The following is a 48,178-nucleotide window of genomic DNA, read 5'->3' as shown; positions in this document are numbered from 1 at the left end:
CAATGTAATTCAGTATATTGCTCATGCTTCTGTGTAAAAATAACTCTTTAATCTTCTTTTATCACAGAATAATACTATTTTGGAGATGTCTAAAGTCAACAGCCTACTCAGACTCTCACATCATGGCGCATCACTAAAAAATCATACAATTTCTCAAATCAGATCGCAGTCTGCACCATCTAAACGATCGCGTGGTTTCCTACTACCTGTTTTTGCTATCTATCATTAATTAGCTTTAACATTCAGCGCGTATTCTTTAAACCTTTCCAAATCAGCTTGAATTGTCGATTCAACTATCCGCCCCAAAAACAAATTATCCATAATTTTGCCAAGAATGCCGGGAATAGCATAGGAAATAGTCATTTTCACAATGCTACTATTGTGGCGATCGTAAAAGCGAATCGCTCCCTGATTCGGCAAACCATCAACCGATTCCCATTGGATAATTTGATTAGGAATAACTTTGAGAATTCGGGATTGCCAATTAAATTCTAAACTGCCAGTTTTTAATTTCCAAAGAGATATATCTGGATTATCTGGCGGAATTTTCACCGAATCAATCCACTTCATCCACCGGGGCATTTGCTCTAAATCAGACCAGAGGCTCCATACTAAATCTATGGGAGCCTCTACTTCTACCTGCACAGTATGCTCTAACCAGTCTGGCATTTCTCTTTTTCCTTCTCTACGAGATGCTTTGCGATCGCGTTCTTTGCACTCTTTGGAGTAGCCTGCGGCAAGCCACTGCGTGTCTACGTTATTTCTTTAAACTCTCCAAAATCACTTTTGCCGCCCGCCGTCCAGAAATAGTAGCACCTTCCATGCTGTCGATGTAGTCTTGCTGAGTATAACTGCCTGCAAGGAAGAAATTATCTACTGGTGTTTTTTGGTTAGGACGGTACGCATCCATCCCTGGCGCTTCTCGGTAGAGAGACTGAGCAAGCTTTACAACACTGTACCAAGTCATATTTAGCTCCCGTGAAGAGGGAAACAGTTCATGGACTTGCTTAAGAACATGTTGTGCGATCGCTTCATTACTTTGGGCTATAAACGGATCTCCCGGTGTCAGCACTAGCTGTAACAAAGATCCCTGTCCTGGGCGATAATAATCAGCAGGGCTAGTCAACGCTAAATCGGCAAAACAAGAAAAGTCGGCATCGGCTGTATAAAGTAAATTATCGATTCCAGCCGCATGGTTTAGCTGTTTGCGTTCTTCTCCATCGTTCAGTTCTGTCACCCAACCATCAAAGCGTAACTGGACTGTAGCCACTGGCACTGCATCCAGTTTGTAAATATTGTCAAATTCTGACCACTTACGCCACTCCTGGGGTAGGATGCGTTGAATTCCTGGGACATCACAGGCAAAAACGTAAGCATCAGCAGCGATCGTTTCTACTGCATCACCTTGGGCAACTACTATACCAGTAACACGGGTTTGTTCACCTGACTCAGCAAACTGAATTTCCCGAACTTGTCGGCGCGTGTAAATTTTGGTGCCTCTAGCTTCCAGATATTCCAGAATCGGCTTGTGTAAATATTCAGATGGAGAACCTTCTAGCATTCGCAAAACTGAAGCTTCAGTTCTAACTGCAAATAACTGGAATATGGTTAACATACAACGGGCAGACATATTTTCGCAATCAATAAATCCCAATGCGTAGGCAATGGGGTTCCACATCCGCTTGATGCTGCCATTACTCCCACCATGACTGCGAAACCAATCGGCAAAGCTCACTTTATCTAAATTGCGGATAGTTTTCATCGCCCCATTAAAGTCTACCAATCCGCGAACTATCGGACTAGTACCCAAAGCGATCGCATTTTGCAATTTATCCTGCAATGATAGTTGGGAAGTAGTGAAAAATGCCTTTAACCCATTGAAAGGCGCACCTGTAATAAAACGAAAATCTAAAGCACCAGTGCGCCCCCCTTTATTGATAAAAGTGTGGGTATGTTCCTTGAGGCGTAAGTTTTCTAACACCCCCACTTTTTTCATTAAGTCAAATAGTTGGTAGTAGCACCCGAAAAATACATGCAACCCCATTTCTAGATGGTTGCCATCTCCATCAATCCAACTGCCAACTTTACCGCCGACAAACGGACGAGATTCAAAAATCTCTATTTCACAACCAGCATCAGCTAGATCCACTGCGGTTGCTAGCCCAGCCAGTCCCGCACCTACGATTGCAACACGCATTCCGTCGTTCCTTTTCAGTTTCTTTACAGATTGTAACTGGGTTGGTGTCGGAATTTGCTACTTAATATCAACTCTAGCAGCATATTAATGCTTGCCAATATCGATACTAAAAACTTTTTGATTACTTCTTTTAGTCCCAGTAAATGACCAGACGCGATAAAAACGCGTCTGTATCATCTAGACAAACTTTTGTCCATAACAGCGGACTCTCAAAGGTATCAGAGATATTTTTTTGGTGGCAAAGCAGTTTTCTGGATAAGTTATGAAAGTCACTTCTTAGTTGTTTGCATCTTTACTGTCGTCGGAGACAGGCAAACTTCTAATCAGTTCGCGAATCACATCAGTTGCAGGTCTACCTGTTTGTTGGCAATATTTTTCTAGTTTTTCCGCTTCCTGCGTTGCGAGATTAACTGTTATGCGTTTAACTGCCCATTTTTTATTTGTCATTATCATGCTATCTGCTGTATATTTAGATGGTCGAAAGAGTCTAAATTAAAGAGGGAACCGATAAGGTTATCAGAGTTTGTCTCACGAAACAAGTAATACCATTAATATTAAGAATGTTTGTTTTGTCAAAGGATCGATCATTTTCTAAAAAAATCAAAATGCTACACTTTATTTGTTACTATTGTGACAGCATAAATAGCACATCGTTGCTTTTGAGGATAATAACCCTACTAACAGCATGAGTAAAGCCTGACGATGAAATTTTATAAAGGAATTCGAGACACCTGCTATTGACTCAATGAAGATTTCCAAAGTTATTCTCCATTGAAAGCATTTGACCTTCTCTCTTAACTGAGTTCGCCAAACTCGCTTGGAGAGAATATCTGCTAGAACACCAAAAAATAAAGCTTCAGAATCATTATCATGCTTAAATGCTTGTTTACAGGCGGGTTAGAGCGGTGTGTATAAAGCGTTAATAGTGACTTAGAAAGTAGGCAAATAAGCGATCGCCTTAAAACAAACACCTATATCTAACCAGACTGTAACCAAGAACTTAAGAGCTACTTGAACTGTTATGAATTTTGGCTGATTTCGATCAAGCTGGTTGCTTTTCACTGCCAATATAGTAGCCATAAAAAAAAGGATAAAGCTCAGTCTACTGAGTGTAAATTGCCAAGATTCTTGGTAATTTTTGACAGCAACATCTGTAATTTCACACAGACTAATTTATCCATAATATATGTGATGTTATTTGACTGTTGTCGATAATAATATTTTAGTTTTGTTTCATAGTTTTAGAATCAATTATCGTCAGAAGGCAATAAAGTATTGCATCTTTTTTATCTTCTTCCTAGCGATATAGCTTACTTTGAAAGCAGCAATATTTTTACAATTTTTCGTCTTCATCTATCTGGATGTTATATAAATCGTTTTTAGCAAAGTAGGGCATTATAAGTTTTACATAAGACATTTACCTCATATCTAAGCCAAGATATAAATTACTGCCAATAAATTTTTTATCACAACTATTTTTATCTGGTAAGTATACCCATAAAAAGAATCGTATATTTAAATTTTTCCGGTAGTGTGTTTATTATAGCTATTATTTACGCACTTTAAATAATCTTCATTTAGATACTAGCAAAGCTATTTTTTAGCCTTTATAAAAAAATTACAAAGAAAAACATATTATCTGAACTTTTGCTTAATGATATTGATATATAACAGAAGGCTAAAATTAAAAGCTTGTTAAAAAAAGATTCCAATATCTCAGTGCATCAGTTAGGTTTGATTTAAGCAGTCTTTGTAGATAAGTCTTTATTTAGATGTAGTTATTTATACTTAGTTAGTTGAGATAAAATAACTAGAAAACTATGAAAATACAGGGACTTCATGAAATTTAGGTAAAGTTAGCTTCTCTAGATTGGTCGCGTATTCGTATTGACATATACATGAATATTCATTACAAAGTGCCGCACGCTGATAGGTACGCAGATCGTGAAGACTGAACGGAACTGGAAACACTCTACTTCTACCTAAAAGACTGCCTACCAGGAATGGGTTATATACCAATAGGGTTTAATTAAGGGTTATTGGTGTAGACAATAGGTCTTTCAAGACGCGATAAATCGCCTCTCTAAATCTGGGTTTTGTTGCTTATTCTGAGCTGTATTGGGATATGTACAAAAGTGAAAATCTTAAGTCCTGTTTACTTCCCTGAAACTTTGACTCCTTAATTCAGAATTCTGAATTAAGGAGTCAAACACGCTTTATATCTGGGTAACAGACTTAGCTTGTGTAACTCACTTTCCTTGAAATCTGCTGTCAATGATACGCCCTTACTTCCATCCCCACGTTTTGCTATGGGGTAAGACATACTCAGCACTGGTGAATCAACACTCCATTGATAAAGAGAAGAGAGCTAAACGTTAAAAGGCAAAGCCTTCCCCTTTTTCCCTCTCAAATGCAGTTTTAATCAATCAAATAGACATCAACTTAATTTCTCATACCGATAATTTGAGATTGAGGATTGCGGCAATTCATGCAATTACTCAAATTTAAGTTGGGGCATAAGTTGGAGAGTGCCAATACCTAAATCTTTAGGTGAAAGCGATCGCCCTTCAAACAAAGCCATCATATCTCGTAACTGCGGATTGCCACGGGAGGCTCCCGTTAGTCCTTTGGCAATGATTAAGCCACAGTAGCCCTTAGTATTTTTACACCGCTGATTCCATTTTTTTCGGGCTTCGACATGAATCGGATCTTCATCTAAAAATTCACCGAATAGGAACAATTCGCCATTTTGAGTTTGCAATAAACCCAGGTCGTAGCGATCGCCATCAAAGGGATCGGCACCTGGATTAAAGCAAATTGCTCTCAATCCGCCTGCTGCTTCAATTCTTTCAATTACAGTCTTCGCCTTGGGCCGGGAGGTTTGAATTAAAATCACCGGCAAACCATCACCCACTTGTTTGATTTCACTAGCCTGGTGGTAGCTGACCCCTTTTCGCAGAGAATCCAACATTTCCCAAGACACTACACCTAAGCTGAGGAAGGAATCTTCTGGTATCAAATCATCTCGCAATGATTGGAAATCAAGGTTGTTAATCTCCTCGTCATCAATACCAAAGCCTGCCATTTCTTCTAATTCTGCTGCTAACTGCGGCATGGTAGAGACTGTTACAGGCACTGATTTAGTTGATTCTTCCGACTGCGGTAGAGAAATGCGATAGCGACGGACCAGAGTAGGGAAGATATCCTCATGAAGTTGGCGACGGTGATCGCGAATAAAGCGGCTCAGGCTTTCGATCGCAACCAAGATTACCAATGCTTCTTCGTCATACAAAACAGACCGTAGTCCTTCTAAGGGGTGGATATTACCAAAAGTGGGGTCAATTTCTGATAATGGCAGATCCGCCAAATCATCTTCTTCATCCTCATCTTCATCAGTTTCGTCAACGCTCTCAAAAGTGAGAAACAAGCAATCTTGCTTAAGGAACGCTTCTTCTAAATGCTCTGTTGATTCTTCATCCGTTAAAACTGCGGCGCGAAATTGTTTTAAAGACTCTTCTGAGCGATAAAACAAAATCCCATACTCCATTCCCAGCATTCCCATAACTGAGGCGTAGAGTGTGCCAACATCCCACTTATTAATCTCGATTGACAAAATTTGCTGTTCTTCCAAAAATTCCCAAGGTGCTGCTTGCCAAATTGCAAATGCTTTCTCTCGCAAGATTTGTGCATACTGTGGAGGTAAGTCGGGGGTTTGACTATCGAGGATGTCGGCGAATCCACGAAATAGTTCGTCAATTAAAGGCAGTTCTGGTGCATAGTCAATGGCGATATCCAAATCTTGCAGCACTCCCCGCAGGTAAAATTGGATCTCGCGGTCTTTGACTACAATTCTTTGGGGTCTAGCAGGTCTTGCCGGACTTTGGGGATGCTCCATTGCTTGCATTAAGGTGCGAACTATTGCTTCTGGGCCGGTATCGGAAGCTACCACATCCATTCCCCGAACAACACCTTGGGAGTAATCTACCCAAAGAATGCATTCTCCCTTTGCCTCTGAGTCTGACAGATGGTTTGGTGATGACAACGGACGGCGATCGCCCTCCCATACAGAAGGAATTTGAGTTAATTTCTTCAACCGACGACTGGTAGAGCGATTAAAACTTGTCATAGAGATCAAAAGAAGCAATTTGGAAGTAAACTTTGGGGGCTAGCTAGCCTCAGATTAAATTTTTATGGCTGCACCTGAAGGGTGGTTGCTTCTGTTGCTGCCGTAAGGCTTGAATTTTAAGAATACCGAATGTATAAACACATTGAGTCTCTAATTCTAGAATAAAAATCTTTGGCTACTTTTGACGGAGTGTTTACAATTTGGTATCTAGCAACATCTAAGCCGCTAGAATGAATACAAAAACACTTAACGAGCAACCCAGAAGCATTAACAAGCCGATACAGGGTAACGCTTATACTAATTAAGGAGTTGAAAAGCAGATGACACAAGCAATTCCGGCTCAACAACGCGGAATTCTGTTGAGCGAAGCCGCATTGCACCAGGTAAAATCCCTCCGAGACAAGCAAGGCACAGATTTCTGCTTACGGGTAGGAGTACGTCAGGGTGGCTGTTCTGGGATGTCTTATATGATGGACTTTGAAGATACCAGCAAAATCACCCCTGATGATGAAGTTTTTGACTATGATGGCTTCAAAATTGTCAGCGATCGCAAGAGTTTGTTATATCTCTACGGTTTAATGCTCGATTACAGCGATGCCATGATTGGCGGTGGTTTCCAATTCACTAACCCCAATGCTAATCAAACTTGTGGTTGCGGCAAGTCATTTGGGGTGTAATATTGTCAGTTGTCATTTGTCATTTGTCTTTTACAAATGACCAATGGCTGATGACTGATGACTAATGACCAATGACTAATGACCAATGACTAATACAGTTGAATCCCTGTTTGATACAGGTTTAGAACGCTATAAAGCAGGAGAATCAGCAGAATCTTTAATCCCTGTATTTAAAGAAGTGTGCGATCGCGCTCCTAAAACTAGTGCAGCTTGGGTTTGTTTAGCGTGGTTGTATCTACTCGATAACAAACCCAATTTGGCTTACAAAGCTGGGCAGAAGGCAGTCAAGTTAAATCCACAAGATCCCCAAGCTAGAATCAATCTCGCCTTAGCAATGCTGGAAACAAAGCAAAAAGGTTTGCGGGAACACATTGACATAGCACAACAGTTGATTTTTGTCAACGAAGAATGGAGTGATGAAATAAAAAATAGTATTGAGGACGGTTTAAGTAGAAAACCAGATTGGCAAAGTTTGACAAAAGTCAAAAATTGGCTGTTTGAAAAGTAAAAGATGGGGAGTGGGGAGTAGGGGGTGGGGATTAGGGACAAGAGGGACAAAGGAAAAATTATTGAATCAGTCTCTGTTGTTTACCTTGTTTCTTGCTAATACCAACTTCCCATTCCCAATTTCCCATTCCCCAATCCAATCATGAAAGATAAATTGTTAAATTGGCTAAACATGGTTTTAGTCGCCGATGTTTTTTTGGTTTTGTTTGGCTTTGGCTGGTTAGCGATCGCTGCGATCGGTGATGCCGCCGGAGTAAACCTGGGTTTGGATTTGTGGCATCAACTGTGGCAACCCTTGTTTAACCCCGCAATTGGCATCCTCATGGGCGGTGCAATTCTCAGTGGTATTATCAGTTGGGTTTCCAAAAAATTTCTTTCTAGTCAATAGTCAAAAAATTGGGTATGGGGCAATTCAATTTTGGATTTTGGATTTTGGATTAAATTTCAATCTAAAATCCAAAATCTCAAATCTAAAATTCTTACTCCCCACTCCCTTTGAATCTATGTAAGAATTTGTGTTAATGCCGGTTGCAAATTAGGATATTTGTACTCAAAACCTGTTTGCACAGTGCGTTTTGGGATAACTTGCTGACCTTCTAAAACTACTATTGCCCCGTCTCCTAAAAGGGCTTCGATCGCAAAAGCAGGAACAGGCAACCAAGAAGGACGATTCATCACTTGTCCCAAAGTTTGGCTTAAATCTGCCATTCGGACTGGGTTGGGGGCAGTGGCATTGTATACACCTTCTATTTCCGGTTTAGTTAAAGCTTGCAAAATCAAGTTAACTAAATCGTCTACGTGAATCCATGAGAACCACTGCCGACCACTGCCAATAGGCCCGCCAGCAAAGAGTTTGAAAGGTGGAATCATTTTACCTAAAGCACCACCATTGCCCAGAACAATCCCAAAACGCAGAATTACCAGTCGCACACCAGCGTCTTTTACTTTTCTCGCTTCAGCTTCCCAGACTTGACAGACTTGGGCAAGAAAATCGTTACCAGATAGGCTGGTTTCATCAAAGGTAGCCGTTTCACTAGTGCCGTAGTAGCCAATAGCCGAAGCGTTAATTAATACAGATGGTTTAGGGTTCGCGTTGGCTATTGCTTCAACTATTTTTTGTGTACCTAACTTTCTGCTATTGAGGATTTCTTGTTTCCGTTCTGGTGTCCAGCGCCCTTCACCAATAGGTTCTCCTGCCAAATTAACTACGCCATCACAATTAGCGATGATACTTTGCCAAGAACCAGATGCATTTGGTGTATAGGCAACAATTTCTACATTAGGGAAAGCCTCAGAGGGAAAAACCTTTCGAGCAAAAGTAGTATTCCGAGTCAATACTACTATTTTATGACCTTCTCCGTGTAATCGTTGTACCAAACGACTACCGACAAATCCTGTTGCCCCAGTAATTGCGACTTTCATTTTCTACCTCAGCCAAACCTTTATTGTAAAGTTTTTGATCAAACTTTCAGCTTACCAAAGAAGGCAGGGGGCAGGGCAGCAGGGCAGCAGGGGAGCAGAGGAGATTATGTTTTAGAATGCAAGAAGTTAGTGTCACTATAACTTTAATGAGCCTTTGAACTCCTTTAATGGGGCTTTGATACTTGCAGACGTAGCTTGGAACTTTTCTCCCTGTTCCCCTGCCCCTCTGCTCCTCTGCCCCCTGACTCCTGCCTCTTCATTGACTGTATATCTGGTAGTACGTACTTACTCTCAAAAACTTTGATTTTTTAATGACTTTATATTTAGATACTTCGGTATTATAGGATGGACGGAGTGTTGCAAGGCTTGGGGCTATTATGGCTCGCTATACCTGTTCATTTATTGTTTCTGTTCCTAGTGACCATCTGTTGCCGTTACTTGTAGAACTTCTACAGGACTGTCAGTTGGATATTCAATATCACACAGCCGAATATATTATCGGTCGTGAGGTTCCTGGAAATGTTCCTTTTCCTAAATTAATAACAGTAGAAGTACTGATTGACAAATCAAAATCTACTGAAACAGAAACTCGGATGAGTATTGTGATTAAAAATGAAGAACTACCAATTCACCTAGATAATTACTGCCGACAAATGTTTGAGTTAATCAAGCAAGCTATTGAAAGTAGCCGCCATTGGCATTTGATTGAAAGTATTGCAGGATAGTTTTGGTGATTGAATTGATACTTCCACGGCTTCAAACTGTGGGAGTACCAGACTGTGATTGGTAGTTATAATTCACTCTCCTAGTCCTCTAAATCCTCGGCCATACCGGGGTTTATTAGTGTAATATCGTACTCGCTCGAATCCGTTTGCCCTAAACGCTGGGTGTTTCTTAAAAGGTAATAAATGGCACGTACTTGAGGCCCAAAAACGATCTCGTCTTCATTTCTGAGGTCGTGGGCTGGTATTTTACGTCCATTAATCATCAAACCATTGGAACTAGGCTTACCTTTGGCATCGCCATCTACAATCCGGTAATAGTAGCTATGACTATTATGCTCTCGTGGCAATCTCACTAATGTGGCATGGCGGCGGGAGACAAACTGCGACATCAAACGGATATTACATTCGCGGTCTCTACCAATAGAGTAGACGGGGTGCTCCAGAGAAAATTCTTTGCGACCTTGATCGTCTTCAATAATTAGTAGATGGTTTTCATTGGTTTCTGCTGCCATTGACAAATCGGTGGAACTGTAATTGATTAAGCTTTGTTTAGTATCGTATCTTGGCATTTTTGCGCACCATAAGTTTGTGGTGCTAATCTAAATAAGCTTTAAAATTGCATAATACCTTGAAAGAGTAGAACATGGCCGTTCTACTCCAGTAGCTATGATAGCTTTGGTAAGTGTTTTAATTTGACAACTGACTCCTGAATTGTGTTTTGATAACCAAGATTTGTGGTGACAAATTGGACGTGTAAAGGAGTATTCTACGGGCGATGAGCGAATCGCCGTAATAATATTGAGTTGGTGACGACGCTAACAGAGCTAAAAGCCATTAATGCAGCAGCACCAGATGGGTTAAGCACAAAACCCAGACTAGGAAATAAAACACCTGCTGCTAAAGGAATGCCAAGTGTATTATATGCAAAAGCCCAGAATAAATTTTGGCGGATTTTGTTGAATGTGGCGCGACTAAGCTGAATAGATTCGACGACATCGTTTAGGCGATCGCGCATTAAAATAATTTCAGCAGTTTCCATCGCCACATCTGTCCCAGAGTGTAAGGCAATTCCTACATCAGCTTGGGATAAAGCTGGAGCATCGTTGATTCCATCTCCTACCATTGCGACTACCGAGTGCTGAGTGCTGAGTGAGGAGTTAGGAGTTTTCTTTGCCCCCTTGTTTCCTTGTTCCCTTGTTCCTTCTAATTGGAGAGACTGTATTGCCGCCGCTTTTTTAGCTGGGGGAACACCTGCTATTACATCAGTGCTATCTAATCCTAATTGTTTGGCTATGGCACTAGCTGCTTCTTTGCGATCGCCACTGAGCAACATTACCCGTAAGCCCATCTGACGCAACTTATCTACGGTGGATCGAGCATCGGATCTGAGAGTATCAGAAACACCAATTAGTCCGGCTAAGGTTCCCCCAATTGCTACACAAACGACTGTTTTACCATCTGTTGCCAAATCCTGTGCTACCTGTTGTGCGGTTTCGTTAATGGCAATGCCGTGCCAACTCAACCATTCCCAGTTACCCAACAATACAACTGTGCCCTCTACCACAGCAGATACCCCTAGTCCTGGTTCCGTGTGAAAGTCTACAGCCTCTGGAATCGATAACTGTTGCCGCTGTGCCTCTTGTTGAATTGCTTTTGCTAGGGGATGGTAAGTACCGCTTTCTACAGCGGCTGCTAATTGAATTAGGGAGTAGGGAGTAGGGAGTAGTGAGTGAGGTTGACTACTCCCTATTCCCCACTCACCATTCCCCATTTCCTCAATTAATAGACAATCTGTGACGATGGGATTACCTGTAGTCAGAGTGCCAGTTTTATCAAATACTACGGTGTTTAACTGGTGTACTTTTTCTAAAACATCGCCACCTTTGATTAACAGACCTCGTTCTGCACCCATAGCAGTTCCCACAAGAATGGCTGTTGGTGTGGCAAGTCCCAAAGCACAGGGACAGGCGACTACCATAACTGCGATCGCTAGTTTTAAACTAATTAACAGGGAAGAGTGAGGAGTTGGGAGTGAGGAGTGGTGAGCGTGGCTCATCATTTCCATACCACCAGACATGGTAATATCAGTCCAAATGTGAGTGCCGAAAAAGTACCAAAATCCAAATGTTAAGACAGATGCTGTCAGCACTCCGTAGGTAAAGTAACCAGCTACTGTATCTGCTAATTTCTGTACTGGTGCTTTCCGAGTTTGGGCGGCTTCTACTAGGGCGACAATTTGAGCTAGAGTTGTATCACTTCCAATCCGGGTTGCCCGAATAGCGATCGCTCCTGACTGGTTTAGCGTCCCCCCTGTCACCATATCTCCTGGTTTTTTGATTACTGGCACTGATTCCCCAGTTAGCATTGATTCATCAACCGTTGTTTGACCAACTACCACTTCACCATCAACGGGAATTTTATCGCCTGGTAGCACTTGTAAGCATTCACCAACACGCACCTGTTCAGCAGGAATCTCAACACTAGAAGAACCCATTCCGGCTTTCTCTGGGTTGGCAATCAATCGCGCTAAGAGTGGCTGGAGTGCTAGCAATTTCCTAAATGCAGCAGCCGCACGACCTCTAGCTTGTTGCTCTAATGTCCTTCCTAAGAGAATAAAGCCTAGCATCATTACTGGCTCGTCAAAAAAGCACTCCCAACCCAATTGGGGAAAAAGCAGTGCTACTAAACTAGCAATGTAGGCTGTCAGGGTTCCCAATCCCACTAGAGTGTTCATGTTAGGCGCATTTCGTCGCCAGCCCAGCCAGCCATCTACTAAAATCGGGCGGCCGGGAATTAACAGCGCGACTGTCGCCAGTCCACAGTGAAACCAGATGTTATTTAACACTGGCAGCACTGAGCTACCAAGATTACCAAAATGCCCACTTCCTGACAATATCAGCAACACCGCCGCGATCGCCAACTGCCATAGAGAAGAACGCATTTCTCGGCGTTGTCGTTCTGCTGGATCTGGTAAGGTCGATATTTCGCCCGCTACTGTGCCATTAGCTTTTCGGGGTTGAGTCGGGAATCCAACAGCTGTTAATCGCTGTGCCAGTGCATCTGCATCTATTACACCAACTTCTGACTCTACAACTGCTACCTCTGTGGCCAAGTTCACACAGGCACTCTTGACTCCTGGATATTGGGTCAGCTGTCGCTCTACTGCGTTCACACACCCAGCACACTTCATACCCCCAACATCTAAAATAATCTTCTCTAGGATTGGGTCAAGTTCTAGGGCTGGCTTAGTTTTCGGGACAAGTTGCATAGCTTGTGTTTAGATTCGCTACAGAAATTCAACGCCTGACTAAAAGCGTCTCTAATTCGAGCGTAGGCTAAATATGGAACTATGACTCAATGTCAACCATATTAAAATTATTAATTTATCGTACTTTGTTGAGCATGAACGACTATCGCTGTACTTAATTCAAGGTTCCAAGTCCCCAGATTTATCTGTAGGGTTTTGAATTTTGAATTTTAAATTTTGAATTTTAAATTCCCCTACGGGGGGTTGACAGTTCCAACGTCGATAAGTGACATAAATAATCGCTGCCACCTGTATCGGTGCGATCGCAATCAGGTTTTTGAAGAAATAGTTGATTTCTAAATGAGACATAACACTGAAATATCCTAAGCCTAACAAGAAGAACATTGCCCAGTTAAGCTGTTTAGGTTTGAAAATGAGCATATTAATAAAAATAAATATAAAAGGTAAAAGTGCTGTATAACTTTTGCTAAAGGTAAAAGGTGAAGTGGAAGGGAAAAAGGATGTTTCTTTGGTTGCTACCCTTTATCCCTGCGCTTTTGCTACAATCCTAAGCTTGGCAGCAGATATCATTCTCTGCTTCCAGTAAGAAGGCTATTCTTGTACTAGAACCAGCCCTGCTTATTCACAAAATAGGTATTTACAAATCCTTCAGGGGATTTATTTAAGTAAATCATGCCTTCAATTAAACCTACAAGTTGCATAACTAACAAAGCAACGCCGTAGGTAAAAGAACCCCCAACGACAGAAATTACTAACATGATAAAGCCTTCCGAAGCGTATCCTAGAATAAACTTATGAACCCCAAACGCTCCCAGGATAATGCCACAGTAACCAGCTAGAAGTTGTTTGGTAGGGTGACTGGGGTTGAGATTTGCCATATAAGTGCTGCTCCTTGATAAGTGAGTATAAAAATAAAGTCTTTATTGTAATGGAAGCAAATACATTTACTTGCTTAATAAATAGATTTTTAATTTTTTCAGTCTGAGTAAGTCTCAAGATGAATAATTAAAATCAGCGTGCTTCTATTCCAGAGGAGACGCCAAGATGTCTTGCACTTTAGGCCGAACTAGCGCTCCTTGATGACTTTTGGTGGATTTGACGATCGCAAACCCTGGTGCAGCAGTTTTGCAGATTTTTAGCTCAGACATTTATCTTGAGCAGAATCAATCTTAAATAATCAGCAAAAGCTGCTACATACACCACTTTTTACAAGTCCATCAGTATTATTTCCGGATTCTTTTGCGATGCTTCCAGCGAATTTGAAACGCCATCGCACCAATGGCAAGACAATTACGTGGCTAGTGGGAATCTAGAAGCGCAAAAGGCATCTTCCATATCTTTACTAACCGCTTTTTAGTTACCGATCCCCACTTCCATGAGCGCAAACCGGAATTGCATTCCAATTTATGACAGCTAAAAATGGTTCAAGAAGACAATTAACATCTCGAATAATGGCTAAAATCTACCAGAATGAGAATAAATGCTTAACTAGATAATTTGTTGTCTATGTTAATAGCATTCTTTAATTTACTTTTGCCATTATCGTAATTGGGTTTTCAGCTAGTATTTATGCTTATAACCAATTAGTACTAGTAAATTGTCTCTACCTATGGTGATAAAATCAGATATTTTTGTTTTTGGCAACAGTATTGTACCAGTATTAACTGCTACCTAAAATAAATAAACTTAATAGCGTACCACTATTCCAAAGGCTGTGGAGGAGCATAGGAGCGAGGAGATTGCGCGATCGCGTGTAGACTACTCCCAACACAATGCCCAATGCGGTCAGGGGGAGAATTTCCGATAAGCTGAGGTGAGCGATCGCAAACAACAAACTACTAATCAGAATCGCTCCCCACACGGGTAAGTAACGAGTTAGAGAAGGTAACAAAAAACCGCGAAATAGGATTTCTTCAAAAAATGGAGCTGCGATCGCAGCTGTAGAGAAAAATATACCAAGTGCGATACCATCTTGGCTTTCCAGCGCTAGTTGCAACAGAGGATTACTCCCACCTTGTCCTTGCCATAGCTGCTGATTAATCAAAGATACCACCACAACTACAGGTAAAGCCGTGCAATAGCCTCCCAGTCCCCACAAAAACCAGTTATCTTGAAAACGGAAGCGAAACCAGAATTCTGGTAGGGGAAAAAAGCGCTTGAGAGAGAAATACAGTACTAACAGCGCACCTAATGCCACCAAGAAGTAACTAACCAATACAGAAAATGCCTGAAGTCGTACATCTACAATGGGACGCGGGATAGGTAGCAACGATATTACTAAGGGCACAAAAATTTGCCCCATGAAGAAAAAGCCAACGATAAAAACCTGCAAAACCGTTTCACCACCCCAAGGCGTTGACCAAGGGATATCAGCATTTTGAGCTAATAAAGAGGCTTTTCCTTTCAACAAGCGTTGAGCAAATAATAAAATCAGCAGTATGAGACCAATCAAAGCTGCCAAGGTAGGAATAGTGCCAATAACTGCCAATTTAATCACTGCTTGAGCAGAAGATTCTTGTTGTGCGGATTTTACTGCTGATAACGCGTCTTGTCGTTGCTGGAGTTGGTATAACTTAACCAAAGCAGTAGAGCGAAACCAACCTTCTAAATTCTTTTGAATTGGTTCTTGAGCATTTGGGAGGATACGGGGAGGATTGCTCCACAGTCCTGTCAATACAGCAGCAGTTTCCCCAAACCCTGGATTAATATCTGAGCGTTGTTGTAATTCGCTCCAAGTCTTGAAGGCTGTATCCGTCTGTCCTTGCTGTGCTTGTAAAACCCCCAAGCGCAGGTCTAATTCAGCCAGTAATTTTTGTAATTGCTGAAAAGACTGTTGTAACTGTTGCTGTCCCTGTTTAGACGTTTTAATAGTGGGAGGAGCGTCCGGTAGAGGTTTCGGAGGTGTGGGAGTTATTTCAGCCTGAGAGCGTAATTGTGCAAGTTTATTGTTAACTTTGTCTAAATTAGCTTGAACTGACTGACGCGCATCCTGATACTGCTTTGTAGCGCTTTCTAGGGGTTGCTCGCCAAGTATTGCTTCCCGAATCGTCTGGAGTTTGTCATCACCGCTATCTTCTGATTGCCAAGCTTGAGCTTGTAAAGCAATATTTGTTTGGTATAGTTCCAAACGACTTTGAAATTGAGGTTCTTGCCAACTACCGAATAAAGCCGAAACTGCTAACAGAACTGCTATCGGCGTCATCACAAAAAATAAAACCAACCGCTTGAGTGTCATCTATCCCCCTTTAACTGACCAGTGGAGAGCGCGTCCCCCTTGGGAATTATCGCAATAAAAAGTCAGAGGTGGATAGATATCATCAATATTAAAAGTTTGCGATGAATGTGCGATGCCTGCGGTTTTTGCTTGCCTATGTACTCATGATGTTAAATTACAGTGGTGTTCTCCCACCTTGAGGAAGCCGATCATCTTTGTTTTGAGCGATGAATAACTCATTACGAACTAGGATTTTATTTTATGTTTAATTATGCCTACTATATCTAGTTACTTAGTCTCACCAATTTAACTTAATACAGCATTTCATTAATTTGTAGCGAATTAAATTTGACAATACCTTGCAATGCCAATGCATCCCAATACAATAGACCTCTTGTAAAAGTGCTTTTTGCATTCTTGGGGAAAAGGGTAAAGGTTAAAGGGGAAGGGGACAATACAGAACTTTTTCCCCTTCCCCCTGCCCCTTATCCCCAGAGGGGGCCCCACCTTCCCCTTTTCCCGACTTATGCAAGAAGTCTAATGTTAATGCGTGCCCCTACAATGCCATTGCATCCCAATACAATGTTAATGCGTGCCCCTACAATGCCATTGCATCCCGATACAATCTTAATGCGTGCCTCTACAATGCCATTGCATCCCGATACAATCTTAATGCGTGCCCCTACAATGCCATTGCATCCCGATACAATCTTAATGCGTGCCCCTACAATGCCATTGCATCCCGATACAATCTTAATGCGTGCCCCTATAATGCCATTGCATCCCCATGCATTAAAAACGCTACGCTTTTACGCAAAATTGTACTTAGATAAATTCAGGATCGAGAAGTTGTTCCATAGTGAAAGGACACGTCAAGGGGAAAAGTTTCTATAGTCAGAATTCTGTTGGGTATTTTGAACGAAAGAGGTGATGAATCAAAGGGTTTAAGACCCCAACTAAATTTTTTGTTACTTTAAATTCAAAAATAATGAAGAGTGAAGAATCAAAATTTTAATCCTTCACTCTTCATACTTCATTCGATATTGATTTCTAAGATTCTCTTCCCGATGCCCAAGTATCACGCCATTTGACAGTACCTTCTTTCGCAATCACCCAGCGGCGATTTACGAGATTTTCGCGTAGAGGCGATCGCCCTTCTCGCCACATGGCATATTTATAAGCAATTAGCTTACCAGCACTTTCATCAAAGGGAATTTCAGCAAACCAAGTATTGGTGTTGATATACTCTAAGGGATACGCTTTGGCAATATCCCAGTTACCTAACTCTGGGCAATCTCCTGTCACCACAATGATTTCACCAGGTTTAGTCTCTACGCCATTGAGTTGGACGCGGACAATTGTTTGTGCTTTGATCCGTTCGCCAACGTGGCTGAAAACAATCACTCCCCTTTCTTCTAGTACTAGATCGTAAATCTTGCCATCTTTCACCTCATACTTGTTGCGAGTCACCACGCAAGTATGTTCGCCATCGGGTAATTCTGTTTCTACTTCTGGTAAAGTAACTTCTCCTCCTCGGTTTAAAGCTACAAAACACGCAGAATCGCGATAGCGGCGTACATAGCAGTAAACATCCGGTGTTAAGTATTTTTGCCAGTGGCTACCCATTGACACGGCTGGATTCAGTCGTCGTAAGCCAGACAGCAGTCTAATGCAACGATAAATCTCACTCTCAGTATCCCAATTTTCCATCATTGGGCGGTTGTACGGGTCGTTGCCGCCATCGGTGTCGTTATGCAGATACTGTTCTGTGCCGTAATATATGCAAGGAATGCCGCGACAGGTCATAATTAAGGCGATCGCAACCTTCAGCATCGCTGGATCGGGATTCAGCGATTGGAAACGGCACATATCATGGTTATCGATGAAGGTAACTAGCTCTGTTGCCCCGTTGTAGCGATGATCTTGGTCAAAAATATATTGAATTGTTTGGAATCCGTTTTCTGAACCTTGTCCTAGTGCAGCTCGAATTGCCACGCACAACCCAAAGTCTAGAAGTGTCATGCCTGAGTGATTGGCAAATTCCACTGAGCGATCGTCAGTTGGATTACTATAAATCCATTCACCAAAAATGAATACATCTGGTTTGTGATTGGTCATCTCGCCAGTGAATTCTTGCCAAAACCAGATCGGCATGTGCTTGACAGTATCCACCCGCAGTGCATCCACACCCCGGTCTAGCCATTGTTTAATTGCTGACTTAATATACTCCCGATATTCCGTATTATTTTCATTGAAGGTTGCTAGACCAGCTAGTTCACAGTTTTGTACTTGCCAATCATCTTCCCAATTTTGCACTTCGCCATAGTGGTGATACCAATGATTGACATCATCATTGAAATCAGCAATTTTGACACCATCATCATACAATTCACCTTTACTACCGCTGGTATCAGGTGTACTATGGTTGCAGACAATATCCAGCACTAGCTTCATATTGCGCTTGTGCATTTCTGTAATTAACCGATCAAAGGTCGTATTTTTGTCTTCTTGAGTAGCGTTTAAAGAAGGGTTCTCTCCCTCCGCAATGTATCGAGGATTCAGCCGTTTAAAGTCTTTTGTCCAATAGCCATGTATTGCTGCATTGCCAACAAATAACTCTTCAACCTGCTCGAACAGAGGAGTTAGCCAAAGAGCGGTAACTCCCATATTTTTGAGATAATCTAATTTATCGATGACACCTTGCAAGTCGCCACCCCAGTACTTACCCCAATCCTGTCTAGTTGGATCGTATAGTTCTGAGTTTGCACCTTCGCTGTTATCTGGATCGCCATCATAAAAGCGATCGACTACGAGAAAATAAATTGTTTCCTGACGAAATTCAATATCTCTGGTGTAAAGGAACTCTAGAGCAATCTCAATATCTAACTGCGGTTCTTGTATAAGAGCTTCTACATTTTCCTTTGCAGGATCTACTTTATATTGATCTGGTGAAAACTGGGATGGTGGGGTTTGTACCATAAAAAAACTCAAAATTTCATCTAATTCACACTTGCAGAACCAACAGTACAACGTTTTGAGTATTGTGTGTCACTACAAACTTCGGTATTGTGACATCCTGCCCACGGTATAGGTATCTATCGCTGGCTAGTTTATAATTCTATCGGTAGATATAATTCATCTGCTAGAGGATAAATATAGAAAGCTATAGCAGTTATTTACGATAATTGGTCGGCCACAAAAATTTACAATATTTAATTAAGTTGGCTTGCGGTAAATATTGAGCCTCACTCGTGTTTAAGTGTATATTCGACAACAGATTTTAAAACACCTCAACTCCGGGAAAATCATCTGTTAATAAGGTTTTGTCGCACCTGAGCAATACTGAGTCAACCACGTATAAGGCAACTTTTTCTCTAGAAGATTCGCTCCATTGGTAAACTGACCATTGTCACTTTCAATTTGTTATTACTATCAAGGAATTAATGTTAGGTAGCAATTATGACCAAATATGACAAGGTTTTTAACTCATCAAAGACATCAGAGGAATCACTAAGTCCAGAGGAAGCGGTGGCGGCGATCGCAACTGTGACTGCGATCGCAGATTCATTTATTGAAGAGGTAGATGCAGAAAGTTTAGCGGGTATCCTTTGGGAATTCGAGGTTTTTGAAGAATACTCAGAAGATGAAATTGCAGAAATAGTTGATAGACTGATCTCCATTGCAGAAGAAGAGGGAATTGGGCCCCTGTTTAATACGGCTAAAGTATCTCTCTCAGATGAATTAGTGCTAGATGGTTTTGCCGCTGGGGTAATAGTGCTTTTAGACGATGACCTCGCCATCCCCAAACCGAAACAAGCCTACCTGAAAAAGCTACAAGCAGCTTTAGAACTTGAGGATGAAGAAGCAGAGGAAATCATCAAGGAGGTAATCGCAGCCTTTAAAGAAGCAGAAGATGAAGAATATACAGACGATGAAGATGAGACAGTAGTCATCGAAGATTTTAGCGAACAGACATATCAATCTCCTTTAGGTAATTTTACCGTGCCGATTCCTGTCGATCCGCAGCAGGGCGGTAGAATTCAGAGTCAGGAAGGAGTAGTTGGCTTTTCTGATGACATCGGTACTTTGCTGAGAATCGATTATTATCCTTTCCCCCTAGAACAGTTAGAGGAATTGGAGTCTGTTGGACAAGAAGAATATTTACAAACGATTTTAGTAGACAAGTATGTACCCCAAGCGATTTTCGCTAATGTACCAGATGCTTCTGTGGAATATACCGAATATCTGGAAAATACTTTGCGAGGTGCTTACTACGTGTTAATTGATATGCCCAAAGGTTCCACAATTTCTAAGCAAGAAAATAATGGAACTGCAATCAGATTAGATGCGTACCGGGGCTTACTCTCCTTTATCAGTGGGGAATTTTTGTACATAGTTAGTAGTCAGCACAGCTTTATTAACGGCGAAACTCCCGATTCTGTTGAAGAAGAGGCTGAAGATATCAAAGAAAGTATTTTAGAGTTTGTTGAGACTATAGAGTTCGCTTAGTACAGTATTTCATTCACTCGTAGCGAAGTAAATTTGGCAGGATTCTGCGATACCAATGCATCGGCTTGCATTAGATCGGCAGAATTCAGGAGTCAGAATGGGCTATGCCCCGCTACGCTAACAGAAGTAAAACAGGCTTTGTACCTGGCTTTGAGACTTAGTTTGTGTACTTCACTAACTTAAATCCCCTGTATGTGTTGAAAAAGAATGGAGAGACGTAGCACTACTACGTCTCTATAAGGATTTTGATTTTGGATAACGCATATTTAATTTCACCAGAGTATATTCGCCCTGGCTTCGCTCATGTGATGTACATTTGGAAAGGGCGAAGTCTGACGACAAGTTCAGAGAAGACAAGAAATCTCCGGCTCCGCACTGGGTGTCTACGCTTATAATTTTTCATGACAATAACCCTGCTGAACAATCGCTATCAAATTATCCAGGTAATCGGCGCTGGTGGGTTTGGCGAAACCTTTCTAGCAGAAGATGTCCACATGCCTTCTCGCCGTCGCTGTGTAATCAAGCAACTAAAGCCGATAACCAATAATGACCCGCAAACCTACCAACTTATCCAACAACGGTTTGAACGGGAAGCCGCAACTTTGGAGTATTTGGGTGAAAGTAGTCACCAAATTCCCAAACTCTATGCCTACTTTTCTGAGAACGGACAGTTTTACCTCGTCCAAGAATGGATTCACGGCCAAACTCTGACAAAAGTTGTCGAAGCTAAAGGATTTGAGAGTGAAACTGCTGTTCGGCAAATTCTCTTGAGTCTGCTTTCAGTTTTAGATTATGTTCACAGTAAAGGTATTATTCACCGGGATATCAAGCCAGATAACATTATTCTGCGTTCTGTTGATAACGAGCCAGTTTTGATAGATTTTGGTGCAGTCAAAGAAACAATCCGTTCAGTGGTGAATTCTCCAGGATACCCCACGCGATCGCTTGTTATTGGTACGCCGGGATATATGCCTAGCGAACAAGCCGTTGGCCGCCCAGTTTATGCCACTGATATCTACAGCTTAGGTTTAACGGCAATTTATCTGCTGACTGGCAAACATCCGCAAGAACTAGTAACCGATTTAAAAACTGGGGAAATACTTTGGCAGCAGCACGCCCCTAAAGTCTCTTCCCAATTGGCGGCAGTACTTAATCAGGCAATTAAGCCTCATGCTGGCGATCGCTACAGTACTGCCAGTAAAATGCTATATGCCTTGCAGTCTGCTACTAATATACCTACTGAGTTAACTACAAATACTCCCACAGTTAGTTTTTCTCCCACTGCATCGACTCGGCAAACTCAGCCATTATATTCTCGGCAAAACAATTCTGCGATTCCAGGATCTTCCAATCCTAGAAACTGGCAAAAACCTGCTGTGATTGTTGGTAGTTTGCTCATAGGCGGCTTGATTGGTGCAGTCGCAATTCCTAATATCATTCGTCAGCAACAACCAGAAACAACCATTGGCACAAATCCCACGCCATCGCCAGAATCTTTTCCCACTCCTGCATCTACCGAACCGCCCGTTTCCTCCCAAACGTCTCCAGTTCCAGTTATCCCTAACTCACCACCACAACGGCGACCAACCTTTAATCCCCCAGTTGTACCCATACCACAGCCAGAAAAAGAGCCTGTCACTTCAGAGACTCCAGCACCGATAGCAGTATCCACACCACAGCCAGAACCAAAGGATGAGGTAAGCGCAGTTCCCACACCAGAAGCGCGTTCCACACCACAAAAGAAGCCGCGCAGTAAATTAGCTGCCACTGCCAGCAGACAAAGCGTTCCCGCATTCCCTACAGGTACAACAAGAAACATCGTAGAAGCTACCCTCGGCAAACCAAATCAAGATTTAAGAGGTGCATGGGGCAAGACTCGTGCTGTCGTTTACAAACTTGTGCCAAACGAAATTGATCTTGGCTACTTATTCGATCGTAATTCTAAAACGCTGCGTCAAACTGAGGTATCTTTTGCTCAATCGGTAGACCCAGAAGTAATGGAAACTACTTTAAATGGGATGTTAGCAGGGCAAGCCACTGAAGAAATTAAGCAGGGACTCAAACAGGTACAAGAGCGCCAATCGGATAATTTTAGTTTTAAAAATGGCTCGGTCAAGGGTCAAATTATCCGCCAACAATGTGATTTTATTTACATCAGCATTTGGGATGCAGATTTACATGATTTTGTAAATCCATCCACAGCCAAACAGTGTTAATTTTCTGGCAAATACCATTCTCAAAAGTTAGATTTTTGTATCCTAGAAGACAGACTCAGGATTCAATATAATGATTCAAAAACTGACTTTATTCGGCTACAATCAAGATAATTTCAGTCTTCCCAAACACAAAAACCCAATTTTTAGAATTAGTGTATTTGTTTTCTAGATTTTACAACTAAATCGATAAAAACCTGTCTTTCCCATGCCTAATTCCCCACACGCATTCTCAAACTGAGTTTCAAATTCTTAATCTTCATAAAGTTATAAATACCATTATTAAGTTTTTAATAATACTTGTCTCAGCTTCTACATTCATGTCGTAAAGTGCGATTGGAATTGTGTAATCTGAAGACAGCAAAGCTAAATTATTCAATTGAGGTCTGATGACTCCTACAATCATGCGTCAGCTTTGGTCAGTGGTTGAAACCGCTCAAGCCAAGCTCCTTTTACAACTGGATGATGCTAGCTTGGTGCAGTGGTTAGTGAAACAAACCGAAACGCAAGTGTTGTTAGATTCTAACGAAACTGATTTTCTTAGCCACTACATTCAATCTCGACTAGCGCTTATACGCGATCTTGCCCATGAACGCCAGTGTTCATAGATTGCAAAATCAAGATAAATAGATCGATCGTCAAGCGTTATTACTGTTGACTATTAGCTTTTTGGGACAAATAACCTTCCACTAAGCAGTCAGAGCCTACTACACGCCAACGAACACGTTCTAAAGACAACGCCTCAGTCATGGTAGTAAAACCTAAATCGCCCACTGGTGTGGGAGCAATACTACCACCAATGATTTTTGGGGCAATAAATGCTAAAACTTTTTGCACTGCTCCTTGAGCGATCGCACTAGCAGCTAAAGTACCACCACACTCCCACAGCACGCTACAAAAACCTCGTTCATATAAGTATGCCATTGCCTTATCCGGCGTAAGTGATTCTAATTCCACCACCTCCACACCCTGTTTGAGCAACAGTTCTTGAAAATCGGGGTTAGCACCCTTCTGTGTCAACACCAAAGTGGGCGCATCCGCAGTTTGCCACAGATGGGCACTTGTCGGTAAGTTGAGATGGCGACTCATTACCACCCGGAGGGGATTATGTGCCCCCACCTGATGGCTGGTTAAGTAAGGATTATCTTGTCGGACAGTATTACCGCCGACAATTATGGCATCACAAGCCGCCCGCACTAGATGTACTTCGCTGCGGGCTTCTTGACTTGTCACCCAGGCGCTATGACCAGAGCTAGTAGCAATTTTGCCATCTAAAGTCATGGCATATTTTAAAATTCCCAAAGGTCGCTTATAGAGAATGCGATGCACAAAAGCTTCATTTAGCTGACAGCAGGCTTCCTCTTCTACTCCAACTAATACTTCGATTCCCGCTGCCCGTAAACGGGCAATACCACCTCCAGCTACCAGTGGATTGGGATCGACCATACCCACCACTACTTTTGCCACCCCTGCTTCGATCAATCCTTCCGAACAGGGGGGAGTACGTCCGTAGTGATTGCAAGGTTCGAGACTAACATAGATTGTTGCACCACGAGAGCGATCGCCTGCTTCCCTCAAGGCAAACACTTCTGCATGAGGCTCACCTGCGCGAGGATGAAACCCTTCGCCTACAATCTCGCCATCCTTGACAATCACCGCTCCCACTAGCGGATTTGGCGAAGTCCGCCCTAAAGCGCGACGGGCCAGTTCCAAACACCGCAGCATCATGCGAGAGTCAAAGTCAGTTCCTACCTTTTGCTTCGGTGGTGAATTCGAGCCAGCTGCTGACTCCACTATTGGTGTATTTTCCTGAGTGTAATTTGGTAAGGATGCATCTGCTTGAGCGACCACTGGGGAATTATCCATAATTTTAGGCAACACTGTAAATATTCTGCACGCGATCGCGCAGCCTCTCCACAAGAGAATCGCGCTTTGCTCCTGATAATTAAACAGTAATATCTAGGCGCTATTATTGGCTGTCTCAACTTACGTGAGTCTGTAATATTCACACTTACAGTTTCACTGTAGCTTGAATCCATATTGCCAGAGGTTGCCCAAATTCCATAAAGATTTAGGTTACAGGGTACAAAAGATAATTTTCTTTACTGTCACCTGTAACCTATTCCCTTCCTAACTTCTAATTCTTGTACAGACGCGATTAATCCTGTCTCTACTCCTAATTCTTGTACAGACAAGGGTTAATCGCGTCTCTCCCTTATTGCTCCAATAATTTCATCCGCTGCCACCAAAGATTCAACGGATAATAGACCACAGGTGCCCACAGACTACTCAGAATGGCAGACGCCAGAGCGACGCGCTGATAATATGTCCAAATATCTGTCACCTTGCGCTCATTGCCTAGCAAAGTTAATTGCAACCCAAAGATAGTTTCTGCCAAAACTGCCAAAACAAAGACAATTACAGCAATCGAAATAAAATCTTCTTCGATAAAACGCTGTTTTTGGAGCAGACCAGTTAAAGCCCCCACTATACCTAAACTGATGGCATGAGTCGGGCTAGGTGATGTCATCGAATCTTGAAGTAGCCCCAGAACTATACCAGCTAATGCTCCGGCAAACACCGTGCGCTTCACACTCCAAGCTACCACCCAAATTAATAACCAGTTAGGGCCAATTCCCAACAATTCCATACCTGGGAATCGGGTTGGTAATAATAGCAAACATAACAGTACAGAACTAGCCGTCACTATCCAACCAAACAATTGACGTATACCGGGATGCCAACGAGCAAGCGGCTGAATTCGGAATTTCGATTTTCGCTCTGACGATTTAGGCTTTTTCTGCCTGCTACCACCAAATGCAGGAATCTTCATTTTTCTAGTGATTTTTTCAAAGAATTTACTTAGACTTTTGCGGCACTTGATTTGCCGACTCTGGGTTTTCTGGCTTGGGATAAACAGCTACCCAATCGAGAGAGCGGATTGGCGGAAAAAGCTCAATTTTTGCCACTGATGCCGGGAGTTTCTTTAAATCCAGCGACTTAATTCGTCCTACTGCCAAACCGGAGGGAAATTTCTGACTATAAGTAGATGTGGAAACTAAATCTCCTACTTTGACATTTGGAACTTTTTCATAAAACTCCAATACAGCTTCAGCAGAAGAATCTCCTCGCAAAACGCCTTTAGCTGCTGTGCGGCTAATCGATACACCCACTTGACTCTTTAGGTCACTGATTAACAACACGCGGCTAGTATTAGGAGTTACACTCTCCACCAAACCCACCAATCCGCCTTCTGCTTTGACTATGAAGCCTTCCTGAATCCCCGCATTCGCACCGCGATTCAGCGTCACTTGTTGCCACCACTGGTCAGCACTACGTCCTACCACCCGTGCTGGAATTGGTCGCGATGCCAGCGGCTCTTTTTCCACATAGCCTAATAAATCTTGTAACTTTGTCTTTTGACTTTCCAAATCTACTATACGGGTTTGCAATTCCATTATCCGGGCATCTCTAAGACGTTCTTCTGGAGTTGGCCCTGACTGCAACATTTCTAATGGACGGGTAATTGCCTGGTATGTCTCAAGCACTAATTCACCTTGAGTCTGTCGCAATATCCAAGCACTACCAACTACTAAAGCTAACAACCCAATTTGTAATCCTTTGCGATCCCACCAACGCCGTATTGTCACCATATATACCTGTATGTACTTATATAAATTAAGTTCTACTTGGATTCTATTTATATAGAACCCAAATAGAACTCAAATAGAACTCAAGTCTGATATTTTTTTGTTACATATTGCGAGAGCTTTCGATAACAACTCGTTCCAACTGTTTAAAGTTTTCTAACACACGACCTGTTCCCAGCACAACACAGCTCAAAGGATCGGCAGCAATATGGGTAATAATGCCTGTTTCATGGCTAACGAGGGTATCTATGCCTTTGAGCAAAGCACCGCCCCCAGCTAACATAATACCTCTGTCAATAATGTCTGCTGCCAGTTCTGGCGGTGTGCGTTCTAGTGTCCGCTTCACAGCTTCGATAATTACTGATAGCGGTTCCATCATACTTTCACGGATTTCTGGGGCTTTGATGGTTACAGTTCGCGGTAGACCAGAAAGCAGGTGTAAGCCTCGGACTTCCATCATGGCGTCATTATCATCATTAGTCGGATAGGCAGAACCAAGCCGAATCTTGATTTCCTCGGCAGTACGTTCACCAATGACTAAGTTATGAACTTTCTTAATATACTGAACGATCGCATCAGTCAGTTCATCTCCAGCAATGCGTACTGATTCGCTAATTACCGTACCTTGAAGACTCAGCACTGCAACTTCTGTTGTACCACCACCAATATCGATGATCATGTTGCCTGTAGCTTCGGCAACAGGTAGTCCTGCACCAATGGCCGCAGCTACAGGTTCATCGATTAAATAGACTTTTCTTGCTCCTGCTTGGTGAGCTGCATCCATCACCGCTCGTCTTTCTACTCCTGTGACGCCACTGGGAATACCAATGACGATTCGGGGTAGGATTAGAGATTTACCTTCATTTACACGCTGAATAAAGCTTTTCAGCATCAGTTCGGCTATATCAAAGTCAGCGATTACACCATCCCGCAAAGGGCGGAGAGCAATCACATTTCCCGGTGTGCGACCGAGCATTTTTTTGGCTTCTTCTCCTACTGCTAGTGCAACCTTTTCGTTGACATCGATAGCAACTACAGAAGGTTCTTGTAGTACAATACCTTTACCAGATACATAAACCAGGGTGTTCGCGGTACCGAGGTCGATACCCATATCCCATGAAGTGCGAAAGTTCCTAAAAATACCCACGCGTCTGTAAGCCCCCTATGTGCGATACTTTTTGACTACAACGGTAATAGTTAATTGTGCCGGATTTGATAAAGTTCTTATCCTGAGTTGAGTCAACTAGACTATATTTTTATATGATTCCCAGGAATATTTAGTATGTCTCAAGCCCCGTACTTTTTGATATTCTCTGGTTAGATTAGTATATCCGTATATTTTTATGTGTTTCTCCAAATAGTGTGTATAAATTTTCAAGTCAATTATATTGTTAACTGTTTAACACATTATTTTCAAGTCTTTCACAATTCGCTATGATGAAAGTCGAAATTGCTAAGTACGTTTGTACTGAAAGGTAACGCACATGAGTATTAATATTGTCACTCTTGTTGGTCGTGTAGGTGGCGACCCTGATATAAAATATTTTGAATCTGGTAGTGTGAAGTGTAGATTGACACTCGCGGTGAAAAGGCGATCGCGCAACAGCGATGAACCTGACTGGTTTACCCTGGAGTTATGGGATAAGACGGCTGAGGTAGCAGGTAATTATGTCCGTAAGGGAAGCTTAATCGGCATCAAAGGTTCCTTAAAGTTTGACACATGGAGCGATCGCCAAACAGGAGCAAACCGTTCTACACCAATTATTAGAGTAGACCAACTAGATTTATTAGGCTCTAAGCGTGATGGAGAGGGTGGTACAGGAGATATGTCTTCAGAACATTTTTAATTGGGCATTGGGTATTGGGTATTGGACATTGATTATTAGTCCTTTGCCTTGACAAATGACAAAGCGCAAAGTCTGAGCGCCGGCTTCCGGCGATCAGAACTTTGTAAGAGAGGACTAATGACAAATGACAAATGACTAATAACTAATTTGCAACGTCACCGATGCTTCTACTTGCTGTTCACCACCAACAATCGGGGTGGAAGCATCAGCTGATTTGGCAGCCTCAGCCCGTAAAAACATTGGCGGTGGTGGAGGCGCACTGGCATTATTAACTTGAATGCTAACTATTTCTTTGGATTTAAAACCCAAGGCACTAAAAACGGCATCAGCTTGCTGGCGTGCATCTTGAGTAGCTTCTTTTAATGCTTGCTTTTGAGCAGCTGCGATCGCTTCATCATTCGCAACAAAACTAATGCCGTTAATTTGTGTTGCGCCGGCTTTGACTGCATCATCCAATAATGTCCCAGCTTGCTCAACAGGAATACTAAAACTCACGGTATTATTGGCAGCATAGCCTGTAATCCTCTGTACATTATTGGTGTAGCTGTAAACCGGGTTGAGACGGATACCAGTAGTTTGTAATTTTTCAACATTTTTGCTCTTGAGAAACGCAACCACCGCCGATGACCTCTGAGCGGCTTCTTGCTGTACCTCCTGGGCTGTTTTCCCTTGAATCTCCACTCCTAAACTGACTTGTGCCAGAGTTGTGGGAATTGTTTCGACTCCGCGACCACTGACACTAAGGGTTCGCCACAATTTATCTTTTTCTTGTGCCAATGCAGGTAGTGCAAAAGTTGCACATACAAGTATTGCTAAAGGCAGTATTTTCCACAAGTTTCCCGATGGAAATTGAGAACCGGGTAAAGCGGCTCTAGTCATCATATTTGCACTCCTCAAAGTATCCACAGATGTTTCAAATAAAGGTATGTAGCAATCTTCTGGTGGTCGTTGAGAGCCAACAGCCACCATCAGTTTTTCACAACTCAAGTGCGATCGCTAGATACGATTCGTATGTTCTTACTTTGACACTGCGATCGTCAAAAGCTGAAATGGTTACATTTTTTGAAACTAAAAAAATTACACTAGTATTGAACAGCGTAAACGTTTCATTTACGCCGTATTCATTTTGAATTCGGATTGCGTCTCCATAGGATGTTTTTCAGAAACGCGTCAAAATCAAAGAGAAGGATTTTCAGAGAACCTAATGCATTTGTTAGATCCAATCAACTTCTCTTTTCCTCTGCTGGCCAGCGCAACACAAGCCGCAGACAGTTCAATGGTAGTCGAAGCAGTGCTACTAAGCTTAGTAGTCGTTTATCTCGCCAGTAAAGTTGGTGGAGAGTTATCAAACCAAGTGGGTTTGCCGCCTGTCTTAGGCGAACTCGTTGGCGGTGTGGTAGTTGGCATCTCTGTTTTCCATCTTTTAGTGTTTCCTGAAGGCGGCACAGATAGTTCTAATTCTTTGATCGTGTCCTTCCTTCAAACCACTGCTGGTTTAACGCCTGAAGCCGCTCCAGCGGTCTTTGCAGCCCAGTCCGAGGTCATTTCCGTTTTGGCAGAATTGGGTGTGATCATTCTGCTGTTTGAAATCGGCTTGGAGTCGAATTTAAAAGATTTAATGGCAGTTGGTATCCAAGCCACAGTCGTCGCAGTCGTCGGGGTAGCAGTACCCTTTGCCGCTGGGACTGTCGGACTGATGACTTTATTTGGTATTAGCGCTATACCTGCAATTTTTGCAGGGGCGGCTTTGACTGCTACTAGTATTGGTATTACATCCAAAGTGCTGTCAGAACTGGGGCGACTCAATTCTAAAGAAGGGCAGATTATTTTGGGTGCTGCTGTAATTGATGACGTACTAGGCATCATCGTTTTAGCGGTAGTTGCCAGTTTAGCTAAAGACGGCGTGGTGGATGTCAGCAAAGTCATTTATTTGATTATCAGCGCCACTGGTTTTATTTTGGGAGCAATCCTACTAGGCAATGTTTTCAATAAGTCCTTTGTAGCGATCGCCGATCAACTCAAGACACGCGGTGGACTGGTGATACCAGCGTTCATCTTCGCCTTTGCGATGGCATACCTTGCCGCCGTCATCCACTTAGAAGCAATTCTGGGGGCTTTTGCAGCTGGTTTAGTCTTAGAAGAGACAGATAAACGTAAAGAACTGCAAAGGCAAGTCTGTCCCATTGCTGATATGTTAGTGCCAATTTTCTTTGTGACTGTTGGCGCAAAAACCGATTTGGGAGTGTTAAACCCAGCAATTCCCGACAATCGGGAAGGTCTAATTATGGCAACTTTCCTGATTGCAGTAGCCATTCTCGGTAAAGTAATCACAGGTTTAAGCGTGTTTGGTCAACCGGAAATCAACCGTTTAGCGATCGGTGTGGGGATGATTCCTAGAGGCGAGGTTGGGTTAGTGTTTGCTGGTGTCGGCGCTGCTAGTGGCGCTCTCTCGAAACCGTTAGGAGCAGCAATTATTATGATGGTTATCTTGACAACCTTTTTAGCTCCTCCATTGTTACGATTTGTGTTTCCAGATCCAAAAACCGTGGACGGAAATTCAGAGCAACTAATTTTAGACGGTTCCTCTGGGACTTCGTTGGTAATTGAACCACCTCAGTCGAGGGTGCCAGCATCAAATGACAGCAGCAATTTGGGAGTAACTCCAGATTCTGGCGATCGTTAATTATTAGAAATGGGGAATGGGGCATTGGGCGTTAAGAGTGCTGAGTGCTGAGTGCTGAGTGCTGAGTGCTGAGTTAGGAGTTAGGAGTTAGGAGTTTGGAATTAGGAGTTTTGTTTATCTCCTTGTCCCCTCATCTCCCCCTTACCCCCTGCCCCTCTGCTCCCCTGCCCCCTTGCTCCAATTGTGCAGTGGAAACTTCTATCTTCAAATCTCCGTCCCGTGTGATTGTAGAATAATCATTTGTTTATAATTTCTACCAGCATTCAGAATGTTACTTAATTTCTAGTCTCCCTTGGCTTGTGAGCCTTTATCTGAATATTTTCCAGATAATTGGGGAGTAACACCCATAAATCTTGCTAGATCGTTTGACAGTAATGGGAATTATTTACTCAGTGCATCGATGGCAGCAAAGAACAAACACTTATCAGTAAACAGCTATCAATTATCAGTTTTCTAGCTTTATTGGGAGTCAGAGTTCTCCACCTGTGAAGGTGGAAGGTTTCGCATGGGGATTTAAACTTAATTTGAAACCCGATCGATGATTTAAGTGTGTCTAAATACTGGCTTAAAAATCAAACAAGGGATTCAGAAGTCAAGTTTAGGTGGTGATGGTGTGATGATGATTTACCAATGAGTTGAGATATTGACGGCTCCCATGAATGTGAATTAGGAGAAAGGACTGTGAAATTACATTGGTTACTAGCCAGCACTATTGGAACTATCTTCATGCTATCGTCGCCAGCAATGGCAGCGAGACTTGAATCTTGGCGCTTTGATGCCAATCAAAACAGGCTGGAAATTAATACTGTGGGAGCAGTTCAACCCCAAGCACAACTAATTTTCAACCCAACTCGGCTGGTAATTGATTTGCCGGGAACTACATTTGGTCGTCCGCAGTTAACCCAACAGGTGGGTGGTGGAATTCGCTCAATCCGTGTTGGACAGTTTGATGTAGATACAACACGCATAGTTGTCGAACTTACTCCTGGTTACAGTTTAGACCCCAAACAGGTGAAATTTGTTGGTACAAGTGGCGATCGCTGGACGGTGCAATTACCGAAGCCAGAAGTCGAAAAAGTAGCTTCATCTCCTAGAAGTGCTTACAGTGTAGTTACCCCAGACTCCGAACGTCAATCTAATATTTCAAGGGTTGCTACTACTGCACGAGGGGCAACTCAAATTGAGAGCTTACAGGTAACAGGTGATGGGTTGTTCATTCGTACCAGTGGTGGTAATCCTCCGATTCAGGTAATTCGCAGCCGCGATCGCGCTACCATCTTCGTCGATATCTCTGGTGCATCTTTATCACCACGTCTGACGCAGCAGAGTAATATACCCGTTAATAAACATGGTATTAGCCGCGTCGAATTCACCTCATTGCAAACCCAACCTCCTGGTGTCCGCGTAACTTTGCGGGTAGATAAAAATAGCCCAGATTGGCGAGCAAGTAATAGTAACGATGGTGGTTTAATAGTTCTACCTAGTCGGGTTGTCAGATTGCCTGGAAGTAATAATTCGGACAATCAGTCAGATGCCGTTTCCTTTCCCAATAGAGCATCTACCAATAACTCACCAGCAACAATTGAGTCTGTGCAACTTGCGGATAATGGCAAACAACTGCTAATTAGAGGCAACCAACCTTTATCTGCTACGGGAACCTGGGATAGATCCTTAGGTATTTTCCGCGTCACAATTACCAATGCCAAGTTAGCTCCCAGAGTTATAGGGCCTACTTTTGCTCCCAATAGCCCCATTCTTCGGGTACGTCTGCAACCTCAAGCATCCAATACAGTGGTTGTTTTAGTTCAACCCGCAGGAGGAGTGCAACTTGGGCAACCCCAGCAAATCAGCGACCAGCTTTTGGCTTTACCAATACAAGGTTCTCGGCGAATTGTCTCCCTCCCCGGAAGGCCTCCCTTTGCTTTACCTGGGCTACCACCACCAAACCGCGGGCCATTCCCAGACCCAAACAATCCAAATCCTCAACCCTTTAGACAACCACAGCGCCGAGTTACCAATGGGCGAGTGGTAGTTATTATTGACCCCGGACATGGTGGTAAAGACTCAGGAGCGCTTGGCATTGGGGGGGCGCGCGAAAAAGATGTTATCTTGCCCATTGGTAAGAGGCTGGGCGAGATTTTGCAGCAACATGGCGTACAAGTGATTCTGACGCGGGATTCTGACTATTTTGTTACGCTTCCGGGACGCGTACAATTAGCAGAGCGAGCTAATGCTGATGTGTTTGTGAGCATCCACGCTAATTCCGCAGGTGCGAGTCGTCCCGATGTTAATGGCTTGGAAGTCTATTATTACGACAGCGGACTCGATCTAGCTCGCATTGTCCGTAGTAGCATTCTTCAAAGTATTAGTACTCTCAAAGACAGGGGAGTGCGGCGAGCCAGATTTTATGTCCTCAGAAAAAGTTCTATGCCCTCCATTCTTGTGGAAACAGGTTATATGACTGGTCGACAGGATATGGCTAGGCTCAGAACCTCAGCTTACCAAAATCAAATGGCAGAAGCGATCGCTCGTGGCGTTCTTCAGTATCTAAAGAGAAGATAAGTAATTTAGTCTAAATTTCTAAATTGTTGAGTAAGTACATCTAATCTTTACCATTTTTATCCAATTTAGTAGTAAAACAATTTAAGTATTCTTGCGGCGGAATAAGAGTAACTTCTTTGTTATTGTCATTTGATACTTTGCAATTCAACAAATTTTGGATTTTAGACTGTCCTACAGAACGCTATGCGTAGCTTGCTTCTTTGGAAGGTACGGCTACACTCAGTCGAATGATTTTGGATTTTGGATTTGTATCACCGACAACAGGTGGTAGTGTAGCAAGACCCTAGTCTGACAGAAAACTAAAATCGGGAATCTAAAATCTAAAATTGGCAGTCAAATTTATATAGGCTAATGGCATGGCAAAATCAGAGGAGCGTGCTATATTTTACGCCATTAGCTGTGTCTTAATAACAGCGCCAAACTCAAGTGTGCGCGGTGACGGTGTGAGGATTAGCCAATATGTTGAGATGTTGACGGCTCCCATAAATGTGAATCAGGAGAAAAGACTGTGAAATTACGCTGGTTACTATCCAGTACTATTGGAACCATCTTCATGCTATCGTCGCCGGCAATGGCCGCGAGACTTGAATCTTGGCGTTTTGATGCCAATCAAAACAAGCTGGAAATTAAAACTCAAGGGGATGTTCAACCCCAAGCACAATTAATTTTTAACCCGACTCGTCTAGTTATTGATTTACCAGGAACCTCATTTGGTCGTCCGCAGCTAACCCAACAAGTGGGCGGTGCAATTCGTTCTATTCGTGTTGGGCAGTTTGACGAACAAACAACGCGTATAGTGGTTGAACTGACTCCTGGTTATAGTTTAGACCCCAAAAGAGTGCAATTTGTGGGTACAAGTGGCGATCGCTGGATAGTGCAATTACCTACGCCACAAGCCGACAATGTACCCGCAAGAAACACTGAGGGGCAACCAGAACAAGCTATAGCTACAGATACTTCACCTAGAACATCTACACCAACATTCCCTCCAAGGAATATTTACAATGTGGTGACAAGCGGCTCTGTAAATCCACTGAATAACAGAATGGTTGTCGCCAAAGTTACTCAAATTGAGAATTTACAAGTCACTGGCGATGGTTTTTTTGTCCGTACCAATGGTGGTAATCCTCACATTCAGGTAAATCGTAGCAACGATCAAAAGGCAATTAACATCGATATTGCTGGCGCAACTCTATCACCAAGTTTAGAGCAGCGAGATTTGTCGATTAATCGCTATGGTGTCAGCCGTATCCAGTTCACCCAGCTGCAAACCAGTCCATCTGTTGTTCGCTTGACTTTACAAGTGGATGAAAATAGTCCAAATTGGCGAGCAACTACTAGCAGTGTTGGTGGTTTTGTGGTTCTACCCAGTCGTGGAGTTGCCCAACTGCCTGGAAGTAACAGTCCACGTCCCATACCACCAAGTAACACACCTGCTAACATTCAGTCTGTGCAACTGGCTAATAATGGTACACAACTGCTGATTCGAGCCGACCAAACTTTATCTGCTACAGGAGGCTGGGATAGAACTTCTGGGCTGTTCCGCATCACTATCAACAATGCTAAGTTAGCTCCCAAAGTCACGGGCCCGACTTTCAATCCTAATAGCCCGATTTTGCGAGTACGCCTGCAACCGCAAGAATCCAATACTGTCACCGTCTTGGTTCAACCAGCAGCTGGAGTGCAAATTGGGGAACTCAACCAGGTTGGCGACCAGCTTTTAGCTTTAGAATTACGACGTAGTAGCAGCATCACACCGCCCATTGCTTTACCTCCTCTGCCATTACCAGACCAAGGACAATTACCAAATTCCATAGATAATCCCCGTCCAATCTCCCAGCCACGACCACGCCCCTCAACTCCCAGAGGGAAATTGCTAGTAGTTATTGACCCAGGACATGGTGGAAAAGACTCAGGTGCCCCTGGTTTGGGAGGACTTTTAGAAAAGAATGTAATTCTGCCTATTGGGAAAAGGGTAGGAGCAATTTTAGAGCAAAATGGTGTACAAGCAGTACTAACGCGGGATGCCGACTTTTTCGTAGAACTTCAGGGACGGGTAGATATTGCCAAGCGGGTTAATGCGACTTTGTTTGTCAGCATTCATGCTAATTCCGTGGATAATCGCCCTGATGTCAATGGGTTAGAAGTATATTATTACGATAGTGGTTACAATTTGGCTGAAGTAGTTCGTAAAACCATTCTCCAGGACATCGGTACTATTAAAGACCGAGGAACCCGCAAAGCCAGATTCTATGTTCTTAGGAAAAGCTCCATGCCTTCGATTTTGGTAGAAACAGGCTATATGACTGGTTACGAGGATAATCCCAGATTGGGAACACCAGAATATCAAAATCGGATGGCAGAAGCGATCGCTCGTGGCATTCTAAAATATTTACAGCAGAGGTAATATAGTACAAATTACTAATTAAAGAGGTGGTATTTAAACTTCTTTTACGCGCAGAATTTAGTGGTCAATTTGGAGATTGTCTGCTAAATTCTGTATTTTAAATCCCAAAACCTAAATATATATCTGCCTGTGTATTCATCTTCCATTTTTGAAGGGAATCTTGACGATTTTTCCGAGCGAGAACCCCAACGTGCCCCAATTGGCATCTTTGATAGTGGTGTGGGTGGGCTAACAGTACTGCGACAAATATATCGACAACTCCCCAATGAATCAATTGTTTACTTTGGGGATACAGCTAGACTTCCTTACGGAATTCGTTCACAAGCAGAAATTTTACGATTTACACGTGAAATTATTACCTGGCTACAACAGCAGCAGGTAAAAATGGTAATTATGGCTTGCAACACCAGTTCTGCCCTAGCCCTAGAAACCGTGCGTCAAGAATTCAGCATACCCATTTTGGGAGTAATCCTACCGGGTGCGAAAGCTGCGGTGCAGCAAGGAAAGCGGATTGGTGTAATTGCCACTCCAGCTACAGCTAAAAGTAATGCTTATAAGCACGCTATTCTTGAAATTGCTCCTGATGTCCAAGTCTGGCAAGTTGGATGTCCAGAGTTTGTGCCACTGATTGAGCAAAACCGCATTCACGATCCTTATACTGCTGAAGTTGCACGAGGCTACCTAGAGCCTTTATTAGAGCAGGAAATTGACACCTTAGTTCACGGTTGTACTCATTATCCCCACCTTACACCAGTACTGCGATCGCTCCTCCCCTCTCAAGTCCAGTTGGTCGATCCAGCTGTTCATGTTGTGGCAGCTTGTGCCCAAGAACTAGACTTATTAGGCTTAAAAAATACTCACTTACCACTGCCAACTCGCTTCGCTGTTAGCGGTTGTCCGAAACAGTTTTCCCAATCAGGAGTGCAGTGGCTAGGCTATACCCCAATGGTTGAAGAGGTCTCTTTCACCGATATCGCTATTTCCCAACTCCAATAAAACTAATTAGTCCTTAGCTCTTAGTCCTTGAATCAAAACAAATGACCAAGGACTATTGCCTATTCCCTATTGCCTATTGACTATTGACTATTGACTATTGACTGCTTATGTTTTCCTTCACCAGATGAAGGGAAACTTCTATGAACAGTCTTTGTACCCGTTCGCTTCGCCAGTGCTAATAACAGGTAGACTGTGAACAAATATCCAGAGGCTAAAATAAAAATCATCATAGGTATATTTCCGTAAATCATTGTTCTACTAGCACCCTTCTAAACGAATATAAAATTCCATACAATTAGTAGAACCTCAGCCAAGCAAGTGCATTCTTGATGGCTGTAGTTTCCTATAGTAAAATTACCTATAGAGATGAAATCCTCTACGGACAAAGAATTTATGATTTAATGCGACTTCTAGCAGACCATAGATCCCACAGCAGTTAGCTTGCCGTTTAGCAATCTAAAACTACGATTCTCAGCGGTCTACTCGATCTGCTTTATTTTTGCTCAAACTGCTGTGAAAAGAGCAATGTTTGCGCTCAACGTGCGCTGATGACGTGTAGCGGCTTCCCATAGGGATATCACATAGCTCCAAACCAGGAGTTTCGCCTATCGTCGGAAAAATTAAAGAATTATTCCCTGAATCTAACCGACGAAGATTTATTTTAGACTCACAACACTAGCTCAGTAAAATCAACTAGTAGCTGACTTACTTTTTGGGTGTGAATATCTTACAAAATTTAAAATTCCTATATTTTAGCGTAACACAACGACCCGGAATTTTGAGCTTATTTGGCTGCTAAATTTCAAATTTTTTGAAGAGCTACACCTCAATCTGGACAAATTTAGCCTTACCGATTGGTGACAAATTTAAATTGCATTACTTTTGTCAATAAGTAATATTGCTTAAATTAGGTTTTGAACTGTGACATTAAAGATCAAACGAGCAACTACTTAACACAATTTCATCTAATATTTATTTTTGTGTACTGAGAATTCATGTTTTAAGTTACTTAAAATCTAAGTCCACACAAATTAAGCACAATTACTTATTGACAAATGCATTCACAACCTTAATTATCACCCATAGACTCATAAAAATGGGATTACCTGATGAAAACTTTGCGCTGGCACAGGGTTATCTTAAAATGAGTATAGGATATGTAAACTTTCGTAACCTAAGTCAGAGTCCGCCCATACATGACCCCAGCCACCTCCCTGTTTACCCCTGTGGAAGCAGACCTGCGACTACTAGCAGATAACCTAAAACAGCTAGTTGGAAATCGCCACCCCATTCTGTTTGCAGCAGCCGAACATTTATTCGGAGCTGGGGGAAAGCGTATCAGACCAGCAATTGTCCTGCTAATATCGCGGGCAACAATGTTAGAACAAGACATTACGCAGCGTCACCGCCGCCTTGCTGAGATTACAGAAATGATTCACACAGCAAGCTTAGTACATGATGATGTGGTAGATGAATCAGACGTGCGGCGAGGCGTTCCTACCGTTCATAGTTTGTTCGGGAACCGCATTGCCATCTTAGCAGGAGATTTTCTCTTTGCCCAATCATCCTGGTATTTAGCAAACTTGGACAATTTGGAGGTAGTGAAACTACTCTCAGAAGTCATTATGGATCTGGCTACTGGGGAGATTCAGCAGGGACTAAATCGTTTTGATGCTGGTATCTCTATTGAAACTTACATTGAAAAGAGTTACTACAAAACAGCTTCCTTAATCGCCAACAGTTCTAAAGCTGCTGGGTTACTCAGTGAAGTATCGCGAGAAACTGTTGAGCATCTATATAGCTACGGTCGTCATTTTGGTATAGCATTTCAAATTGTTGATGACATTTTAGATTTCACCAGTACAACAGATACCTTGGGTAAACCAGTGGGGTCGGATCTCAAAAGTGGTAATCTAACTGCACCCGTTTTATTTGCTTTGGCGGAAAAACCATCTTTGGAAGTGCTGATTGAACGAGAATTTGCTCAAGAAGGAGATTTAGAGCAAGCACTAGCACTGATTCAAGATAGTCAAGGTATACAGCAGGCGCGAGAGTTAGCTGCTCACCATGCTAAGTTGGCAATTGAACATCTTGCAGTTCTCCCATTCTCAGAATCCCACCAGGCACTGATTAACATAGCTGAGTACACACTGAGTCGCCTCTATTAAATCAGTTATCATTCTCAAGTAGAAAGTGGGGATTTAGATGTAGGTGTGTTGTGGCTTCCGTAACGTACCGAAAACCTGAAATGTTCTGTTGTGTTAAAGCGTTAACACACTAAAGCAGTTTTATGTTTAATTCAATCCACTTATTTAGCAGGTAGAAAGTGGGGTTTTATTTGGAAGTTCTTAGGGATTTCCAAAAAAGAAATTACTAGTACTTGTGGGGTGGATAGTATTCGACTGAGCGCTCACGCCGAAGTCTTGCTGCTTTTGGTTACTGGGCACTTCACAATAAAGAATGGGATATTTTTTTATGTGAAAGTTCTTAAGTATAAGACTCTGCTTCACTAGGAAACTAAAACTTGAAAACGGAAAAATGTTCACTGATAACTGTTTTTTAATCAATTTTAGGTTTCACCGGAAGTTGAGTTAGTCGCATGGTGTAACGGAAAGAAAAAATTTCTTTTTTTACTGATTTAGAAAACTTTTTTAAAGAAATTTGAGATTTAAAATGTTGGATGTGGGATTGTATCTAAAAAATCCCACATCCAAATTTTTTCTATGCAATATCAGGGGGTATAGGTTTAGGCGATCGCTGCTGTCTTAACTGTTTCTGCATAAGTTTTTCTAGTTCAGTTCGCCGAACTTCGACGGTATGAGTGGTCTTACCCGGCGTCTCCAAAAAAACGATACTATCTACGGGTTCTAATGCCACCAATTGGAACAAAATATGGGTGACAGGAGTAATTTTAGCTAGCATTTGAGGGTCAAGCCCAGCAGGGGAAATTAGAGAGACATCCTGTATGGTAGGGAAAGCGTAAATCACACGCTTTTCCAATCCTGGATTAGCACGATTGCTCAACGTAGTTAAAACCCAGCTTGCCTCTGAATTTTGGAGAATATAGTACTGGGAGTAGCGTAATTTTTGAGCGATCGCTCTAAGGGCAGGAGCAATTGCTGCAACAAGGTGTGGTGTCACACCATCGCGGGGTGCATTGTCAATCAGCAATTGAATTTGTGCTTCTAAATCCATAATGACTTGTATACGACTCCTGGGTAATGGCAATAACATCTATCAAGTGTGAACAATCCCATCAGAATTGGGAATAATAAAATCAGCCATATCCTAAATATAGGATTGGCCTGCGTTTAGCTTATACGTAAAACCAAACCAGCCAATACCCACAGTCGTACAGGTTGTATTTAAGTAAGTTAGGGTCTTTTGAAAACCGAGACTATGAATTCAGCCGCAACCGCAACTATTCCATCTGCAACTATTCTGGGAGAAAATTCTACAGGCGTGGAGGCGATCTTTCAACTCCTGTCCAAGGAGTTTCAGCAGTCAACTAAAGCTTCGGAACAGAATTGCCACGATGTAGCAAGACGTATTACCACTGAAGTCTACCGGATTTGTCATGAGAGTAAACGTATCCAAGCTTCTGGATCTGTAGAAAGCTCGGCGATGACCTTGGCTCGGCATCGGCTGCAACAGTGTCTCAGGTACTATCAGTTAGGTTCAAATCGGGGCAGGGTCGAATTACACAGTACTTTGAGTGCAATTATTTATCGATATATTAATCCTCCTCAGAAGCAATTAAGCTATCAAGGGCGGCTGACAATAATTGAAGATTTCCTCCAGAGTTTTTATCTAGAGGCGTTGAACGCTTTCCGGCGAGAAAATCAACTTGGTGCCACTTATCGCCCTCAGACGCTGTTAGAATTGTCCGAGTATATGGCATTTACCGAGCGCTACGGCAAGCGACGCATTCCCTTACCAGGCCGTCAGCAACAGCTAATTATCCTGCGGGCGCAAACTTTTTCCCAACAGCAGCCTCCAGAAACCAGCGTAGATATAGAACAAGCCGCAGAAGGTAGCAATAATGAAGGTGACGGTTCTTGGGAAGAACCAGCAATTCACCAATTGCGCTCTACAATGGCAACACAAGCCGAACCCGAACCTGAAGAAGACACCTTGCGTTCCGTTGTAGTTACGGAATTAATGAATTATCTCGAACAACGACAACAATCTGACTGTGCTGATTACTTTTCCCTTCGCCTCCAAGATTTATCAGCACAGGAAATTGAATCAGTTTTAGGTTTAACCCCTCGTCAGAGAGATTATTTGCAGCAGCGCTTTAAGTATCATTTGATTCGGTTTGCCCTGTTGCACCGTTGGGAATTAGTTCACGAGTGGCTGGAAGCTTCTTTGCACACAAATTTGGGCTTAACTCCCCAGCAATGGCAAGTATATACAGCACAGCTGGACAATAAGCAACGGTCTTTATTAGAGTTGAAGCAACAAGGACAAGCTGATGAAAAAATCGCAAAAACTTTAGGGCTGTCAATGGCACAACTGCAAAAACGATGGTTTAAGATTCTTGAGCAAGCTTGGGAAATTCGTAACTCATTAGTTTCCGGATCGGGTGCATCTACTCATGAATAGTGACTCAGAATCCTTACAACACCGGTGTCTCGATTGGTTATTGACAGATGATGTCAAAAATAACGAGCAATCGGTAGAATGTGAGGAAAATGACGGGGTAAAAAACCTCCTCAATGAAGCCACTGCTTCAAAAAGCAGCGAGCCAAAATTGGGAGGAACGCCCCAGACCTTTCAATTGGGAGAAATTCCTACTGTGCAAGATCGTTTTCAAGCTGTCCTTAAGAATCGGTTACAAATCCAAGCCCAAGAACACCCACCGTTGTTTCCTTGGGAAACACAATTAATCGAATATCCTGATTTTGTTGATGAGCCTTCAATGACACTCGTTCCTAGCTGGGGATGGATGGTACAACAGTCTAAGTTGACCTTGCCGACTCGCTTGCCGGAAAGAGTTTTCCAGCAATTGCTAGAACAATGTCAGGCTTTAGTGACATCTTCAGTACCGTTGGGGGCAAAATTAGTTCAAGTGGTGGAGAACTTTTTTCCCAATGAGTCTCAAGCACTAAATGATATAGCTGGATTGGTGCTAAGAAGCACCTATCGGTCTGCAAGTACTTTGGAGACAATGCCCGCTATTCAGAGCGATTACTCAGATTTACAACCGCGTCAACAGATGGCTTTGTCGTTGCTAGCAGCTAAACAACTGCTGGAAAATTTGACTCTACCAGTTTCAGCAACCAGTCCGGTGGTAGAAAGACAATGGCTAACCAGTGTTGGTGCTTTGAACATCAGAGTAGAATACCAGTCTCTAGGTAAACTTACGAAGTTGCTTGTTCAAGCTGAGTTACCTGTTAAAGGAACTTTGACGCTGCGGGGAAGTGGCACTTTAGCAATGACAACATCTTCGACTTCGGGATACTTAAATGTAGAGTTAGGCTGCGAGCAACTTAACCCAATTTATACCCTGGAAGTTGAATTTCCAGAAATAGACGAACAGTCGTTGTTGTTTGTGATTAATCCCACAATTTAGGTTAAATTTCCACCGCTAGCACACTACGTCAATCAACGCCGATATATATTAAGAGGATTTTCCTGGTTTTGAAGCTTATCCTATTTTTCAATAAACGGTCATTAGGGTGTCTACGAGAAGCAGTTATTACAAAGACACAGGGACATGGGAATATGGGGACATGGAGATATTGAGAAAGTATTTGATTATTTCTCAATTCACCGCGTCACCCATTTCTCGTGTATCTCCATCTCTACCACCTATCCATAATTAATTTTTTTTGACACAGTACTAGGGTAGGCAATTACGTTCCCCGCATTGTGTTTTTTGCATCTACATCATTGCTTCTACTAGACTCAAATGTTTAACTTATCCAGGATGAATCGGTTTTGGCGTATCCCTGTAGGTAATTTCTGGCGGCAAAATCCGCAGGGGTCGCCTTTGATTGAAGTGGAAGATTCAATTTTTTTGCGGGTGCTGGTGCTAGCGTTGGTTATTTTGGGAATTGTGGCGACAGATATTGCCGCCGAAACTTCATTCAGTTTTTGGGCGTTACCCCTGAGTGTTGTGGGTGCAATTTGGAGTTATTATCGTCGCCGCGATCGCAATGTCGCGGTTCAATTCTGCATCGCCATCGGCATGTTAGTAGCACTAGGTGCTTTCTTTGGGCGATTAGCGGGAGAGTTAAATGATACGCGGTTGGGTTTGGCAGAGTTATTAATTCAACTCCAGGTGTTACACAGCTTTGATACACCACGCCGGAAAAATTTGGGCTATTCGATTGTTATCGGATTGATTTTATTGGGTGTAGCGGCAACCTTAAGTCAGACTTTAGCATTTGCACCTGTGTTGCTGTTATTTTTGGCGATCGCTCTGCCAACTTTAGTACTAGACTACCGCTCGCGCTTGGGTTTGCAGCCATTAAAAACTCAAAAGGAAAAATTCAATCAGAAGAATTCCTCAAGTCTTAATTTTAAATTTTTAATTCTAACTTTTTTACTAATTGTCGGTCTGGGGCTGGCAATTTTTGCTGTTTTACCCAGATTTCCTGGTTATCAATTACGGAATTTTCCTGTAAGTTCTGCTATTCAAGTAAAAAATAATTTTACAGGTCGTAGTATCATTAATCCCGGTTATGTCCGTCAAGGTAAAGGTGAGAATCAAGGCAATGGTAGCGGTGGTACGGGACAAAATAAAACAGGTGAACCAGGTAAAGTAGATAATAATTTTTATTACGGTTTTAATAGCCAAATGAATCAAAACCTGCGGGGCGAGATGAAACCCAAGGTTGTCATGCGGGTGCGATCGCAAGCTGAGGGTTTTTGGCGAGTATTAGCATTCGATCGCTATACAGGTAAGGGCTGGGAAGTTTCTCGCAATGAAAATGTTACGACTATCAGGCGATCGCCTTGGTCTTACCAAATTTTTATTCCCCCATCTGTACTCACTGCTAAAACCCAAGAGGTAGTACAAACTTATACAGTGGTGTCGGATTTGCCTAACCTCATTCCAGCGATGGCTAATGCCAAGGAAGTCTATTTTCCAGCACCAGTGATCGCTATTGATAAAGAAGACGGATTGCGATCGCCTGTAGAATTATCAGAAGGTTTCACCTACACAGTAGTTTCCGAAGTACCGTACCGCGATCGCACTAAATTAGGTGAAGCTTCTACTAAATATCCGCAACAAATTACAAAGCATTATTTGCAAATTCCTCCCGAAATTGCTGAAAAAGTCCGGCAACGTACCGAAGAAATCCTCGCTAACTACAATCAAGAAAAAGTCGCAAAGTCTGCTAAAAGCCTAGATTCACCCTATGAGAAGGCTCTCTACTTAGCTCAATATTTAAAGCAACGCTACTCTGTTCCTCAAAATCCTTTAGAACTACCTTATTTGAGTGAAAAAGAAGACTTGGTAGAAACTTTTTTGTTTAAGCAAAAAGGAGGCTATCCAGACCATTTCTCTACAGTTCTCACGGTGATGCTACGTTCCATAGGCATCCCAGCGCGGTTGGTAGCAGGGTTTAGTTCAGGAGAATTTAATCCATTTACAGGGCTGTATGTTGTCCGTAATACTGACGCTTATGCGATGACGGAAGTATATTTTCCTAAATATGGTTGGTTTGCCTTTGACCCTATTCCCAATCATCCTCTGATACCACCTTCAATAGAAGACACTCAGACTTTTAGTGTCTTGCGCCAATTGTGGCATTGGGTTGCTGGCTGGCTACCTTCTCCGCTGACAGGTTTGTTGAATAATATTTTTGAGACAATATTTAAGTGGGTGATTAGAGCGATCGCTTGGTTTTTAGCTTTATTCTCTCAAGGTTGGTTCGGCGTGTTAATTGGCTTAACCTTGTCAACTACAGCAGCTTTCTTTGCTTGGCTGGGTTGGGGTCAGTGGCGAAAGTGGCGCAACCGTCAATGGTTAAAGAAATTGCCAGCAATGGAAAGCCTTTATCAACAAATGCTGCAATGGACAACCCAAAAAGGTTTAGGCAAACATCCAGCACAAACACCTTTAGAGTATGCCAGAGTCTCATACGAGCATCATGCTCTAGCAACTGCTGAGGTAATAGATGAAATTTGTCAAGCTTATGTTGGTTGGCGCTATGGCGGTCATACACCTAACTTGCAGCAACTACGACAAAGATGGCAAGGTTTGAAAAAAGCTGCTAAGTGATTCAAAATATTGTTTATTTGTATTGAGGTGTACTCTCACATTTTGAATATGTCCATCTATAGGACTTATGAAAACGATAGCCTCAACCCTGATTGTCAGGTAGTGGCAATTCATTAATTGCCCTACAGCGTGTAATTTTGAGTAAGTCCTGTATCTAGAGTCATCGGTAGAAATCATCAATTGGCGACTGTTGGATATGTAGCCCTCCAGTGTGCGGTTCCTGCACATAGGTTTTTGGTGGTCGAGGAAGTCTGTCGATACAGATTTGTGAACAAGCATTAACAAGAAGGGGCAAAACATCCGTAGCCACCTGAAGAGAGATCCATGCTTGATGTAAATTTGGAGCAATGACAGGAGCATTACAAACACTACATTTTGTAGGGAAACCTGCCTCCACAGTTTTTCCCACCGGAAGCTTGGGAAATGGTAAGCGAAACTTGTAATTTCCGTAAAGAGTACGAGTACTAACAGTACTATCCTTTAGTTTTTTGCAACGAGTAATTTCATAGGGAAACCAATGTAATCGATAGGATGTGTAGGGAGTAAACGTTTCTAAATTCGTCATCTCACCGATTTCTGGAGGTATGCGAACAAGATTGCTCCCGTACAGCATCAAGTGCTTAACAAATTTTAGTTTCGATATTGTTGGAGGAAGTGTGATAATCTGGCTCCAGTCATCCAAACCTATTTCACGTCCGGGGGCAAATTCTTCTCGCTCATCTGCGGATGCAACCTCCACAAGCTCTAATAATCGCTTCCATGCATCGCACTCAATATCTTGCTGCTCTTGATGCAGCTTTATTTCAGACAATTTCTTGCCTAAGTAGTAAGCTTGGAAACACTTGCATGAAGGGCGGTTATTCATGTGTTCCTTTAGAGGACATAAAGCCTAGATATTTATGATATAACCAACATTGAACTCAATCTCGCATCTGCATCAAATTCCTTGAAGAGTAGCGAAGCAAACCTTAGTAAAACACACCTGCACCAACCAACAGCACAGTAGTTGACCCAGCCACTGCTAGCACAGCATGAATCAATGATAGCGATCGCAATGCCTCAATCGGCAAATAAGTTACAAATCCAACTGGAATCAATGTGTACAGCAGCAGTTTCACGGTTCCCTCAAACAAAGTCGCTGGATAGGTACTGAAGGTAAGCATGGCATTTCGCCACTGTTGTGTCAGTCCTTCAAAATTGCCTAGATAAAAGCTGAGGCTATCTGTCAAAATATTAAAGCCTACAAAGAACATCGCCACTGCAATTGTCAACCCAGTGAACAAAGCCAAATGCACCGCATCAGGCTTGACAAAAAACAAAAAACAAATAAATTCTATATCCAAAAAGCAATTCTTCTAAATGTGCATCTCGATAAATCTAGCTATTGCTAGATGCTGAAATTCTCTCAAAGGCTATAATTTACATCTGTTGCACCGAGAGATTAACTTGTGGATGCCATATTAGAACGATCGCACGAATTAAAACAAGCCTTAGTTGATTTTGTCCTTGATGCTGAAGGCGAACTGGCACAAGCGCTGGAAACTTATGCAGCAGAACAGTTGCGCCGTGGAAGTGGGGATAATACGCAGCAAGACTTAACCATCGATAGCTTTTTGACAGCCGGGAAAGTCGGTGATAAGTCTCCATTAGAGTTGTTTATCGAAAGCCATCCAGATTTAGCAGAAAGCGATCGCAGCCTGATAAACACTTGGCATCATACTTTTATTGGCTTATTTGCCATCGCTAATATTTTACCTGATGGCTTTGAATTGACGAACTGGTTGACAGATAAACGCTACATCGTCAAGCCAAACAATACTCAAACATTACAGGCAATATCTCGGTTAAAAGTCGGAGAAATCTTGCTAACTCGCATTTCTCCCGTTACCGATAGCTACTGGATGTTTTCTGGCCCCTACACAATAATGGGTAAATTAGGTAAACCAAAACTTGCCGTAGCAATTGGTAATTTTAAAGAAAACTATAAAAGTAATCTTTACAGCGATGCTCCAGACTTGCTAGAAGAAGCTTGGCAGTCAGTAGAACAATATCATCAGCAGTTTGTGGACTTTTTTGGCACTGATGAAATCACACTACCTGGATATCAGCTTAATAAAAAAATAGCGGAATTTCAGGAAGTAATTACTGAAAAAACCTTTGCAGCCGCAGGAATTGATACTTCTAAATCTCTTGCTGAAGTGGCAGAAGCCGCTGGCATTGGCGACGAAGAAATCAAAGCAGCAGCACAAGAATTTGGTGCTGATTCCAACGTAGTCTCTGAGATGTTTAACAGCAAAAGCAGTAAGAGCAAAATGGTGATGCCAAAGGTTGATTTACCTGCTGAACTCAAGAAAGCAGAACAGGTAACGGCTCTCTCTCATCCCCGTTGGGGACAAATGTTTTTACCGACCTATAGTAAAATACAAGCAATCTTATCAGCAGAGGACTGGCAAAGTGTTCAAGGGGCGGAAAAACTAGTTCGCTATTACCTCGAAGATAAAAGTATTAATGCTTTTATTTGGCATCGATTAGCACAACAGTATCCAACTCAATTAGAAAATGTGTTGCAAACATTTTTGCAACGTCCAGAGTTTAGGCTTGAAAGTGACTTGGATACACTTTTGCAAGAATTCCACAAACCAATTGAGCCAGAGTTGCCAGACATTGCCAGTGTACCCATACATTTGCATAACTTATTTCAGGAAGCTTTAGGAGAAGTTAACAAATCTAAGCCCAAGGGTAAAGGGCAACAAAAGCCCGCAAAGGGTTTTCAACGAGGTTAATAAAATATTTTACCCTAACCACTTAGGGTTATATGGTTTCCTTTCTTGAAGTAACTTATAGCAATACTCCGGACAATTTTTAGTTGAGGGAATAGACAAGAAAGCTATCGAGCCATTAAGGTGCTGATTAGAAAAAACTTGCACCGACTCGATAGC

The 48,178-nt window shown here is 42.5% G+C and carries 37 protein-coding genes; 17 read left to right on the top strand and 20 right to left on the bottom strand.

Features of this window, described 5'->3' with window-relative positions:
• Positions 1 to 225: 225 nt before the first annotated feature.
• The 4 genes from V7K45_RS19600 to V7K45_RS19585 all read right to left on the bottom strand — a co-directional run bounded on the left by V7K45_RS19600 (position 226) and on the right by V7K45_RS19585 (position 6,323).
• A complete protein-coding gene (locus V7K45_RS19600; RefSeq protein WP_292786899.1) occupies positions 226 to 669 on the bottom strand; it encodes an SRPBCC family protein in 444 nt (147 codons plus the stop codon).
• Positions 670 to 757: 88 nt separating this feature from the next.
• Positions 758 to 2,197, bottom strand: coding sequence for a 9,9'-di-cis-zeta-carotene desaturase (gene zds / locus V7K45_RS19595; protein WP_335006288.1), 1,440 nt, complete (start codon positions 2,195 to 2,197; stop codon positions 758 to 760).
• Between the two features lie 276 nt (positions 2,198 to 2,473).
• Positions 2,474 to 2,650 carry a CopG family transcriptional regulator gene (locus V7K45_RS19590; RefSeq protein WP_292857258.1) on the bottom strand — a complete coding sequence of 59 codons (177 nt, stop codon included), beginning with the start codon at positions 2,648 to 2,650 and terminating at the stop codon, positions 2,474 to 2,476.
• Positions 2,651 to 4,691: 2,041 nt separating this feature from the next.
• Entirely contained in the window at positions 4,692 to 6,323 is a 1,632-nt protein-coding gene (locus V7K45_RS19585) for a DUF6930 domain-containing protein (protein WP_335006286.1), read from the bottom strand.
• A gap of 320 nt (positions 6,324 to 6,643) precedes the next feature.
• Between V7K45_RS19585 and V7K45_RS19580 the strand changes: the two genes are divergently transcribed.
• The 3 genes from V7K45_RS19580 to V7K45_RS19570 all read left to right on the top strand — a co-directional run bounded on the left by V7K45_RS19580 (position 6,644) and on the right by V7K45_RS19570 (position 7,895).
• Positions 6,644 to 7,000, top strand: a complete 357-nt coding sequence (locus V7K45_RS19580; RefSeq protein ID WP_335006284.1) for an iron-sulfur cluster assembly accessory protein — start codon at positions 6,644 to 6,646, stop codon at positions 6,998 to 7,000.
• An 85-nt stretch (positions 7,001 to 7,085) separates the two neighbouring features.
• Positions 7,086 to 7,508, top strand: coding sequence for a tetratricopeptide repeat protein (locus tag V7K45_RS19575; protein ID WP_194045447.1), 423 nt, complete (start codon positions 7,086 to 7,088; stop codon positions 7,506 to 7,508).
• Between the two features lie 141 nt (positions 7,509 to 7,649).
• Entirely contained in the window at positions 7,650 to 7,895 is a 246-nt protein-coding gene (locus tag V7K45_RS19570; protein ID WP_094352470.1) for a hypothetical protein, read from the top strand.
• 113 nt (positions 7,896 to 8,008) lie between these two features.
• On the opposite strand, the gene thyD is transcribed toward V7K45_RS19570, so the two are convergent.
• On the bottom strand, positions 8,009 to 8,929 hold the full coding sequence (thyD, locus tag V7K45_RS19565) for a thylakoid membrane protein ThyD (RefSeq protein ID WP_335006282.1): 921 nt from the start codon (positions 8,927 to 8,929) through the stop codon (positions 8,009 to 8,011).
• Positions 8,930 to 9,306: 377 nt separating this feature from the next.
• On the opposite strand from thyD, the gene V7K45_RS19560 reads away from it, so the two are divergent.
• A complete protein-coding gene (locus V7K45_RS19560) occupies positions 9,307 to 9,654 on the top strand; it encodes a hypothetical protein (protein WP_292786887.1) in 348 nt (115 codons plus the stop codon).
• A gap of 80 nt (positions 9,655 to 9,734) precedes the next feature.
• On the opposite strand, the gene V7K45_RS19555 is transcribed toward V7K45_RS19560, so the two are convergent.
• The 7 genes from V7K45_RS19555 to V7K45_RS19525 form a co-directional block, all read right to left on the bottom strand.
• A complete protein-coding gene (locus tag V7K45_RS19555) occupies positions 9,735 to 10,223 on the bottom strand; it encodes an FHA domain-containing protein (RefSeq protein WP_335006280.1) in 489 nt (162 codons plus the stop codon).
• A gap of 197 nt (positions 10,224 to 10,420) precedes the next feature.
• A complete protein-coding gene (locus V7K45_RS19550; protein ID WP_335006278.1) occupies positions 10,421 to 12,922 on the bottom strand; it encodes a heavy metal translocating P-type ATPase in 2,502 nt (833 codons plus the stop codon).
• 159 nt (positions 12,923 to 13,081) lie between these two features.
• Positions 13,082 to 13,270, bottom strand: coding sequence for a hypothetical protein (locus tag V7K45_RS19545; protein WP_335006276.1), 189 nt, complete (start codon positions 13,268 to 13,270; stop codon positions 13,082 to 13,084).
• Between the two features lie 254 nt (positions 13,271 to 13,524).
• Positions 13,525 to 13,800, bottom strand: coding sequence for a TM2 domain-containing protein (locus V7K45_RS19540; protein ID WP_289798872.1), 276 nt, complete (start codon positions 13,798 to 13,800; stop codon positions 13,525 to 13,527).
• A gap of 144 nt (positions 13,801 to 13,944) precedes the next feature.
• Positions 13,945 to 14,070: a hypothetical protein gene (locus tag V7K45_RS19535; RefSeq protein WP_335006270.1), complete on the bottom strand. Its 126-nt coding sequence runs from the start codon at positions 14,068 to 14,070 to the stop codon at positions 13,945 to 13,947.
• Positions 14,071 to 14,582: 512 nt separating this feature from the next.
• Positions 14,583 to 16,157 (bottom strand): CPBP family intramembrane glutamic endopeptidase, encoded by a 1,575-nt coding sequence (locus tag V7K45_RS19530; RefSeq protein ID WP_335006268.1) that lies wholly within the window; start codon positions 16,155 to 16,157, stop codon positions 14,583 to 14,585.
• A gap of 1,029 nt (positions 16,158 to 17,186) precedes the next feature.
• The gene (locus V7K45_RS19525) at positions 17,187 to 19,115 is read right to left on the bottom strand and encodes an alpha-amylase family glycosyl hydrolase (protein WP_335006266.1); all 1,929 of its coding nucleotides are present in this window, start codon (positions 19,113 to 19,115) and stop codon (positions 17,187 to 17,189) included.
• A 480-nt stretch (positions 19,116 to 19,595) separates the two neighbouring features.
• Here V7K45_RS19525 and V7K45_RS19520 point away from each other — a divergent pair, with 480 nt between their 5' ends.
• From V7K45_RS19520 to V7K45_RS19510, 3 genes are all read left to right on the top strand, one after another.
• A complete protein-coding gene (locus V7K45_RS19520) occupies positions 19,596 to 20,645 on the top strand; it encodes a hypothetical protein (protein ID WP_335006264.1) in 1,050 nt (349 codons plus the stop codon).
• Positions 20,646 to 21,046: 401 nt separating this feature from the next.
• Positions 21,047 to 22,861 carry a protein kinase domain-containing protein gene (locus V7K45_RS19515; RefSeq protein ID WP_335006262.1) on the top strand — a complete coding sequence of 605 codons (1,815 nt, stop codon included), beginning with the start codon at positions 21,047 to 21,049 and terminating at the stop codon, positions 22,859 to 22,861.
• A 386-nt stretch (positions 22,862 to 23,247) separates the two neighbouring features.
• Positions 23,248 to 23,466 (top strand): hypothetical protein, encoded by a 219-nt coding sequence (locus tag V7K45_RS19510; RefSeq protein ID WP_292740664.1) that lies wholly within the window; start codon positions 23,248 to 23,250, stop codon positions 23,464 to 23,466.
• Between the two features lie 40 nt (positions 23,467 to 23,506).
• Here the strand turns inward: V7K45_RS19510 and ribD are convergent, their stop codons facing one another.
• The 4 genes from ribD to V7K45_RS19490 form a co-directional block, all read right to left on the bottom strand.
• Entirely contained in the window at positions 23,507 to 24,724 is a 1,218-nt protein-coding gene (ribD, locus tag V7K45_RS19505; RefSeq protein WP_335006298.1) for a bifunctional diaminohydroxyphosphoribosylaminopyrimidine deaminase/5-amino-6-(5-phosphoribosylamino)uracil reductase RibD, read from the bottom strand.
• Positions 24,725 to 25,073: 349 nt separating this feature from the next.
• Positions 25,074 to 25,691, bottom strand: coding sequence for a rod shape-determining protein MreD (mreD, locus tag V7K45_RS19500; protein WP_322682943.1), 618 nt, complete (start codon positions 25,689 to 25,691; stop codon positions 25,074 to 25,076).
• Between the two features lie 25 nt (positions 25,692 to 25,716).
• Positions 25,717 to 26,511, bottom strand: a complete 795-nt coding sequence (mreC, locus tag V7K45_RS19495) for a rod shape-determining protein MreC (protein ID WP_335006260.1) — start codon at positions 26,509 to 26,511, stop codon at positions 25,717 to 25,719.
• Between the two features lie 100 nt (positions 26,512 to 26,611).
• Positions 26,612 to 27,619, bottom strand: coding sequence for a rod shape-determining protein (locus V7K45_RS19490; RefSeq protein WP_322674271.1), 1,008 nt, complete (start codon positions 27,617 to 27,619; stop codon positions 26,612 to 26,614).
• A 373-nt stretch (positions 27,620 to 27,992) separates the two neighbouring features.
• Between V7K45_RS19490 and V7K45_RS19485 the strand changes: the two genes are divergently transcribed.
• Positions 27,993 to 28,355: a single-stranded DNA-binding protein gene (locus tag V7K45_RS19485; protein WP_069071395.1), complete on the top strand. Its 363-nt coding sequence runs from the start codon at positions 27,993 to 27,995 to the stop codon at positions 28,353 to 28,355.
• A gap of 135 nt (positions 28,356 to 28,490) precedes the next feature.
• Here the strand turns inward: V7K45_RS19485 and V7K45_RS19480 are convergent, their stop codons facing one another.
• The gene (locus V7K45_RS19480) at positions 28,491 to 29,234 is read right to left on the bottom strand and encodes an SIMPL domain-containing protein (protein WP_335006292.1); all 744 of its coding nucleotides are present in this window, start codon (positions 29,232 to 29,234) and stop codon (positions 28,491 to 28,493) included.
• A gap of 325 nt (positions 29,235 to 29,559) precedes the next feature.
• Here V7K45_RS19480 and V7K45_RS19475 point away from each other — a divergent pair, with 325 nt between their 5' ends.
• The 5 genes from V7K45_RS19475 (at position 29,560) to sds (ending at position 39,171) form a co-directional block, all read left to right on the top strand.
• Complete coding sequence (locus tag V7K45_RS19475; protein WP_335006257.1) at positions 29,560 to 31,038, top strand: cation:proton antiporter; 1,479 nt, start codon at positions 29,560 to 29,562, stop codon at positions 31,036 to 31,038.
• A 681-nt stretch (positions 31,039 to 31,719) separates the two neighbouring features.
• Positions 31,720 to 33,600, top strand: a complete 1,881-nt coding sequence (locus V7K45_RS19470; protein ID WP_335006255.1) for an N-acetylmuramoyl-L-alanine amidase — start codon at positions 31,720 to 31,722, stop codon at positions 33,598 to 33,600.
• A gap of 508 nt (positions 33,601 to 34,108) precedes the next feature.
• Positions 34,109 to 36,007, top strand: a complete 1,899-nt coding sequence (locus tag V7K45_RS19465; protein ID WP_335006253.1) for an N-acetylmuramoyl-L-alanine amidase — start codon at positions 34,109 to 34,111, stop codon at positions 36,005 to 36,007.
• A 129-nt stretch (positions 36,008 to 36,136) separates the two neighbouring features.
• Complete coding sequence (gene murI, locus V7K45_RS19460) at positions 36,137 to 37,003, top strand: glutamate racemase (RefSeq protein ID WP_335006251.1); 867 nt, start codon at positions 36,137 to 36,139, stop codon at positions 37,001 to 37,003.
• Positions 37,004 to 38,199: 1,196 nt separating this feature from the next.
• Positions 38,200 to 39,171 (top strand): solanesyl diphosphate synthase, encoded by a 972-nt coding sequence (gene sds, locus V7K45_RS19455; protein ID WP_322693619.1) that lies wholly within the window; start codon positions 38,200 to 38,202, stop codon positions 39,169 to 39,171.
• A 553-nt stretch (positions 39,172 to 39,724) separates the two neighbouring features.
• On the opposite strand, the gene V7K45_RS19450 is transcribed toward sds, so the two are convergent.
• Positions 39,725 to 40,198 carry a hypothetical protein gene (locus tag V7K45_RS19450; protein ID WP_335006247.1) on the bottom strand — a complete coding sequence of 158 codons (474 nt, stop codon included), beginning with the start codon at positions 40,196 to 40,198 and terminating at the stop codon, positions 39,725 to 39,727.
• Between the two features lie 204 nt (positions 40,199 to 40,402).
• Between V7K45_RS19450 and hetZ the strand changes: the two genes are divergently transcribed.
• The 3 genes from hetZ (at position 40,403) to V7K45_RS19435 (ending at position 45,239) form a co-directional block, all read left to right on the top strand.
• On the top strand, positions 40,403 to 41,608 hold the full coding sequence (hetZ, locus tag V7K45_RS19445; protein ID WP_094352496.1) for a heterocyst differentiation protein HetZ: 1,206 nt from the start codon (positions 40,403 to 40,405) through the stop codon (positions 41,606 to 41,608).
• Positions 41,601 to 42,578: a PatU gene (locus V7K45_RS19440; protein WP_335006245.1), complete on the top strand. Its 978-nt coding sequence runs from the start codon at positions 41,601 to 41,603 to the stop codon at positions 42,576 to 42,578. The genes hetZ and V7K45_RS19440 overlap by 8 nt, the downstream gene beginning before the upstream one ends.
• 339 nt (positions 42,579 to 42,917) lie before the next feature.
• Complete coding sequence (locus V7K45_RS19435; RefSeq protein ID WP_442942013.1) at positions 42,918 to 45,239, top strand: transglutaminase TgpA family protein; 2,322 nt, start codon at positions 42,918 to 42,920, stop codon at positions 45,237 to 45,239.
• 160 nt (positions 45,240 to 45,399) lie between these two features.
• Here V7K45_RS19435 and V7K45_RS19430 read toward each other — a convergent pair whose 3' ends face one another.
• Complete coding sequence (locus tag V7K45_RS19430) at positions 45,400 to 46,104, bottom strand: hypothetical protein (RefSeq protein WP_335006243.1); 705 nt, start codon at positions 46,102 to 46,104, stop codon at positions 45,400 to 45,402.
• Positions 46,105 to 46,207: 103 nt separating this feature from the next.
• Positions 46,208 to 46,582, bottom strand: coding sequence for an ABC-2 family transporter protein (locus tag V7K45_RS19425; RefSeq protein ID WP_335006241.1), 375 nt, complete (start codon positions 46,580 to 46,582; stop codon positions 46,208 to 46,210).
• A gap of 105 nt (positions 46,583 to 46,687) precedes the next feature.
• Between V7K45_RS19425 and V7K45_RS19420 the strand changes: the two genes are divergently transcribed.
• Entirely contained in the window at positions 46,688 to 48,022 is a 1,335-nt protein-coding gene (locus V7K45_RS19420) for a hypothetical protein (RefSeq protein ID WP_335006239.1), read from the top strand.
• Positions 48,023 to 48,178: the final 156 nt, after the last annotated feature.

The organism is Nostoc sp., from assembly GCF_036917375.1.
Taxonomy (GTDB): domain Bacteria; phylum Cyanobacteriota; class Cyanobacteriia; order Cyanobacteriales; family Nostocaceae; genus Nostoc.
This window is presented reverse-complemented; position numbering and strand designations above follow the sequence as displayed.

Excerpts from the sequence above, each read along its gene's own strand:
- V7K45_RS19600 (WP_292786899.1), bottom strand. The coding sequence starts at position 669 with ATGCCAGACTGGTTAGAGCATACTGTGCAGGTAGAAGTAGAGGCTCCC.
- hetZ (WP_094352496.1), top strand. The coding sequence starts at position 40,403 with ATGAATTCAGCCGCAACCGCAACTATTCCATCTGCAACTATTCTGGGA.
- V7K45_RS19535 (WP_335006270.1), bottom strand. The coding sequence starts at position 14,070 with ATGTCTGAGCTAAAAATCTGCAAAACTGCTGCACCAGGGTTTGCGATC.
- mreD (WP_322682943.1), bottom strand. The coding sequence starts at position 25,691 with ATGAAGATTCCTGCATTTGGTGGTAGCAGGCAGAAAAAGCCTAAATCG.
- V7K45_RS19430 (WP_335006243.1), bottom strand. The coding sequence starts at position 46,104 with ATGAATAACCGCCCTTCATGCAAGTGTTTCCAAGCTTACTACTTAGGC.
- V7K45_RS19570 (WP_094352470.1), top strand. The coding sequence starts at position 7,650 with ATGAAAGATAAATTGTTAAATTGGCTAAACATGGTTTTAGTCGCCGAT.
- V7K45_RS19560 (WP_292786887.1), top strand. The coding sequence starts at position 9,307 with ATGGCTCGCTATACCTGTTCATTTATTGTTTCTGTTCCTAGTGACCAT.
- V7K45_RS19515 (WP_335006262.1), top strand. The coding sequence starts at position 21,047 with ATGACAATAACCCTGCTGAACAATCGCTATCAAATTATCCAGGTAATC.
- thyD (WP_335006282.1), bottom strand. The coding sequence starts at position 8,929 with ATGAAAGTCGCAATTACTGGGGCAACAGGATTTGTCGGTAGTCGTTTG.
- V7K45_RS19520 (WP_335006264.1), top strand. The coding sequence starts at position 19,596 with ATGACCAAATATGACAAGGTTTTTAACTCATCAAAGACATCAGAGGAA.
- V7K45_RS19585 (WP_335006286.1), bottom strand. The coding sequence starts at position 6,323 with ATGACAAGTTTTAATCGCTCTACCAGTCGTCGGTTGAAGAAATTAACT.
- V7K45_RS19530 (WP_335006268.1), bottom strand. The coding sequence starts at position 16,157 with ATGACACTCAAGCGGTTGGTTTTATTTTTTGTGATGACGCCGATAGCA.
- V7K45_RS19550 (WP_335006278.1), bottom strand. The coding sequence starts at position 12,922 with ATGCAACTTGTCCCGAAAACTAAGCCAGCCCTAGAACTTGACCCAATC.
- V7K45_RS19580 (WP_335006284.1), top strand. The coding sequence starts at position 6,644 with ATGACACAAGCAATTCCGGCTCAACAACGCGGAATTCTGTTGAGCGAA.
- V7K45_RS19450 (WP_335006247.1), bottom strand. The coding sequence starts at position 40,198 with ATGGATTTAGAAGCACAAATTCAATTGCTGATTGACAATGCACCCCGC.
- V7K45_RS19485 (WP_069071395.1), top strand. The coding sequence starts at position 27,993 with ATGAGTATTAATATTGTCACTCTTGTTGGTCGTGTAGGTGGCGACCCT.
- V7K45_RS19590 (WP_292857258.1), bottom strand. The coding sequence starts at position 2,650 with ATGATAATGACAAATAAAAAATGGGCAGTTAAACGCATAACAGTTAAT.
- ribD (WP_335006298.1), bottom strand. The coding sequence starts at position 24,724 with ATGGATAATTCCCCAGTGGTCGCTCAAGCAGATGCATCCTTACCAAAT.
- V7K45_RS19540 (WP_289798872.1), bottom strand. The coding sequence starts at position 13,800 with ATGGCAAATCTCAACCCCAGTCACCCTACCAAACAACTTCTAGCTGGT.
- zds (WP_335006288.1), bottom strand. The coding sequence starts at position 2,197 with ATGCGTGTTGCAATCGTAGGTGCGGGACTGGCTGGGCTAGCAACCGCA.
- V7K45_RS19475 (WP_335006257.1), top strand. The coding sequence starts at position 29,560 with ATGCATTTGTTAGATCCAATCAACTTCTCTTTTCCTCTGCTGGCCAGC.
- sds (WP_322693619.1), top strand. The coding sequence starts at position 38,200 with ATGACCCCAGCCACCTCCCTGTTTACCCCTGTGGAAGCAGACCTGCGA.
- V7K45_RS19490 (WP_322674271.1), bottom strand. The coding sequence starts at position 27,619 with ATGGGTATCGACCTCGGTACCGCGAACACCCTGGTTTATGTATCTGGT.
- V7K45_RS19435 (WP_442942013.1), top strand. The coding sequence starts at position 42,918 with ATGTTTAACTTATCCAGGATGAATCGGTTTTGGCGTATCCCTGTAGGT.
- V7K45_RS19555 (WP_335006280.1), bottom strand. The coding sequence starts at position 10,223 with ATGCCAAGATACGATACTAAACAAAGCTTAATCAATTACAGTTCCACC.
- V7K45_RS19440 (WP_335006245.1), top strand. The coding sequence starts at position 41,601 with ATGAATAGTGACTCAGAATCCTTACAACACCGGTGTCTCGATTGGTTA.
- mreC (WP_335006260.1), bottom strand. The coding sequence starts at position 26,511 with ATGGTGACAATACGGCGTTGGTGGGATCGCAAAGGATTACAAATTGGG.
- V7K45_RS19510 (WP_292740664.1), top strand. The coding sequence starts at position 23,248 with ATGACTCCTACAATCATGCGTCAGCTTTGGTCAGTGGTTGAAACCGCT.
- V7K45_RS19480 (WP_335006292.1), bottom strand. The coding sequence starts at position 29,234 with ATGACTAGAGCCGCTTTACCCGGTTCTCAATTTCCATCGGGAAACTTG.
- V7K45_RS19575 (WP_194045447.1), top strand. The coding sequence starts at position 7,086 with ATGACTAATACAGTTGAATCCCTGTTTGATACAGGTTTAGAACGCTAT.
- V7K45_RS19525 (WP_335006266.1), bottom strand. The coding sequence starts at position 19,115 with ATGGTACAAACCCCACCATCCCAGTTTTCACCAGATCAATATAAAGTA.
- V7K45_RS19545 (WP_335006276.1), bottom strand. The coding sequence starts at position 13,270 with ATGTCTCATTTAGAAATCAACTATTTCTTCAAAAACCTGATTGCGATC.